Origin of the sequence: Streptomyces sp. NPDC016309 (assembly GCF_043077235.1) — a bacterium.
GTDB lineage: Bacteria > Actinomycetota > Actinomycetes > Streptomycetales > Streptomycetaceae > Streptomyces.
In genome coordinates, this window is record NZ_JBIBSG010000001.1 from 622156 (window position 1) to 677356 (window position 55201).

Here is a 55201-nt window from a genome sequence, read left to right on the forward strand (position 1 = left end):
GGACGCCTGAGAAGCCCGGAGGGCCCCTAGGGGGTGTCGCCCGGCCCGGCCCCGGCCGCGCGGAGGAGCGCGGCCGTGGCGGCGGGGTCGTAGCCGGGGCCGACGCCGTCGATGAGGAGGACGTCGCCCTCCATGTGCCGGGTGCGGAGGGGGAGGAGCCGCTGGTAGGGCTCGGAGTCGTACCAGTCGCGCGCGTGGTCCAGGGAGGGGAAGCCGATGATGACGAGGGCGGAGCTCCACTCCCCCTCGCGGACCTCCCTGGCCGGGGCGCCGTGCACCAGGAAGCGGCCGCCGAAGGGGTCGAGGGTGTCCTGGATGCGCTCCATGTAGGTGAGGACCTCGTCGTCGAGCACGGCGACGGGTCGCAGGTTGGCTATGGCGTAGGCGGGCACGGGGTCCTCCTCATCGGTGCGGATGACCCCATCCTCCGGGTGTACGTCCCCGGGGTCGATGACCCCGGAGGTCATCGGACGGTCGCGGCGGCGGAGCGGTGACGAGGTTCGCCGGGGCGCGGGGGGACCGGGTACGCCGAAGGCGGCGGGCCTCCGTGGGGAGGACCGCCGCCTTCGGTGTGCGAGGGGGTCAGACGGCCGAGCCGGCCTTCCACTCCGCCCAGCTCATGTTCCAGCCGTTGAGGCCGTTGTCGGGGGCGATGGTCTTGTCCTTGGAGTTCTTGACGACGACCACGTCACCGACGATCGAGTTGTCGTAGAACCACGCGGCGGGCTGGCTCGGGTCGCCCGCGCCCTTGGCGTCGTTCAGGCCCACGCAGCCGTGGCTGGTGTTGACGTTGCCGAAGATGCTGTCGGAGCCCCAGTAGTTGCCGTGGATGAAGGTGCCCGACGTGGACAGCCGCATGGCGTGCGGCACGTCCTTGATGTCGTACTCGCCCTTGCCGTCCTTCTTGGTGAAGCCGACCGTCGAGCCGTCCATCCGGGTCTCCTTGAACTTCTCGGAGATGACCATCTGGCCGTTGTAGGTCGGGTTCTCGGGCGCGCCGGCGGAGATCGGGATGGTCTTGACCGTCTTGCCGTCCTGGGTGACCGTCATGGTCTTGGCGGCGGCGTCGACGGTGGAGACCTGGTTGCGGCCGATGGTGAAGGTGACGGTCTTCTGCTGGACGCCGAAGACGCCGTCGGAGCCCTCGACGCCGTCGAGGTCGAGCTTCAGCGTGACCTTGGAGCCCTCGGCCCAGTAGTTCTCGGGGCGGAAGTCCAGGCGCTGGCTGTTGAACCAGTGGCCGACGACCTCCTGGCCGCTGCTGGAGGACACGGTGATGCCGGACTGGACGGCCTTCTTGTCCGTGATCGGCTTGTTGAAGTTGATGGAGACGGGCATGCCGACGCCGACCGTGGAGCCTCCCTCGGGGGTGTAGTTCCCGATGAAGCTGTTCTCCTTCGACACGGTGGTGAAGGAGGAGTTCTCATGGGCCTCCCGGCCCTCGGAGTCCTTGGCGGTGACGGCGATCTTGTAGGTGGTGGCCCGCTCGAGCTGCTCGCCGGGGGTCCAGCTCTTGCCGTCGGCGGCCATCTCGCCCTTGATGGTCTTGCCGTCCGGGGAGGTCATGGTCACCTGCGTGAGCGTGCCCTCGCTGACGGTCACCTTGGCGTCGTCGTTGATGCCCGCGTTCTGCGCGCCGTTCTTCGGGGTGATCGTTATTCGGGCCTGGGAGGCGTCCTTGGCCGCCGCCGCGTCGACCTGGGACTGTGACGTCTTCGAGCCGTCGGAGGCGTCACCCTTGTCCTCACCGCCGCTGCAGCCGGTGAGCACCAGTACGCCGCCGAGCAGTGCGGACGCGGCCGTCAGGCCTTTGCGCCGCTTGCTGTCCGTCATCACACGCTTCTCCATCGTCGCCGAACCCCTGCCAACTGTCTCAACAACACCCATAACAACCCGTCCGGTTCCACATCAGGCATGGATGTGGGGAACACCACTGATCGACGCGTGAGGCGGGCCGCCGGTTCCCGATCCCCCCTGAGGTATACGGACGCCTGCCGGGCGGGCGCCCGGGCCCGCCCGCGCGACGGCGGTCCGGGACCCGGGGCGTGACGGAGGTCACACGTTACGGCCGTACCTCGTCGAAGTGGTCGTCCTCATCATCCTCCTCGTCCAGGTCCCACATCTCCGCGTCGGGGTCGTGGTCGACCTGTTCGCTGGTCCACGACGCCTGGGCGAGCCCGACGCCCGGCACCCGGTCGATCAGGTCCACCGGCTCCACGAGGTATGCGAGAGCTTCCGCTTCGTCTTCTCGTACCGCGGACCGGGCGTGTGTACGCTCCTCGTCCGGCATGAATTCGTCGGCCTCCACGCGCTCCAGCGCGGCTCCGGTGAGTTGATCGTCGTCGGTCACTTCCAGCAGCAGTTCCACCCGAAGGCGCACATACCGGGATGTCTCAGCAGGGCTCATATGACGGAGCGTAAGCCGCCGGGGCCCGCGACTTTCCTGCGACCCGCTGTGTTCATTAGCATCGGCGCAACCACCAATTCTCGGTTCCGCAAGGGGATCTGAATCTGTGTCCGTCGCACGTCGACCGCTGCTGACCGCCACCGCCGCCGGGACTCTGCTCTGTGCGCTGTGGTTCGTCCCTTCGGCCAACGCCACCGTCGAAACACCACCGGCGGAGCGGCACGGAACGAGAACGTCCGTCGTACCGGCCGCCGAGGGCCAGGACCTCGCGCTCGCCGACACCGGCGGCGTGGACACCACCCCGTACCTGATCGCGGGCACGGCCTTCCTGGGGATGGGCACGGGCCTGGTGGCCTTCGCCGTACGACGCGGGGCGCACACCGTCCTGTGACGGCGTGCGCCCCGCGCGTGGGTGTCATGCCCTGACCGGGCCCCTGGTCAGGCCAGCGGGCCGGTGACCTTCTCGACGGCCTCGACGAGCTTGCCCTCGCGGACGAACGCGTCGGCGGCGTCCAGGTCGGGGGCGAGGAAACGATCCGGCCCGGGGCCCTGGACGCCGGCCGCGCGCAGCGCCTCGATGGCGGCGCGGGAGGCGGGCGCCGGGGTGAGCCCCTCGCGCAGCTCGATGGCCCGGGTGGCGGCGTACAGCTCGACGGCGATGATCCGGCCCAGGTTGCCGACGGCGGTGCGCAGCTTGCGCGCGGCCGACCAGCCCATGGAGACGTGGTCCTCCTGCATGGCGGAGGACGGGATGGAGTCGGCGGACGCCGGGACGGCCAGCCGCTTCAGCTCGCTGACCAGGGCGGCCTGGGTGTACTGGGCGATCATCAGGCCCGAGTCGACGCCCGCGTCGTCGGCGAGGAAGGGCGGCAGGCCGTGCGAGCGGTTCTTGTCCAGCAGCCGGTCGGTGCGCCGCTCGGCGATGGAGCCGAGGTCGGCGGCGGCGATGGCCAGGAAGTCCAGGACGTAGGCGACCGGCGCGCCGTGGAAGTTGCCGTTGGACTCGACGCGGCCGTCGGGCAGGACGACCGGGTTGTCCACGGCCGAGGCGAGCTCGCGCTCGGCGACGAGCCGGGCGTGCGCCATGGTGTCGCGGCCCGCGCCGGCGACCTGGGGGGCGCAGCGCACGGAGTAGGCGTCCTGGACGCGCGGGGCCTCGTCCTGCTGGAAGTGGCCGGTGAGGCCGGAGCCCTGGAGCACGGCGAGCATGTTCGCGGCGGCGGCGCCCTGGCCGGGGTGCGGGCGGATGGCGTGCAGCTCGGGGGCGAGCACCTTCTGCGTGCCGAGGAGGGCCTCCAGCGACAGGGCGGCGGTGATGTCGGCGCTCTTGTAGAGCTTGTCGAGGTCCGCGAGGGCCATGACCAGCATGCCGAGCATGCCGTCGGTGCCGTTGAGGAGGGCGAGGCCCTCCTTCTCGCGCAGTTCGACGGGCTCGAGGCCGTGCTCGGCGAGCAGCTCGCCGGCGGGGCGGACGCGGCCGTCGGGGCCCTCGGCGTCACCCTCGCCCATCAGGGCGAGCGCGCAGTGGCTGAGCGGCGCGAGGTCGCCGGAGCAGCCGAGGGAGCCGTACTCGTGCACGACCGGGGTGATCCCGGCGTTGAGCAGGTCCGCCATGGCCTGGGCGACCTGGGGGCGGACGCCCGTGTGGCCGGAGCAGACGGTCTTCAGCCGCAGGAACATCAGGGCCCGCACGACCTCGCGCTCGACGGGCGCGCCCATGCCGGCGGCGTGCGAGCGCACGATGTTGCGCTGGAGCTGGGCGCGCAGCTCGGGGCTGATGTGCCGGGTGGCGAGCGCCCCGAAGCCGGTCGACACGCCGTAGACGGGCTCGGGCTTGGCGGCGAGGGCGTCGACGATCTCACGGGCCTTGGCGAGCGCGGCGAGCGCCTCCGGGGAGAGCTCGACACGGGCGTTGCCGCGGGCCACGGCGATGACGTCCTGAGCGGTGGTGCCGGACGTCCCCACCACGACTGTGTGCATATCCATATTCAGCAGCGTACGGACTGAATCCCAACGTGTCACTACCTCGGCCGCCAGGAGCCCCTTACGCCCCGTCAGGCCGCCGGGCCGGCCGGCGCGGGCGGCTCCCCGCGGGATTCGGGGGGAGCCTCCGCAGCGGGGACGTCGGCGGGTCCGGGGAGCAGGTTCGGCGGCGCGGGGGCGTCCCGGAAGCTGCGGCGGTCCCGGGCCGCCACCGGGGGGTGGTCCGCCAGGGCGATGACCGTACCGTCGCGGCCCGCCACCACCGGCTTGGGCGACCGGGCGGCCTTGGCCCGGTACTGGGCCGCGTCGGCCAGCCGGAACAGCCGGCGCGCGGACCGCACCGGCCCGATCGGGTCCCCGGTCGACGCCACCCCGCACGCCACGCCCTCGCCCAGCTCCAGATCACCGGCCCGTGCGCACAGCTCGTCCGCCGCGGCCACCACCTCGTCCGCCTCCGGCCCCACCGACACCAGGCAGAACTCGTCACCGCCCAGCCGCGCCGCCAGCGCGCCCGGCAGCATCGCCCCGCAGTACGACAGCACCGAACCGAACCGCTCCAGCAGCCGGTCCCCCACCGCGTGCCCATGGGTGTCGTTGACGCGCTTGAGGCCGTTCAGGTCGCACACCACCAGCGAGACCACCGTCCCGTCGGCCAGCGAGCGCTCGACCGCCTCGTCCAGCCGCATGTCGACCGCCCGGCGGTTGGCGAGCCCGGTGAGCGGGTCCGTGAAGGCCAGCTTGCGCACCTCCTCCAGCCGCTCGGTCTGCGCGATCCCGGCCGCGACCACCGAGGCGAGGACGGTCGCGAAGTCCGCGTCCCGCCGGTCGAACACCGGCGCCCCGGCCCGCCGGGCCACGTACAGCTCGCCCCAGGCCCGCCCGTGCATCACTATCGGCGCCACCACGCAGCAGCCCCGCCCGCGCCGCCGCAGCGCCGCCACCCGCCCGCGCAGCGCCGTGTACGCCGGGTCACCGGCCGCCTCCGGGCCCTCGGCCGTCTCGACCCAGGCATTCGGCTCCCCGCCGCCCGCCCACCGCTCGTGCAGGAACTCGGTGATCTCGGAGAACTGGTGCACCGGGTAGGTCTCGGCGTCGGGGAACTCCTCCTCGCCCGGCGCGCGCTCGCCCGCGTTCACCAGCACCTTGAGCCGGCCGAGATCGCGCTCCCACATCGAGAGCGCGGCGAACGTCCCGCCGAGCGCGTCACGCGCCCCCAGCGCGGCCGCCCGCCACGTCTCGCGCGGCGTGTGCGCCGACGCCATGGCCTGCGCGAGCGCCACTACAGCGCGTAGCCGGACATCCTCACCCATTCCTCAAGCTTAGGGAGCATCCACAACTTTTCACTCCCCGGGCCACTCCGGCTTCCGCTTCTCGTTGAACGCGGCCACGCCCTCGGCCCGGTCCCCGGAGAAGGCCACCGACCGCCACGCGGCGTCCTCGACCTCCAGGCCCGCCCGCAGGTCCAGCCCCTGCCCCAGCCGCATGGCCCGCTTGGCGGCCCGCAGCCCGACCGGCGAGTTCGCGGCGATCCGGGCGGCCAGCTCCAGGGCGCCGTCCCGTGCGTCGTCCACGAGCTGGTCCACCAGCCCCAGGGACACCGCCTCGGCCGCCGCCACGCGCCGGGCCGTGAACACCAGCTCCGCCGCCCTGGCCGCCCCGACCCGGCGCGGCAGGAGCTGCGTACCCCCGCCACCGGGGATCACGCCCACCGACACCTCGGGCAGCCCGACGACCGCGGTCGGGTCGGCGACGATCAGGTCGCAGGCGAGCGCCAGCTCGAACCCGCCGCCCAGGGCGAAGCCGTGCACGGCGGCGACCGTCGGCATCGGCAGCTCCAGCACCCCGGTGTAGGCGCCGCGCGCCACCGGGCGCTGGCGCACCAGCTCGGCGTCCGTGAAGGAGTTGCGCTCCTTGAGGTCGGCGCCGACGCAGAACGCCTTGTCGTTGGAGGAGGTCAGCACGGTGACCCGTACCGACGGGTCGGCGGCGAGCGCCTCGCATGCGGCCCCGAGGGAACGGGCCATCTCCGTGGAGACGGCGTTCATGGCCTTGGGCCGGTCGAGCACCAGCTCGGCGACGTGGTCGTGGTGACGAACGGCGACGAACTCACCGAAGCGCTGCTCGGACATGCGTGACACACCCTCCCGGTTAACGAACGTTAGCGACCGCTATCCGGGGATCTTAGGCTCCCGCCGCGTCAGCAGCCAGGGCTCGATCACCCCGAGCCCGCGCACCGGCCGCTGCCACATGGGCTGGAGCGCGAACCGGTACTTCGACGAGCCCGCCGGCGCCTCGCCCTCCTTCTCGGCGCGCGCCGCCTCCTCGGCCGCCCGCGCCTCCGACTCCGGAGCCTCGCCGGTGCGCGCCAGCTCCTCGGCGAACGCCCCGTCGACCAGGACCGCGTCCTTGGGCGCTATCGAGGTGAGCCGGCTCGCCAGATTCACCGTCGTACCGAAGACGTCGCCCATGCGGGTCGTGACGGTGCCGAAGGCGATGCCGACGCGCAGGGCGGGCATCGTCTCGTCGTGGGTGAGGGTCTCGATGAGCCGCAGCGCGATCTCGGCGGCCGTACCGGCGTCGTCGGCGGCGTACAGCACCTCGTCGCCGAGGGTCTTGATCAGCCGCCCGCCGTGCGCGGCCACCAGGTCGGCCGAGGTCGTCTCGAACGCCTCGACCAGCTCGCCGAGCTCCTCCTCCTCCAGCCGGCGGGTGAGCCGGGTGAACCCGACGAGGTCCGCGAAGCCGACCGCGAGGCGCCGGTCCACCATCTCCTCGTCGTCGGCGGCCTGCACCACCCGCCCGGTCGCCGCGGCGAGCTGCCGCCGCCACACGTACACCAGGAACTCCTGGAGCTCCGGCAGCAACAGCTCCACCAGGGGATACGTCACTTCGGTGCGGGTCATACCGGGCTCGGGCGGCTCGGTCAGGCCCTCCAGGAAGGAATCGATCTGCCATTCGGCCAGCCGGGCGGTGGTCTGGCCGGTGGACCGGGCCACCTGCACCGCCATCGGCTCGCTCAGCAGGCCCGCCTCGACCAGACCGGCCAGCCGCCGCAGCGCCAGCACGTCCGCCTCCGTCAGCGCCTTGGCCTGCCCGATGTCGGCGAAGCCCATGGCCCGCCAGAAGCGGGAGGCCAGGTCCATGGAGACACCGGCGGTGCGGGCCGCCTGGAAGGGCGTGTAGCGGCGGTCGGCGCCGAGGATGAGCTGTTCCAGCCGGATGGCCAGGGGGTCGTCGGTCGGCTCCGCCGTGTGGTCGACGACATGGTGGGGGGTGGGGTACTCCGCCCCGCTCGGCCCGGACCCGGACCCGTCCGAGTTCGCGTCGTCGACGGTCACCGGCCGCCTCCTGCCCGTTCCCTGCGCACTGTCCTGCCGATCTGTAGCTGGATCGTCGTCCACGATACGGCAGGTGTGCCCTGGCTCACGTCCCGGCGGCCGAGCGCGTTGGGGCCCGCCGCCCGCTTTCAGCCCACCGGGCGCAGGTGCACGACGTCGCCCGCGCCCACCGCCTCCCGTTCCGCGCCGGGCGGCGCCACCACCAGGCGGCCGTCGCCGTCGATGGCGACCGCCTCGCCGGTGAGGGCCCGCCCGCCCGGGAGTTCGGCGCGGACGGTGCGGCCGAGGGTGGCGCAGCCGGCCGCGTACGCCTCCTGGAGCCCGGAGGCCGCCGGGTCGCCGTCGGCGGCGGTCCACCGGCCGTACCAGTGCTCCAGGGAGCGCAGGACGGCGCGCAGCAGGGGGTCGCGGTCGGTGGAGACCGCGTCGGCGAGGAGGAGGGAACCGGCGGTGGGGACGGGCAGCTCGTCCTCGCGGAGCGTGACGTTCAGTCCGATGCCGACGACGACGCCGTCGTCCCCGGCGCGCTCGGCGAGGATGCCGCCGGCCTTCCGTTCCTCCTTGCCCGCGTCGCCGGCCACCGTGACCATCAGGTCGTTGGGCCATTTCAGTGCCATGTCCGCACCGGCGGCGCGGGCCAGGCCGGTGGCGGCGGCGACGCCGGTCAGCAGGGGGAGCCAGGCGAGGCGGCCGACCGGGACGCCGGGCTTGAGGAGGACGGAGAAGAACAGGCCGGAGCGCGCGGGGGCGGACCAGGTGCGGTCGAGCCGGCCCCGCCCCGCCGTCTGCTCCTCGGCCACCAGGACCGCGCCCTCGGGCAGGCCGGCGGCGCGGGTGGCGAGGTCGGAGTTGGTGGAGCCGGTGGCGCGGACGATGTCGAGCGAGGTCCACAGTCCGCCGGGCCGGAGCAGGGCGCGGCGGAGGGAGGGGGCGTTCAGGGGCGGTCGTTCGAGGTCCGACCACGGACTCGATGGACCATGTGAGGGCGTCATGCAAGCCAGCGTAGGTGTGGTAAACACCGCACTGCCGAACGGTATCGCCGCCGATACGCTACGGGTCAGTAGCCAACGAACCCGTGACCAGGCAGGGAGCCGCATCCCGATGTCCGAGCCGGCCAAGCCCCAAGAGCCCCAGAAGATCGACATCCATACGACCGCGGGCAAGCTCGCGGATCTGCAGCGCCGTATCGACGAGGCGACGCACGCGGGCTCCGAGCGCGCCGTCGAGAAGCAGCACGCGAAGGGCAAGTTGACGGCCCGGGAGCGCATCGCCCTGCTGCTGGACGAGGATTCCTTCGTCGAGCTGGACGAGTTCGCCCGGCACCGTTCCACCAGTTTCGGTCTGGAGAAGAACCGTCCGTACGGAGACGGTGTGGTCACCGGGTACGGCACGGTCGACGGCCGCCCGGTGGCGGTGTTCTCCCAGGACTTCACCGTCTTCGGCGGAGCCCTCGGCGAGGTGTTCGGGCAGAAGATCATCAAGGTGATGGACTTCGCCCTGAAGACGGGCTGCCCGGTGATCGGCATCAACGACTCCGGTGGCGCCCGCATCCAGGAGGGCGTCATGGCCCTCGGCATGTACGGCGAGATCTTCCGCCGCAACACCCATGCCTCGGGCGTGATCCCGCAGATCAGCCTGGTCGTGGGCCCGTGCGCGGGCGGGGCGGTCTACTCGCCCGCCATCACCGACTTCACGGTGATGGTCGACCAGACCTCGCACATGTTCATCACCGGTCCCGACGTCATCAAGACGGTGACCGGCGAGGACGTGGGCTTCGAGGAGCTGGGCGGCGCCCGGACGCACAACTCCACCTCGGGCGTGGCGCACCACATGGCCGGGGACGAGAAGGACGCGATCGAGTACGTCAAGTCGCTGCTGTCCTACCTGCCCTCGAACAACCTGTCCGAGGCGCCCGCCTTCCCGGAGGAGGCGGATCTCGCGCTGAGCGACGAGGACCGCGAGCTGGACGTCCTCATCCCGGACTCGGCGAACCAGCCGTACGACATGCACACCGTCATCGAGCACGTCCTGGACGAGGGCGAGTTCCTGGAGACGCAGGCGATGTTCGCGCCGAACATCGTCACCGGCTTCGGGCGGGTGGAGGGCTACCCGGTCGGCATCGTGGCCAACCAGCCGATGCAGTTCGCCGGCTGCCTGGACATCGACGCCTCCGAGAAGGCCGCCCGGTTCGTGCGCACCTGCGACGCGTTCAACGTCCCGGTCCTCACCTTCGTGGACGTACCGGGCTTCCTGCCGGGCGTGGGCCAGGAGCACGAGGGCATCATCCGGCGCGGCGCCAAGCTGATCTACGCGTACGCCGAGGCGACCGTCCCGCTGATCACGGTGATCACGCGCAAGGCGTTCGGCGGCGCGTACGACGTCATGGGCTCCAAGCACCTCGGCGCCGACCTCAACCTGGCCTGGCCGACCGCGCAGATCGCGGTGATGGGCGCGCAGGGCGCGGTGAACATCCTGCACCGCCGCACGATCGCCGAGGCCGCGGCCGAGGACGTCGAGGCGACCCGCGCGCGGCTGATCCAGGAGTACGAGGACGCCCTGCTCAACCCGTACACGGCGGCCGAGCGCGGCTACATCGACGCGGTGGTCATGCCGTCCGAGACGCGTACGCAGATCATCAAGGGCCTGCGTCAGCTCCGGACGAAGCGGGAAAACCTGCCCCCGAAGAAGCACGGCAACATCCCCCTCTAAGGAGCCCCCATGATCAAGGTTCTGCGGGGCAACCCGACCCCCGAGGAGCTGGCCGCCGCACTCGCGGTGGTGCGGGCGCGTGCCGCCGCGTCCGCCGCGGCGGCCTCCGGCGGCCCGGTGCCCGTCCCCGAGGGCTGGTCGGACCCGGCGAGGATCGCCCGGAGCCGCCGCCCGGAGCCGGGCCCCCGGTCCTGGACGCGGTCGTACTGGCCCGTGTGACGGTCACAGCAGGGCCACGACGGCCTCCGCCATGACGCGGTACCCCGCGTCGTCCGGGTGGAGGCCGTCGTCGTACGCGTACGCGGGGTTCAGCCGGTCCGGGTCGGCGGGGTCGGCCAGCAGCCGCCGCACGTCGAGGACCGCGTCGAACTCGCCGGACTCGCGCATCCAGTCGTTGACCTCGGCGCTGACCTTCGCGGCCCGCGGGCCCCAGTGGGTGGTGCCCTTGAACGGCGGCACGGTCGCGCCGACGATCCGCACGCCCCGGGCGTGGGCGGCCCGTACGAGGGTGCGGTACCCGCCGATCAGGTCGACGGCCGTCCGCACCGGGGCGGGCAGGTAGGTCGGCTGGTCGCGGGCCTCGCTGAAGCCGATGTCGTTGAGCCCCTGGAGCAGGACGACGGTACGGACGCCGGGCAGGTCGAGGGCGTCTCGGTGGAACCGGGCCGCGGAGCGCTCGCCGTACCAGGCGGAGTCGGCGAGCAGCAGGTTGCCGCCGATCCCGGCGTTGAGCACCGGGTGGCCGACGCGCTCGGCCAGGGCGTCGGACCAGCGGCGGTCCGCGTTCGGGGTGGAGCCGAAGCCGTCCGTGAGGGAGTCTCCGAACAGGACGACGCCCCCGGGCGCCGCCGCGGTGCGCACGTCGACGCCGGTCAGGTAGTACCAGGACTGCGTGATGGCCCCGGTGAACGGCTCGCCGGTGGTGTCCTCGCGGTGGTCGCCCTCGGCGCGGTACGTGTCGGTGAAGCCCTGGGCGTGGAAGGTGGCGGGGCCGGTGGTGCCGGCCAGGTGCAGGGTGACGGTCACCCGGTCCAGGCGCCCCACGGCCAGCGGGACGGCGTCGCTCTCGGCCTGGGCGTGCGCGGGTATGTCCACGGACGGCTCCCCGCCGAAGGTGACCCGCCGCGTGGTGCCCGGCCGGACGGCCGCGCCGGTGCCGGCGAGGGCGACGGTGGCGCCCGTGACGGCCAGCGGTGAGGTGCCGTACGCGTTCGACAGGCGGATCCGGAGCCGGTCGCCGGCGGCGGTGACGCGCACGACCTGGCGGACGGTGTGGCCGGAGAAGCCCTCCTGCGACCAGTTGGGGGTGAAGCCGGTGGAGGGAAGCTGGGGGGAGGCGGTCCAGGCGGCGGTCCAGTACATCGGCACTCCTCATGGGACTGGCGTTCCGTTAAGCTGGCTCCCCGACCGTAGCACCGTCGAACCGCTAAATGAAACGGGAGTCCCATTTGGAATCCGCGCCCGGCACCTCACCCGGCACCGTCCGCCCCGGCGGCCGCACCGCCAAGGTCCGTACCGCCGTGCTCCGCGCCACCGAGGAGGCCCTGGCCACCGAGGGTTTCCACGCGCTGAACATGGACCGGATCGCCGGCGACGCGGGCGTCGGCAAGACCACCGTCTACCGGCGCTGGGGCTCCCCCACCGGGCTGGTCGCCGACCTGCTGCGCGACATGGCCGAACGGTCCGTCCCCGCCTCGGACACCGGTTCGCTGGAGGAGGACCTGCGCGCCAACGCCGGTCTGGTGACCGGGACCCTCACCGACCCGCGCATGGGCCCCGTCTTCCGGGCCGTCATCGCGGCGGCGGCCTGCGACGAGGAGTGCGCCACCGCCCTGCGCGGCTTCTACGAGACCCGCCTCGGCACGTGGGCCGCCGCCGTCTCACGGGCCGTCGACCGCGGCGAGGCCCCGCCCGGCACCGACCCCGTCGAGGTCGTCCGCGCCGTCTCGGCGCCGCTCTACTACCGCTTCGCGGTCAGCCACGAGCCGCTCACGGCGGCCGACGGCGAGCGGGCGGCGGCCGCCGCGCTGGCCGCGACCCGCGCGGGGGTTTTCGCCCCGCGCCGGCCCGCCCCGGGCACCCCCGGCGCTTGAGTACGCGTACTCAGGCGCCGGGCGGGTCCCCGGCAGCAGGATCGGAGCATGCTGTGGTCCGACCCCGAGAACGAACCCCCCGAAGAGATGCGCGACATGCAGGCGATGCTGCGCCGCGCGGGGATCCTGCTGGCCCTCGCGATGGTGCTGGCGATGTTCGCGGTGGGCCTGCGCTGACCCCGGCACCCCGGGCCGGAACACCGGCCGCCGGGGCGTTTTCCGTACGATGGCGCCCATGACCGATGCTCGGCGCCGCCGCCTCGTCCTGGCCTCCCAGTCCCCCGCCCGCCTCAATCTGCTGCGCCAGGCCGGGCTCAGCCCCGAGGTGATCGTCAGCGGGGTCGACGAGGACAAATTCACCGCCCCCACCCCGGCCGAACTGGCACTCGCCCTCGCCGAGGCCAAGGCCGCCCACGTGGCCGCCAAGCCCGAGGCGAGCGGCGCGCTGGTGATCGGCTGCGACTCGGTGCTGGAACTGGACAAGCAGGCCCTGGGCAAGCCCGCCGACGCCGAGGAGGCCACCGCCCGCTGGAAGGCCATGCGCGGCCGCGCCGGCATCCTCCAGACCGGCCACTGCGTCTACGACACCACCGCCAAGCGGTACGCCTCCGCGACCGCCTCCACCCTGGTCCGGTTCGGCGACCCCACGGACGAGGAGATCGCGGCGTACGTCGCCAGCGGCGAACCCCTCCACGTGGCGGGCGCGTTCACCCTCGACGGCCGCTCGGCGCCCTTCATCGACGGCATCGACGGCGACCCCGGCAACGTCATCGGCCTGTCCCTGCCGCTGCTGCGCCGCCTGCTGGCCGAGCTGGGCGTCGCCATCACCGACCTGTGGGGCTGACCCGCCCCGCTCACGCCGGCGCGACGCCGCCCTCCCGCGCGGGCGGTGCGGCGTCCTCCGGCGGTACGGCCGGCTCGTCCTGCGGCGCGTAGAGCACCAGCGACGCCACCACCAGGGCGAGCACGACCATCAGGCAGGCGAACGCGGCCCAGCCGACCAGCCCCACGGCCACCGCGCCCAGCACCCCGTGCGTGATCGCACAGGAGATCAGCACGATCCGCACGGCCCGGCCCGGGGTGCGGTCGCGCACCCCGAGGAGCACCAACAGCACCCCGCACAGCGCCACGTACGCCCCGAACACCGCGCCCATCACCCAGATCGCCGTGACCATCAGGTCCGGGTCGAGACCGTCCAGCGACATCCGCTGACCGCCCATGACCTCGGCGAGCACCATGTGCAACAGCACCAGTCCCACCGCCTCCAGGACCAGCACGATCCCGGCCGCCAGCGCTATCGGTCTGCGGGCCACCATGGGCGCTCCCCTGCCTGTTACCTGCCCCGACGAGTCCGTACGAACGACAGCGCGCAGGCTACTGACTGGTAAACGTAGGGACAAGGGTTCTGACCGGGCGGCAAAGAATCATTCGGCCATTCGTAGGGACTCCACAAAGAAACGGGATACCGCGCTGGCCGGGAAGACAGAGACCTAGACCACACCCCAGGGTTACTGTTCCGTCAAGAAGCCCTGCGTAACGTGGTGCGACAAGGGATTTCACGACTCCACTACGCCTCGAATCACGCTCCGTGTGGGCAAGCTCACCATTGGGGATGGGTCGAAAGGCCGTGTCGGCAGTCCCTAAACTCAGCTTGTTTCAAGGAGGGAGCCATCGTGCGCAAGGTGCTCATCGCCAACCGTGGCGAAATCGCTGTCCGTGTCGCCCGTGCCTGCCGGGACGCCGGGATCGCAAGCGTAGCCGTCTACGCCGATCCGGACCGGGACGCCCTGCACGTCCGTGCGGCCGACGAGGCGTTCGCCCTGGGCGGTGACACCCCGGCCGCCAGCTACCTGGACATGGCCAAGGTGCTCCAGGCCGCCGCCGACTCCGGTGCGGACGCCATCCATCCTGGTTACGGATTCCTCTCCGAGAACGCGGAGTTCGCCCAGGCCGTCATCGACGCGGGTCTGACCTGGATCGGCCCGCCGCCCCAGGCGATCCGCGATCTGGGTGACAAGGTCGCCGCCCGTCACATCGCCCAGCGCGCCGGTGCGCCGCTGGTCGCGGGCACGCCCGACCCGGTGTCCGGCGCCGAGGAGGTCGTCGCGTTCGCCGAGCAGCACGGCCTGCCGATCGCCATCAAGGCCGCCTTCGGCGGTGGCGGCCGCGGCCTGAAGGTCGCCCGCACCCTCGAAGAGGTGCCGGAGCTGTACGACTCCGCCGTGCGCGAGGCCGTCGCCGCCTTCGGCCGCGGCGAGTGCTTCGTCGAGCGCTACCTCGACAAGCCGCGGCACGTGGAGACCCAGTGCCTGGCCGACAAGCACGGCAACGTCGTCGTCGTGTCGACGCGTGACTGCTCGCTCCAGCGCCGCCACCAGAAGCTGGTGGAGGAGGCCCCGGCCCCGTTCCTCTCCGAGGCACAGAACGCCGAGCTGTACCGGGCGTCCAAAGCCATCCTGAAGGAGGCCGGCTACGTCGGCGCCGGCACCGTGGAGTTCCTCGTCGGCATGGACGGCACGATCTCCTTCCTGGAGGTCAACACCCGTCTCCAGGTCGAGCACCCGGTGACCGAGGAGGTCACCGGCATCGACCTCGTACGGGAGATGTTCCGCATCGCCGACGGCGAGGAGCTCGGCTACGACGACCCGCCGGTGCGCGGCCACTCGTTCGAGTTCCGCATCAACGGCGAGGACCCGGGCCGCAACTTCCTGCCCGCCCCCGGCACCGTCACCACCTTCGCGCCGCCCAGCGGCCCGGGTGTGCGCCTGGACGCGGGCGTGGAGTCCGGCAGCGTCATCGGCCCCGCGTGGGACTCCCTGCTCGCCAAGCTCGTCATCACGGGCGCCACCCGTGAGCAGGCCCTCCAGCGGGCCGCCCGGGCGCTGGAGGAGTTCCAGGTCGAGGGCATGGCCACGGCCATCCCCTTCCACCGCGCGGTCGTCGTCGACCCGGCGTTCACCTCGGACCCGTTCCGCGTCCACACCCGCTGGATCGAGACCGAGTTCGTCAACGAGATCAAGCCGTTCGCCGCCCCGGCCGAGGCCGACGCGGACGAGGAGCCCGGCCGTGAGACCGTCGTCGTCGAGGTCGGCGGCAAGCGCCTGGAGGTCTCGCTGCCGTCCTCGCTGGGCATGAGCCTGGCCCGCACAGGCCTCGCCGCGGGCGCCAAGCCCAAGCGCCGGGCCACCAAGAAGGCCGGCTCGGCCGCCTCCGGCGACACCCTCGCCTCTCCGATGCAGGGCACGATCGTCAAGGTCGCGGTCGAGGAGGGCCAGCAGGTCAACGAGGGCGACCTCATCGTCGTGCTGGAAGCGATGAAGATGGAGCAGCCGCTCAACGCGCACCGCTCGGGCACCGTCAAGGGCCTGTCGGCGGAGGTCGGCGCGTCGGTGACGTCCGGCGCCGCGATCTGCGAGATCAAGGACTGACACGCCACACCCGAGGGGCCCGCCGGCACATGCCCGGCGGGCCCCTCGCCATGTGCACGATGGCATCCTGGAAGAAGCAGGCACGGGGGCCGGGGACAGCGGCGGGGCCGCGAGGGAGGACGGCGCGATGGCGACGAGCACGGCGACGGACGGGACGGCGGCGGACCGGGCGCCGGGCGCGCCGCGCCCCATGCGTGCCGACGCCCGCCGCAACTACGAGCGGCTGCTGGGCGAGGCGCGGGCGGCCTTCGCGGAGCACGGCACCGACGCGTCGCTGGAGGACGTGGCGCGCCGCGCCGGGGTCGGGATCGGCACCCTGTACCGGCACTTCCCCAACCGGCACGCGCTGATGAACGCCGTCTTCCAGGAGGCGCTCCAGGCCCTACTGGAGCGGTCGCACGACCTGGCCGGCTCCGAGCGGCCGTGCGCGGCGCTCGTGGAGTGGCTGCGCGCCATCGTCACGCACGCGGGTGAGTACCGGGGCCTCGCCCGCGCGCTCATGTCGGCCTCGCACGACGCGACTTCGGCGCTCTCCCAGTGCAGCACGCCCCTGCGCACGGCGGGCGAGCGGCTGCTGGTGCGCGCCCAGGAGGCCGGAGCGGTACGGGCGGACGTGTCGATCGGCGACCTGATGCAGCTCACCAACGCGATCGCCCTGGCCGCCGAGCAGTCCCCGGACGACCCCGAGCTGGCCGACCGGCTCCTGACGCTGACACTGCGAGGCCTCAGGGCGTGACCCCGTGCGCCCCGCCCCGGTGACCCGCGCGGCTCCGGTGGAGCCGTGGCGCCGGGGGGGTTCCGTGGCGCCGGTGGCCCGCGCGGCTCCAGTGCCCCGTGGCGCCGGGGGTTCCGTGGCGCCGGGTGGCGCCGTGGGCCGCGGCGCCCGGCCGTGCCGTACGGCGCGCGCCGGCGGGGCGGCCCGGTACCGGGCCGGGGCGTCAGCGGCGGCGCAGGTCCGCCACCCGCGCCCCGCGCTCCGGGGGCTGGCCGTCCGCCAGGGAGGCGCTGCGCAACTGCGGTCCGCCCGGGTGGCGCCCGCCCCGCTGGCCCGGCAGCGGAACGTCCCTGCGGCCCTGACGGCCGGGCGGCGCGGCGCCCTCCGTCCCGGAAGCGCCGGGTGCCGGGCCGGCCACGGTGATCTGGACGCCCTGGTCCGCGAGCGCCTGGAGCTCGGTGCCCGCCCGGTCGTCGTGGACCGGCGGCTCGTCGGTGACCAGCCGGGTGATCAGGTCCGTCGGCACCGTCTGGAACATGGTGTCCGTACCGAGCTTGGTGTGGTCGGCCAGCACGACGACCTCCGCCGCCGCCTGCACCAGCGCCCGGTCGACGCTCGCGGAGAGCATGTTCGACGTGGACAGGCCCCGCTCGGCGGTGAGGCCGCTCCCGGACAGGAACGCCCGTGAGACGCGCAGCCCCTGGAGGGACTGCTCGGCCCCGCTGCCCACCAGCGCGTAGTTGGAGCCGCGCAGGGTGCCGCCGGTCATGACGACCTCCACCCGGTTGGCGTGGGCGAGCGCCTGGGCGACGAGCAGCGAGTTGGTGACGACGGTCAGCCCGGGCACGCGGGCCAGCCGGCGGGCCAGCTCCTGGGTGGTCGTGCCCGCCCCGACCACGATGGCCTCGCCCTCTTCGACGAGTCCGGCGGCCACGTCGGCGATGGCCGTCTTCTCGGCGGTCGCGAGATGGGATTTCTGCGGGAAGCCGGATTCTCGCGTAAAACCGCCCGGCAGCACCGCACCGCCGTGCCGGCGGTCGAGGAGTCCTTCTGCCTCCAGTGCCCGCACGTCACGCCGTACGGTCACTTCGGAGGTCTGGACGACGCGGGCGAGCTCCCGGAGCGATACCGCCCCGTTGGCACGCACCATTTCAAGGATCAACTGACGACGTTCTGCAGCGAACACGAAACTGACAGTAACGCCAGCGACCGTTTCTTTGCAGCGGTATGCGCCTATTACGCGAAGTTGCGAACAGACGGGCCCGCCAAGTGGTATAGGCGGGCCCGTCCGGGAACGTTCCTTGATTGATCGATGTCCCGACTTGCCGGGGGTTGCCGGGTGTTGTCCTCCCCCGGCGACGGGCTACGCCTCGGCGGTCGTCTTCCGGGTGTGCAACTGTCGTGCCACCTCGGCGATCGAGCCCGACAGGGACGGGTACACCGTGAAGGCGTTTGCGATCTGTTCGACCGTCAGGTTGTTGTCGACCGCGATCGAGATGGGGTGGATGAGCTCGCTGGCGCGCGGTGCGACGACACAGCCGCCCACCACGATGCCGGTGCCCGGACGACAGAAGATCTTGACGAAGCCGTCCCGGATGCCCTGCATCTTGGCGCGCGGGTTGCGCAGCAGCGGCAGCTTCACGCTGCGCGCGTCGATCTTGCCCGCGTCGACGTCCGCCTGGGTGTAACCGACCGTGGCGATCTCCGGGTCGGTGAAGACGTTCGACGACACGGTCTTCAGGTTCAGCGGCGTGACCGCGTCCCCGAGGAAGTGGTACATCGCGATGCGGCCCTGCATGGCGGCGACCGACGCCAGGGCGAAGACGCCCGTGACGTCACCGGCCGCGTACACGCCCGGCGCCGAGGTGCGGGAGACCTTGTCGGTCCAGATGTGGCCGGAGTCCTTGAGCCGTACGCCGGCCTCCTCCAGCCCCATCCCGGCGGTGTTCGGGATGGCGCCGACGGCCATCAGGCAGTGCGTGCCGGAGATGACCCGTCCGTCGGCGAGCGTCACCTCGACCCGGTCGCCCACCCGCTTGGCGGACTGCGCCCGCGAGCGCGCCATCACGTTCATCCCCCGGCGCCGGAAGACGTCCTCCAGCACGGCCGCCGCGTCCGGGTCCTCGCCGGGCAGCACCCGGTCGCGCGACGAGACCAGCGTGACCCGGGAGCCCAGCGCCTGGTAGGCGCCGGCGAACTCGGCACCGGTGACACCCGAACCGACCACGATGAGCTCCTCGGGGAGCTCGTCCAGGTCGTAGACCTGCGTCCAGTTGAGGATGCGCTCGCCGTCCGGGAGGGCGTCGGGGATCTCGCGCGGGTGACCGCCGGTGGCGATCAGCACGGCGTCGGCGGTGAGCGTCTCCTCGCTGCCGTCGGCGGCGGTCACGACCACCTGGCGGGAGCCGTCCACGGCCTGGCGGCCGTCGAGCCGGCCCCGGCCGCGCAGCACCCGCGCGCCCGCGCGGGTCACCGACGCGGTGATGTCGTGCGACTGGGCGAGCGCGAGCCGCTTCACCCGTCGGTTGACCTTGCCGAGGTCGACGCCCACGATCCGGGCGGCCTGCTCGATGTGCGGGGTGTCGTCCGCGACGATGATGCCGAGCTCCTCGTGCGAGGAGTCGAAGGTGGTCATCACCTCGGCCGTGGCGATCAGGGTCTTGGACGGCACGCAGTCGGTCAGGACGGACGCTCCGCCGAGGCCGTCGGTGTCGACGACGGTCACCTCCGCGCCGAGCTGGGCGCCCACCAGGGCCGCCTCGTATCCGCCGGGTCCGCCACCGATGATCACGATCCGGGTCACTGGGGTCACGCCTCGCGCTCTCGTCACGGCAGGGATGCAAGTACGCCCCCCATTGTCCCGCACGGTCCGGGCGGCTTCCCGCCGGGGCCCTCCATCGGGAAACAGCGCTCACCCCCGGCCCTCCCGTACCCTCGATCCCATGTCGCTCTACGCCGCGTACGCCGGCAACCTCGACGCGCGGCTGATGACCCGCCGCGCCCCGCATTCCCCGCTGCGCGGTACGGGCTGGCTCAACGGCTGGCGGCTGACGTTCGGCGGCGAGCAGATGGGCTGGGAGGGCGCGCTGGCCACCATCGTGGAGGCGCCGCGTTCCCAGGTGTTCGTCGCCCTGTACGACATCGCCCCGATGGACGAGGACTCCATGGACCGCTGGGAGGGTGTCGGCCTCGACATCTACCGGCGCATGCGGGTGCGGGTCCACACCCTGGACGGCGAGGAACCCGCCTGGGTGTACGTGCTCAACGGGTACGAGGGCGGCCTGCCGTCCGCCCGCTACCTGGGCGAGATCGCCGACGCGGCCGAATCGGCCGGCGCGCCCCACGACTACGTGATGGAGCTGCGCAAGCGGCCCTGCTGAGCCATCTTGTCGGAAACGACAAGACAACGATCCGAGGTCCGTGGGCATCGTCATCTACGCGCGTAGGCAACTTCGGGCTACGCTCTTGTGCGTACTGCTTTCTTCCGGGGCCGGCCCCCGGACCCCCGGTCCTCGCGAGGTCCGGGGCGACTGTTACTTCGCGAGGCGAGAGACTCTGTGAACGCAACTGCCACCCCGGACCACCTCCAGGGCGACCCCTACGCCGCCGCCGCCGACGCCGCCGCGCGCCTGCGCGAGCTGACCGGTGCCGAGACCCACGACGTCGCCCTGGTGATGGGCTCCGGCTGGGCGCCGGCCGTCGACGCGCTCGGCGCCCCGGACGCCGAGTTCCCGGTCACGGAGCTGCCCGGCTTCCCGCCCCCGGCCGTCGAGGGCCACGGCGGCAAGATCCGCTCGTACAGCATCGGCGACAAGCGCGCGCTGGTCTTCCTGGGCCGTACGCACTACTACGAGGGCCGTGGCGTCGCCGCCGTCGCCCACGGTGTGCGCACCGCCGTCGCCGCCGGCTGCAAGACCGTCGTGCTGACCAACGGCTGCGGCGGCCTCCGCGAGGGCATGCGCCCCGGCCAGCCGGTCCTCATCAGCGACCACCTCAACCTGACGGCCGCCTCGCCCATCGTCGGCGCCAACTTCGTGGACCTCACCGACCTCTACTCGCCGCGCCTGCGCGCGCTGTGCAAGGAGGTCGACGAGACCCTCGAAGAGGGCGTGTACGTGCAGTTCCCCGGCCCGCACTACGAGACCCCGGCCGAGATCAACATGGTCCGCGTCCTCGGCGGCGACCTGGTCGGCATGTCGACCGTCCTGGAGGCCATCGCGGCCCGTGAGGCGGGCGCGGAGGTCCTCGGCATCTCCCTGGTCACCAACCTGGCGGCGGGGCTCTCGGGCGAGCCGCTGAACCACGAGGAGGTCCTCCAGGCGGGCCGCGACTCCGCCGCGCGCATGGGTGAGCTCCTGACCCGGGTCCTGTCCCGCATCTGACCCGCCCCGGGAGCCCCGCTCCCGCGAACGCCGGCCCGCCGGCGGGCCCGGGCCTCCCGGTCGCCCGCCGGGCGAGGCGTGCCCGCGCCCCGCACAGCGCACCCACTGGCGTGAGGGTGGCGGGGCCCCCGCCACCGGCGTGAGGGTGGCGGGGCCCCCGCCACCGGCGCGGGCCCGCGACCAGGCCCGTACGGGGCACCCCGACGCGGCACCGGTCGGCAAAGGGCCGGGAACCGGGACGGAGGCCCCCCGCCGGGGTACGGCACGTACCGCAGACCAGACATCCAGAGAGGCAGACACCGTGCAGCAGAACCTCATCGCGCAGGCGAAGGCGTGGCTCGCCGAGGATCCGGATCCCGAGACGCGCGACGAGCTCGCCGCGCTCATCGAGGGCGGGGACCTCGACGAGCTCGCCGCCCGGTTCGGCGGCACGCTCCAGTTCGGCACGGCCGGGCTGCGCGGCGAGCTGGGCGCCGGGCCGATGCGGATGAACCGTTCCGTCGTCATCCGGGCCGCCGCCGGGCTGGCCGCGTACCTCAAGGCCGAGGGGCACACCGACGGCCTGGTCGTGATCGGCTTCGACGCCCGCTACAAGTCGGCCGACTTCGCCCGGGACACCGCCGCCGTCATGGTCGGCGCCGGCCTCCGCGCCGCCGTCCTGCCGCGTCCGCTGCCGACGCCCGTCCTGGCGTACGCCATAAGGCACCTGGGTGCCGTCGCCGGCGTCGAGGTGACCGCGAGCCACAACCCGCCGCGGGACAACGGCTACAAGGTGTACCTGGGCGACGGTTCGCAGATCGTGCCGCCCGCCGACACCGGCATCGCCGCCGAGATCGCGGCGATCGCGAGCCTCGACGACGTCCCGCGTGCCGAGGGCGGCTGGGAAACGCTCGGGGACGAGGTCCTCCAGGCCTACCTGGAGCGTACGGACGCCGTCCTGTCCCCCGGCTCCCCCCGGACCGCGAACGTCGTCTACACGGCCATGCACGGCGTCGGCAAGGACGTCGTCCTGGCGGCCTGGGAGCGGGCCGGTTTCCCGGCGCCGGCGCTGGTGGCGGAGCAGGCGGAGCCGGACCCGGCCTTCCCGACCGTCGCCTTCCCCAACCCCGAGGAGCCGGGCGCGATGGACCTCGCGTTCGCCCGGGCGCGGGAGGTCCGGCCGGACATCGTCATCGCCAACGACCCGGACGCCGACCGCTGCGCCGTCGCCGTCCCGCACGAGGGCGACTGGCGGATGCTGCGCGGCGACGAGGTCGGCGCGCTGCTCGCCGCCCACCTGGTCCGCAAGGGCGTGACCGGCACCTTCGCCGAGTCGATCGTGTCCTCCAGCCTCCTCGGCCGCATCGCCGGGGCGGCCGGCTTGCCGTACGAGGAGACCCTGACCGGCTTCAAGTGGATCGCCCGCGTCGAGGGCCTGGCCTACGGCTACGAGGAGGCGCTGGGCTACTGCGTCGACCCCGGGGGCGTGCGGGACAAGGACGGCATCACGGCGGCGCTGCTGGTCGCCGAGCTGGCCTCGGTACTCAAGGAGGAGGGCCGCACCCTCACCGACCTGCTGGACGACCTGGCCGTGGAGCACGGGCTGCACGCCACGGACCAGCTCTCGGTCCGCGTGGAGGACCTGAGCGTCATCGCGAACGCCATGCGCCGGCTGCGCGAGCAGCCGCCGGCGGCGCTCGCCGGGCTGACGGTGACGTCCGCCGAGGACCTGACGAAGGGCACCGACCGGCTGCCCCCCACCGACGGCCTCCGGTACCACCTGGACGGCGCCTTCCAGGCGCGCGTCATCGTCCGCCCCAGCGGCACCGAGCCCAAGCTGAAGTGCTACCTGGAGGTCGTCGTCCCGGTCGCCGGGGCCGGCGAGCTGCCGGGAGCGCGGGCGAAGGGCGACGAGCTCCTGGCCGCGATCAAGCGGGACCTGGCGGCGGCGGCCGGTATCTGACCGCCCCCGTCACCCCTGGGCGGCACCCGTTCGGGTGGAACCCGTACGGCACTTGACGCAGGGGCCCGGTGGGGCCGGGGGTCACCGAGCAGGGTGACCCCCGGTACCGAAGCCGAGCCCCTGGAGCGCCATCGTGCCGCCGTCGGTGATCACCCCGCGCCCGACCGTCCCCGCGTCGCGCCGGCCCCCCTCCCCGCCGGAGGGGGGCGGCGTCCGGGCGCGGACCGCCCGCTCACTGCGGTACGCGGCGCCCGCGCTGCTCGGGTACCTGACGGTCCGGCTCCTCGGGCTGCTGGTCCTGGCCCGGTGGGCGCACCTGAAGGGGCACGGGGTGTGGCCGGCGCTCGCCACCTCGTGGGACTCCCGCTGGTACCTGGGCATCGCCGACCACGGGTACCAGGACCACCTGGGCACCGCCTACGACGCCAACAACCTGGCGTTCTTCCCGCTCTACCCCGGGGTGGTCAAGGCGGTCGCCGGGGTCACGCCCGGCTCGCGCGCCTCGGTGGCGCTGGTCCTGGCGGTGGTGTGCTCGCTGGCCGCCGCGTGGGGCGTGTTCGCGGTCGGCGAGCGGCTCGGCGGACGCCGCGCCGGTACCGTGCTCGCCGTCCTGTGGGGCGCCTCGCCGGTCGGGGTCGTCGCCTGGATGGGGTACACCGAGTCGCTGTTCACGGCGCTCGCCGCCTGGGCGCTGTACGCGGTGCTGACCGGCCGCTGGTACGCGGCGGCCGCCCTCACGGTGCTGGCCGGACTGACCCGCCCGACCGGGATCGCGCTCGCCGCCGCCGTGACGGTGACCGGGCTGGCGGTGGCGGCCCGCACGCGCGCGTGGCCCCCGTTCCTCGCCGCGCTGACCGCCCCGCTGGGCTGGCTGGGGTACGTGGCGTGGGTGGGCGTCCGGCTGGGCCGCTGGGACGGGTACTTCGCCGTGCAGCGGCTGTGGCGCAACACCTGGGACGGCGGCGCGGGCACGCTGCGCGAGATGCGCGAGCTGCTGGCGTACGACCGCACGCCCCAGCTTTTCCTGGTGGCCGTGTCGGCGGTGCTGGTGGCCTCGGTGGCGCTGTACGCGCTGTGCGTGGCGGACCGGCAGCCGCTGCCGCTCCTGGTGTTCTGCGGAGCGCTGCTGGTGGTGGTGCTGGGCAGCGGCGGGGTCTACTTCCCGCGTGCCCGTTTCCTGCTGCCGGGGTTCCCGCTGCTGCTGCCGCTCGCCGTGGCGGTGGGCCGGGCCCGGGCGATCGTGGCGTGCCTGGTACTGGGGGCCGCGGTGCTGTCGTCGGCGTGGCTGGGCGCCTACATGCTGCTGGTGTGGCCGGGCCCGCCGTGAGGCCCGCCGTGACTCCCGCCGTGAGGCTCAGGCGGCCAGGGCGACCACGAGGAGGAGCAGTCCGGCGAGCGCGGGCGCGATGATCTCGTAGGCCCAGCGGACGTGCGGATCGCCCTGGGCGGTCGGTCGCGACGCGGACCGCTCGGCCAGGTCGCGCAGATCGGCGATGGTCGCGTCGGCCCGGGCCGTCCCGCTCGCCCCGGCGGTGCCGTCCCGGTCGGCGCGGGGTGCGTCGCCGGCGCCGGAACCGGCCCGTAGCCCGCCACTGAGCAGGCCGCCCCCGAGCCCGGTGCCGGGGCGGTCCTGGCGCCTGGCGGCCCGCTTGCGCTCGCGCAGCGAGACGGGCACCGCCCATAGCTGGTAGACGGTGCCGTCCCGGGTGACGACCTCGCTGGAATAGCCCGCGCGGACGTCCGCGACCGCCGCCCAGGGCACGCTGATCGTCCGGAACGGGTTGCGGACGCGCAGGCGGTCGTCGTTGGCGTACACCACGGGCCGGAAGGTGAAGGCGACGATCAGCGGCACGGCCAGCAGCAGCCCGGCGGCCGCGATCCAGCGCACCCGGCCCTCGCCGGTCGCCAGCGCGTCACCGCCGATCCAGGCGGCGAAGCCGAGCAGCAGCAGACCGCCCAGGATCCCCATGGTCGAGCGGAAGGACCGGTCGGCGTACTCGGTCGGCTGGGGGGTCGTCATGCGGCCGATTCTGCCTCACGGCCCGGGGCGTCACACGACCAGATCGGCGTACACGATGATGTTGTCCGGCCGGTGGCCGTCCACGAGCTCCCCGCCGCAGGTGATCAGCCGCAGTTCGGGGCGGTCGGTGTCGCCGTAGACCTTCCGCGTCGGGAAGGCCTCCTTGTCCACCTGCTCCAGTTCCGTCACACGGAACACGGCGGTGGTGCCGTCGGCTCGCCGGACGGTGATCGTGTCGCCGGTGCGGATCCTGGCGACGTCCTTGAGCACGGCCGGGCCCTCGGCGGTGTCGAAGTGGCCGATCAGCACGGCCGGACCGGTCTCGCCGGGCGTGACGCCCTTGTCGTACCAGCCGATCCTGTCCGCCTGGGCGACGGAGGGTACCTCGACGGTGCCGTCGGCGGCGAGGCCCAGGCGCAGTACGGGCCCGGTGTCGACGCCCGCGGCGGGGACCTCGACCCGGACCGGCTCGGACCGGGGCATCGGGGCGGCGGCGGCCCCCGGGGGCGCGGTCGCGGGCCGGACGTGGGCGGGCGGCGCGGAGGGGGCGGACGGGGTGGCCGCGGGGCCGTCCGCCCCGGCGCCGCAGCCGGCGAGCGCGGCCGGGACGGTCAGGGCGAGGAGGACGGCGGCGAGCCGGTGTCTCACGGGGGGCTCCTGGGAACGGGTGCGGCGGGCCGCCGCGTGGGGTGTGCGCGGCGGCCCGCCTCGGGGATGGACAGTGGCCTGCTCGGGTCGGTGACAGGTCGTACGAGGTCGTCGGCGGATGGCTCGGGTCGATGGGGTGCGTGCGGCGCGGGGGCCGCGGGTCAGCCCCGCCCGGCGGCCCGGCGGCGCAGGGCGACGAAGCCCAGGCCGGCGGCGAAGAGCGCGGCGGCTCCCGCTCCGGAGGCGACGAGGACGGCGTTGCCGTCGTCGCCGGCCGTCTCGGCGCCCGCCGCGACACCGCCCAGGGGCACGACGGACGTCTGGGAGGTGGTGCCGGGCGCGGTGGTGGCGGCGGGCGTGGCGCCGGCGCCCGTCTTCCCGTCCCCGGCCTCGTCCGTGCCGGTGCCGGTGCCGGTGCCGGTGCCGGTGCCGGTGCCGGTGCCGCCGGTGGTGGTCGTCGTGCCGGGGACGTCGGCACCGACGTACACGGCCTTGCCCTGGACGGAGGCGCCGACGAGGTAGTGGGAGAAGGTGCCGTCGCGGTCGAGGACGACGACCGCCGAGCCCGCGTGCAGGACGGCCCGGCCGGTCCCGTCGGTGAACACGACGCCCTTGGGGCAGCCGCCCTTGTCGCACGCGGAGACCGCGTACCGCCCGGCCGCCTTGGTGATCTTGATGAGCTGTCCGCCGGGCAGTTCGTAGACACCGGGCCGGGCGGCCGTGACGACGTTCTCGTGCCCGAGCCAGTCGTACGTCGAGCCGTCGGCGTCGAGGACGAGGTACTGGGTGTCGTTCTGGCCGGCCACCGAGCGGCCGTCGGCGTCCAGGACCCCGACCGAGGTGCCGTCGACGAAGGTGTCGGCGCGGTGGTGGCCCGGGCCGACCCGGTAGACCTTGAGGTACGAGCCGTTGTGGAGGGTGCCCGTGCGGATCAGCTCCCCCATGTCCTCGTCGACCTGGCGGGGGATCACCCGGCCGTCCGCCTTCAGGAGGACCTCGACGCGGTTGTAGGTCCGCTTCTCGCCCGCCTTCAGGGTGAACAGCGTCCGGCCGTCCTTCAGGACGTCGGCCTTCAGCGCGCCGTCCTCGCGGTAGACCCGCGCGGACATGCCCTCGACGAGCGCGACGGTGCCGACCTGCTCGCGCCCGCTGCTCCCGGCCGGGTCCGTCCCGGCCGCCGGAGCGCCGGACCCGGCGGCGTCCGCCCCGGTCCCGGCGCCCGCCGGCTCCACCGGCTGCGGGGCGGCGGGCTTGGCGCCGGGCTTCGGGGCGGCGGGCTTCGCGGCGACGGGCTGCGGGGCGGCGGGCTTCGCGGCGGCGGGCTGCGGGGCGCCGGCCGTGGCCGGCCGGGTGTCCTCGGCGGGGGCGGGGGCGGGGGCGGCGGTGGCCGTGGCCACGGAGCCGAGCGCGGCACCGGCCAGGACGGCGGTGGTGATGGCGGTGCGAAGGGCGAAACGCATGACGACTCCGTGACGCGGTGAAGGGGGTGAATGAGGAGGAAGAGCCGCATGCCGCCTGCTCGTTCGGCGGGGCCGGTGAGGACTGGCGGGCTGCACGGACAAAGTTATGGATCTTGTGTGCGGGAGCCGTTCGCTCCATGTCACAGGCACGTGACAGGGCTCACCCACCCGTGACCACCTGGGCTTTCGCACAGACCTCCGGCGCGGGGCTGTACAGGACGCTACGCGCGTAGATATGCTCCAGTGGTGACCATGCCCACCGCATCTGCATTCGCCGACGTGACCGCGTCCGACAGCACGCTGCGCCGCTTCCTCCACGGGCTGCCCGGCGTCGACGCCGTCGGCCTCGAAGCGCGCGCCGCGTCTCTCGGTACCCGTTCGATCAAGACGACGGCCAAGGCGTACGCCATCGACCTGGCCATCTCGATGATCGACCTGACGACGCTCGAAGGCGCGGACACCCCGGGCAAGGTCCGGGCGCTCGCCGCCAAGGCCGTCAACCCCGACCCGACCGACCGCACCACCCCGCGTACCGCGGCGGTGTGCGTCTACCCCGACATGGTGGCCACCGCCAAGGCCGCCCTCGCGGGGTCGGACGTGAAGGTCGCCTCCGTGGCGACCGCCTTCCCGGCCGGCCGCGCCGCCCTCGACGTCAAGCTCGCGGACACCCGCGACGCCGTCGCCGCCGGGGCGGACGAGATCGACATGGTGATCGACCGCGGGGCCTTCCTCGCGGGCGACTACCTGAAGGTGTACGAGGAGATCGTGGCCGTCAGGGAGGCCTCGGGCGACGCCCGCCTGAAGGTCATCTTCGAGACCGGCGAGCTCTCCACGTACGACAACATCCGCCGCGCCTCCTGGCTCGGCATGATCGCGGGCGCGGACTTCATCAAGACCTCGACCGGCAAGGTCGGCGTCAACGCCACCCCCGCGAACACCCTCCTGATGCTGGAGGCGGTGCGCGACTTCCGCGCCCAGACCGGGGTACAGGTCGGGGTGAAGCCCGCGGGCGGCATCCGGACCACCAAGGACGCCATTAAGTTCCTGGTCCTGGTCAACGAGACCGCAGGCGAGGACTGGCTGGACAACCACTGGTTCCGGTTCGGCGCGTCGAGCCTGCTCAACGACCTGCTCATGCAGCGTCAGAAGCTGGCCACCGGACGTTACTCCGGTCCCGACTACGTGACGGTGGACTGATCACCATGACCAAGTTCGAGTACGCACCCGCCCCCGAGTCCCGCTCGGTCGTCGACATCGCGCCGTCCTACGGCCTGTTCATCGACGGCGAGTTCACCGAGGCCGCGGACGGCAAGGTCTTCAAGACCATCTCCCCCGCCTCCGAGGAGGTGCTCTCCGAGGTCGCCCAGGCGGGTGCCGAGGACGTGGACCGGGCCGTGAAGGCCGCCCGCAAGGCGTTCGAGAAGTGGTCGGCGCTGCCGGGCGCCGAGCGCGCCAAGTACCTCTTCCGCATCGCCCGGATCATCCAGGAGCGCAGCCGCGAGCTGGCCGTCCTGGAGACCCTGGACAACGGCAAGCCGATCAAGGAGACCCGCGACGCGGACCTCCCGCTGGTCGCCGCGCACTTCTTCTACTACGCGGGCTGGGCCGACAAGCTCGACCACGCCGGCTACGGCGCGAACCCGCGCCCGCTGGGCGTGGCCGGCCAGGTCATCCCGTGGAACTTCCCGCTGCTGATGCTCGCGTGGAAGATCGCCCCGGCCCTCGCCACCGGCAACACGGTGGTCCTCAAGCCCGCCGAGACCACCCCGCTGTCCGCCCTGTTCTTCGCGGACATCTGCCGCCAGGCGGGCCTGCCCAAGGGTGTCGTGAACATCCTCCCGGGCTACGGGGACGCCGGCGCCGCGCTCGTCGAGCACCCGGACGTGAACAAGGTGGCCTTCACCGGCTCCACCGCGGTCGGCAAGGCCATCGCCCGCCAGGTGGCGGGCACGCAGAAGAAGGTCACCCTGGAGCTGGGCGGCAAGGGCGCCAACATCGTCTTCGACGACGCGCCCATCGACCAGGCCGTCGAGGGCATCGTCACCGGCATCTTCTTCAACCAGGGCCAGGTCTGCTGCGCGGGCTCCCGGCTGCTGGTCCAGGAGTCGATCCAGGACGAGCTGCTGGACGCCCTCAAGCGCCGGCTGTCGACGCTGCGCCTCGGTGACCCGCTGGACAAGAACACCGACATCGGCGCGATCAACTCCGCCGAGCAGCTGGCCCGGATCAAGGCGCTCGCCGAGACCGGCGAGGCCGAGGGCGCCGAGCGCTGGTCCCCCGCCTGCGAGCTGCCGTCGTCCGGCTTCTGGTTCGCCCCCACGCTGTTCACCAACGTCACCCAGGCGCACACCATCGCCCGCGACGAGATCTTCGGCCCGGTCCTGTCGGTGCTGACCTTCCGTACCCCCGACGAGGCCGTCGCCAAGGCCAACAACAGCCAGTACGGTCTGTCCGCCGGTATCTGGACGGAGAAGGGCTCCCGCATCCTGGCGGTGGCGAACAAGCTCCGCGCGGGTGTGGTGTGGGCCAACACGTTCAACAAGTTCGACCCGACCTCGCCCTTCGGCGGCTACAAGGAGTCGGGCTTCGGCCGCGAGGGCGGCCGCCACGGCCTGGAGGCGTACCTCGATGTCTGAGTCTTCCCGACTGAGCGTGCTCAAGACCTACAAGCTGTACGTCGGGGGCAAGTTCCCCCGCAGCGAGAGCGGCCGGGTGTACGAAGTGCAGGACCACAAGGGCAAGTGGCTGGCCAACGCGCCGCTCTCCTCCCGCAAGGACGCGCGGGACGCGGTCGTGGCGGCGCGCAAGGCGTTCGGCGGCTGGTCGGGCGCCACGGCGTACAACCGCGGACAGGTCCTGTACCGCGTCGCCGAGATGCTGGAGGGCCGCAAGAGCCAGTTCGTGCACGAGGTGGCGCACGCCGAGGGGCTGTCCAAGTCCAAGGCGGCCGAGGTCGTCGAGGCGGCCGTGGACCGCTGGGTCTGGTACGCGGGCTGGACGGACAAGATCGGCCAGATCGTGGGCGGGGCGAACCCGGTGGCGGGCCCGTACTTCAACCTGTCCACCCCGGAACCGACCGGCGTCGTCGCGGTCGTCGCCCCGCGGGAGTCGTCCTTCCTGGGCCTGGTGTCCGTCGTCGCCCCGGTGATCGCCACCGGCAACACGGCGGTCGTCATCGCCTCCGAGAAGGCCCCGCTGCCGGCGCTGTCCCTGGGCGAGGTGCTGGCCACCTCCGACCTGCCGGGCGGCGTCGTCAACGTCCTGTCCGGCCGGGCGGCCGAGATCGCCGCCCCGCTCGCCGCGCACCAGGACGTCAACGCCATCGACCTGACGGGCGCCGGCGCCGAGCTGGCCCGCGAGCTGGAGATCGCCGCCGCGGACAACCTCAAGCGCGTGCTGCGCCCCGGGGGCGCGGACGGCGAGGACTTCACGGCCGACCCGGGCACGCACCGCCTGACCGCGTTCCTGGAGACCAAGACGGTCTGGCACCCCACGGGCTCCCTGGGCGCCTCGGGATCGTCGTACTGATCCCCGTGTGACCGAACGGCTCCGCCTCCCCTCCGTCCGGGGGAAGCGGAGCCGTTCTCGTGGCCGCGGGAGCGTCAGCCCGGGATGACCCCGCCGAGCAGGGGGCCCGCGACCGGCAGCCCGGGCAGGCTCGTCAGGGAGCCGGTCGCCGAGGTGGTGTCCACCGGCTTGAAGTCGCCGACCTGCGTGCCCACACCGTTGTTCAGCGGGTCCACGCCCGTCTGCGCCAGCGGGTTGACCTTCAGGTTCTTGGCGACCCCCGTCACGTGCGGAACGGCGCCCATCGTCCCCTGGAGGGCCGCCTGCGGGTCCGTCTTCGGTAGCTGCGGCACCTGCGGCGGCTGCACCACCGCGTGCGCCGCGCCACCGGTGACACCGAGGGCGGCGCCCAGCGCCGAGACGGCGACCCCGGCCTTCAGCAAGGTATGACGTGTCATGGAAGCTCCTGCCACCTGCGTAACGTGTCGGGTACGCACCGTATTTGAGATGTGATGCTGGATACCAACGGGTCCCTGGCGGGGTCCCCCTACCGGGTCAATGGTTCAGACTGGTGTCCCGTGAGTTCCCAACCGATCCCGACCCGCGTCGTGCTGCTCGCGGGCCCCTCCGGCTCCGGCAAGTCCTCCCTCGCGGCCCGCACCGGCCTGCCGGTGCTGCGCCTCGACGACTTCTACAAGGAGGCCGACGACCCGACGCTCCCGCTCGTCCCCGGAAGCACGGACGTCGACTGGGACTCCCCGCTGTCCTGGGACGCGGACGCGGCGGTCGCCGCCATCACCGAACTGTGCGCCACCGGGCGCACCGCCGTCCCGGTGTACGACATCGCCAGCAGCTCGCGCGCCGGCCGGGAGGTGCTCGACATCGAGCGGACCCCGCTGTTCGTGGCCGAGGGCATCTTCGCGGCGGACATCGTGGCGCGCTGCCACGAGCTCGGTGTGCTGGCGGACGCCCTGTGCCTGCGCGGCCGGCCGTCCACCACGTTCCGCCGCCGGCTGCTGCGGGACCTGCGCGAGGGCCGCAAGTCCGTGCCGTTCCTGCTGCGCCGGGGCTGGCGCCTGATGCGGGCCGAACGCTCGATCGTCACCCGCCAGGCCGCGCTGGGCGCCCACCCCTGCGACAAGGCCGAGGCGCTGGGCCGTCTCGCCGCCGCCGCGGCGGGCCGTCACCGCGGGCCGGCGACCCCCGCCAGGGCGCCCGAACCGGCGTAGCGGTACCGCCCGCCCCTCACGCGCCGGCCCCGACACGGGAACAGCGCGTGGCCGGACAGGACCCCCCGTCCTGTCCGGCCACGCGCCTTCTCATTTCCCCGTTACCCCGTTGTCCCCCCCCCGGTTCCCCCGTGTCCCCCGTTCTCCGGTCGCCGTCCGCCGTCTCCCCCGAAACCGCGACCGGCCCCCCTGCCTTCAGGCCACGAGCTGGCCGAAGGACTCCTCCTCGTCACGGCCGAAGCTGAGGACCTCGTCCTCGCGCAGCCGGCGGAGCGACCGCCAGATGCTCGACTTCACCGTGCCGACACTGATGTCCAGGATCTCCGCGATCTCCGGATCCGTACGGCCCTCGTAGTAGCGCAGCACCAGCATGGTGCGCTGGAGTTCGGGCAGCCGGGCGAGCGCCTGCCACAGCACCGCGCGCAGTTCCGTGCCGCGCATCGCGTCGGTGTCGCCGGCGGACTCCGGGAGTTCCTCGGTCGGGTACTCGTCGATCTTCCGCCGCCGCCAGGCGCTGATGTGCAGGTTCGTCATGGTGCGGCGCAGGTAGCCGCCGACCGCCGCCTTGTCGCTGATGCGCTCCCAGGCGCGGTACGTCGAGAACAGCGCGCTCTGGAGCAGGTCCTCCGCCTCGAACCGGTCACCGGTGAGGTGGTAGGCGGTGGCGTACAGGGAGGCGCGGCGCTCCGTCACGTAGGCGGTGAACGCCGCTTCGGCATTCGCAGCCTCCGTGAGGTTCGTCCGCTCCCCCGTTGCCTCCCCGTACGCCGTTCCCCCGTCAGTCACGGCGACCATGTACGGCGCCTTGTGCTGACGCCCGGCGCTGCGAACGCACCCCCGCCCGTTCACGGCACCGGACTTCTCCGTGCTCCGCGTGACGTCGTGGAGACGCGTGACAACTGCGCTGGAGGTGGTGCTGTGCAGTGCGTTCATCTCGCGCCCCCCGTCGGTTGGAGTCCGTTTCGGTCCGTGTGCCAATGACTCTGCCGGGGCCACTTCATAGCGGTGTCCGCCGACTGTCACAGACCTGTCACAGGCCCCGGCGGTCGAACTGTCCGGCCCCCATGGGACAGAATGACGGCGTGCCTTTCCTGTTGCTGATCGAGGACGACGATTCCATCCGCACGGCCCTCGAACTCTCGCTCTCCCGCCAGGGCCACAAAGTGGCCACCGCGGCGACGGGCGAGGACGGCCTGAAACTGCTGCGCGAGCAGCGGCCGGACCTGATCGTGCTGGACGTGATGCTGCCCGGCATCGACGGTTTCGAGGTGTGCCGCCGGATCCGGCGTACCGACCAGTTGCCGATCATCCTGCTGACCGCGCGCAGCGACGACATCGACGTGGTCGTGGGCCTGGAGTCCGGTGCGGACGACTACGTCGTCAAGCCGGTGCAGGGGCGGGTGCTGGACGCGCGGATCCGGGCGGTGCTGCGGCGCGGCGAGCGTGAGTCGACGGACTCGGCGACCTTCGGATCGCTGGTGATCGACCGGTCGGCGATGACCGTGACGAAGAACGGCGAGGACCTCCAGCTCACGCCGACGGAGCTGCGGCTGCTGCTGGAGCTGTCCCGCCGCCCCGGTCAGGCGCTGTCCCGGCAGCAGTTGCTGCGGCTGGTGTGGGAGCACGACTACCTGGGCGACTCGCGCCTGGTGGACGCGTGCGTCCAGCGGCTGCGGGCGAAGGTGGAGGACGTGCCGTCCTCGCCGACCCTGATCCGCACGGTCCGGGGTGTGGGCTACCGGCTGGACGTGCCTGCGTGAGGCGGACGAGTCTGCGGCTGCGCCTCGTCGTGGTCTTCGCCCTCGTCGCGCTGACGGCCGCCGCCTCCGCGTCGGGCATCGCGTACTGGCTCAACCGGGAGGCGGTGCTCCAGCGGACGCAGGACTCGGCGCTGAACGACTTCCGCCAGGAGATGCAGCGGCGGGCCGCCACGCTGCCGCTGCGGCCGACGCAGGAGGAGCTGCGGCGCACGGCCGAGGAGATGTCGTCGGGCGGTGTCGGCTACGGCGTGGTGCTGCTGGGCGAGCGGGCCAAGGGCAAGCCGATCGTGGGGGTGTCGGACCCGGACCGGTTCACGATGGACGACGTGCCCGAGACGCTGCGGCTCGCGGTGAACGAGCGCCAGGAGGTGGCGGACGGCAACCGGTTCCCGTACCACCTGTTCTGGCAGCGGACGACGCGGGACGGCACCCCCTACCTGGTCGGCGGTACGCGGATCGTGGGCGGCGGGCCGACCGGGTACATGTTCAAGTCGCTGGAACCCGAGCGCCAGGACCTGAACTCACTGGCGTGGTCGCTCGGGATCGCGTCCGCGCTGGCGCTGATCGTCTCGGCGCTGCTGGCGCAGGCGGCGGCGACGACCGTACTGAAGCCGGTGCACCGGCTCGGCGAGGCGGCGCGGCGGCTGGGTGAGGGCGAGCTGGACACCCGGCTGCGGGTGTCGGGCACGGACGAGCTGGCCGACCTGTCCCGGACCTTCAACAGCGCGGCGGAGAGCCTCCAGAAGAAGGTCGCGGACATGAGCGCGCGGGAGGAGTCCAGCCGCCGGTTCGTGGCGGACATGTCCCACGAGCTGCGGACGCCGCTGACCGCGCTGACCGCCGTGACGGAGGTGCTGGAGGAAGAGGAGGACGGCCTCGATCCGATGATCGCGCCGGCCGTCGCCCTGGTGGTCAGTGAGACCCGGCGGCTGAACACGCTGGTGGAGAACCTGATGGAGGTGACCCGCTTCGACGCGGGCACGGCACGGCTCGTGCTGGACGACGTGGACGTGGTCGACCAGGTCACCGCGTGCATCGACGCGCGGGCCTGGCTGGACGCGGTCGAGCTGGACGCCGAGCGCGGGACGATGGCGCGGCTGGACCCGCGCCGGCTGGACGTGATCCTCGCCAACCTGATCGGCAACGCGCTCAAGCACGGCGGGTCGCCGGTGCGGGTGTCGGTGCGGACGGTGGACGACGACCTCTTCATCGAGGTGCGCGACCACGGGCCGGGCATCCCCGGGGAGGTGCTGCCGCACGTCTTCGACCGGTTCTACAAGGCGAGCGCGTCGCGGCCGCGTTCGGAGGGGTCGGGTCTGGGCCTGTCGATCGCGATGGAGAACGCCCTGATCCACGGCGGGGACATCACGGCGGCCAACTCGCCGGACGGCGACGGGGCGGTGTTCGTGCTGCGGCTGCCGCGCGACGCCTCCGCCACCGGCGCGCCGGACGGCGAGGAGCGGGAGGGTGGCGGTGATGGGGGTGCGTGAGCGGCGGGGTCCGGTGGCGCTGGCGGGGGTCGCGGTGCTGGCCGCCGTGCTCGCCGGCTGCGGGATCCGTACGACGTCGGTGCCGGTCGACGCGGGCGCCGCGCCGTCGCGGCTGCCGTGCAGCGTGTCGGGCGGGGACGTCGCTCCGCAGGCGCAGTTGCAGCAGCCGGTGCCGGTCCGGGTGTACCTGGTGTGCGCGTCGGGCCTGGAGGCGGTGGACCGTACGGTCCCGGAGTCCGGCGACAAGAACCCGGGCGGCGGCCGGGTCGCGGTGGCCCGGGCGCTGCTGAACCAGCTCCTGGCCGAGCCGTCGGCGGGCGAGCGCGAGGCCGGGTTCACCACCTCGGTGGAGGGTCCGCTGACGGTGTCGGCGGGCCGGGAGGGCGATCCGGAGGGGTCGCTGCGGCTGAGCCGTCAGCCGGAGGACCTGCCCGCGGCGGCACTGTCGCAGATCGTGTGCACGTACGCGGAGAACGGCGCGACCGCGGAGGGCGGCTCGGCGCTGCTCGGCGGGCCGGGTTCCTACCCGGTGCGGCGCTACGCGTGCACGGCCCAGCTCAGGGAACGCCCCGACTCGGCGGTCCCGACCCGGCCGGCCTCCTGAGCCCGCTGCCCGGGCCCGGTGGCACAGGCCCGGTGGCACCGGCCCGGGCGGGTGGGCGGCCCGGGCGAAGAAGGCGGTGTTGTCGACCGTCCCGGGGGCGGAACCGATCGTGCCGGTCGGCGCGTCTTGGGGGGCGTGCAGCGTCTTGGTACGGACGGCAGTGCCGTCATCCGCTTCCGCGCGGCGGGGCTCATCCTCCTCATCGCCCATCTGGTGCTCGTGGCGTGGCTGACGCTCCGGCCGCGGGACGTGATGTGGGTGACGGCGGCCAATCTGGAACCCCTGGCCGGGATCAAGGCCGATCTGGCGCTCGGTCCGGCCGAGGCCGCGAGACGGATCGGCGCGGGCCTGCTGCTGCTGGCCCCGCTGGGTGTGCTGCTGCCCATGGCGGGCGGCCGGCTGGCGGTCTCCCCGTGGGCGTCGCTGGCCCGGACGGTCGTGGCGGGCGCGCTGGTGTCGCTGGGCATCGAGCTGCTTCAGACGGCGGTGCCGGGCCGGGTCGTGGACGTGGACGCCCTGCTGCTGAACACCACGGGCGTGGCGCTGGCGCACCTCGCGGTGGTGCCCGCGTGGCGGGGGCGGCTGCGGCGCCGGGACCGGGGGCCGGGCCGGGACGGGGGCCCGCGGGCGGCCGGCGGTGGCGGCCGGGGCCGGGGCCGGCGCGGGATGGGGCTGCTGCGGGAGGACGTCTCTCAGGGTGCGACCCCGAGGATTCCCAGGGTCGGTGTCGCCCCGTAGTCCGACGTTTTGTCCGGGCCTTCGGGGCGAGGATGGAGTCATCGATGAGATTCGACTTCCTCCCGCGAAGGAGCCCACCATGGCCGCACTTGCCCGCCCCCGTGACGGACGCGTGATCGGCGGAGTGTGCGCAGCGCTGGCACGGCGCTTCGGCACCTCCGCGACGACGATGCGCGTGCTCTTCGTGGCGTCGTGCCTGCTGCCCGGACCGCAGTTCCTGCTGTACCTGGCGCTGTGGATGCTGCTGCCGTCGGAAAAGGCCGCCAAGCCGGCCTGGTGATCGTCACGCGTACGCGCCTGGGGCGCCCGCCTTGTGTGAAGGCGGGCGCCCCAGGCGCGTACGCGGCTGCCGGTGGCTCAGGCGCCGAGACCGGCGACCGGGAGGGAGCCGCCGATGGGCAGGCCGCCGAGGAGGCCGGTGGCGGCGGCCGGGTCGATGGGCAGGCCCTGGACGGAGGCGTTCTTGGTGGCGGCGCCCGCCAGCTCCTGGCCGGTGCCGAGCAGTTCGGTGGCGTTGTTCGGAGCCTGCTCGACGGCGGACTGGAGGACCGGCACCGCGGTGGCGGTGGCGGCGCCCAGCGCGGCGCTGGTGGGCGTCGTGGTGGCCGCGGAGGCGGTGCCGGCGGCGGTGGCGGCGAACGCGGCGCCGAGAGCGGCGACACCGAGGGTCTTGGCGGCGGACTGCTTCATCGAATGTCGTCCTTGCGGGAACTCGGGGAAAGATGAGCGGCTCTGCAACTTAGTCATCGTCCCGTGACGCCCGCAAACACCCCGAGCGGCCGGGTCATGGGATTCCCGGCCGTCCGGACAAGGGCGTGTTCAGGGGGTTTTCGGCGAGACATCGCTGGTCGCAGCGGTCTGCCGGAACAGCCATTCGGACTTCAACTCGGCGTACCCCGGCTTGATGACGTCATTGATCATCGCCAGTCGTTCATCGAAAGGAATGAATGCTGATTTCATCGCATTGACGGTGAACCACTGCATGTCGTCGAGCGTGTAGCCGAACGTACCGGTCAGCAGCTCGAATTCGCGGCTCATGCTGGTGCCCGACATCAACCGGTTGTCGGTGTTGACCGTGGCCCGGAAGTGCAGGGTGCGCAGCAGCCCGATGGGGTGCTCGGCGTACGACGGGGCGGCGCCGGTCTGGAGGTTGGAGGTCGGGCACAGTTCCAGCGGGATGCGCTTGTCGCGTACGTACGCGGCGAGCCGGCCGAGGGTGACGGTGCCGTCCTCGGCGACCTGGATGTCGTCGATGATCCGCACGCCGTGGCCCAGCCGGTCGGCGCCGCACCACTGGAGCGCCTGCCAGATGGACGGCAGGCCGAAGGCCTCGCCCGCGTGGATGGTGAAGTGGTTGTTCTCGCGCTTGAGGTACTCGAAGGCGTCGAGGTGGCGGGTGGGCGGGTAACCGGCCTCGGCACCCGCGATGTCGAAGCCGGCGACGCCCTTGTCGCGGTAACGGTTGGCCAGTTCGGCGATCTCCAGGGCACGGGCGGCGTGCCGCATGGCGGTCAGCAGGGCGCCGACGCGGATGCGGCGGCCGCTCTCGCGGGCGCGCCGCTCACCGAGGCGGAAGCCCTCGTTGACGGCCTCGACGACCTCTTCGAGGGTGAGCCCCTTGTCGAGGTGCTGCTCGGGGGCGTACCGCACCTCCGCGTACACCACACCGTCCTCGGCGAGGTCCTCGGCGCACTCGGCGGCGACGCGGACGAGGGCCTCGCGGGTCTGCATGACGGCGCAGGTGTGGGCGAAGGTCTCCAGGTAGCGCTCCAGCGAACCGGAGTCGGCGGCCTCCCGGAACCAGAGACCGAGCTTGTCCGGCTCGTGCTCGGGGAGCGCCGTGTAGCCGGTCGCGTCGGCCAGGTCGAGGACGGTGCCGGGGCGCAGACCGCCGTCGAGGTGGTCGTGGAGCAGCACCTTGGGGGCGCGGCGGATCTGGTCCGCGGTCGGGATGTGCGGTGTCTGGCTCGTCATTTTCGAACTCTAGCCCCTACGCGCGTAGAAGGCGCGTCGATACGTAACGGTGACCGCGTGTACGGGGCGCGTACATCTCGGCTTCTGAGACTGTTCTGCCATGGCACACCACGCACTCGTAGGTACGGGAGGGGCGCGGGCGCCCAGGCTGGGCAGGCCCGTGGGAACATCCGGCACGGCGGTGGGCGGCGTGGTGCTGCTCCTGCCGGACGGGGAACCGGTCTCGGGGCGCGGCCCGTCGGCGCTCGCCCACGCGGCGGCCGTCCCGCTGGCGCGCCGCCTGGCCGCCGCGGGCCGGGCGGAGGGCCTGGTGGCGCACGTGGTCCGCTACCGGGGGCGGGGCTGGAACGGGGCGGACGCCCGGCTCGCGGAGGACGCGCGGTGGGCGGCCTCCGAGGCGGTGCGCCGCTACGGGGACGTCCCGGTCTGTCTGGCCGGGCGGGGGATGGGCGGCCGGGCGGCGCTGCGCGCGGCGGGCCACACGGCAGTCAACGCGGTGCTGGCGCTCGCCCCTTGGCTGCCCGAGGACGACGTGGCGGCGACACCCGAACCGGTGAAACAGCTCGCCGGGCGTCACGTGCTGATCGCGCACGGCACGAACGACGCGCGTACGGACCCGGAGCTGTCCTTCCGGCTGGCCGAGCGGGCCAAGAAGGCCAACCGCGACACCTGCCGGTTCGAGGTCCACTCGGACGGGCACGGGCTGCGGGAGCACCACGCGGAAGTGACCGCCCTGGCCGCGGACTTCGTCCTGGGCGCCCTGTTCGGCCACCCCTTCTCCCGCCCGGTCGCCGACGCCCTGGCCGCCCCGCCGCCGCTGGGCCTGCGGATGCCGCTGGCCTCCGGCTTCGGCGGAGCCCGCGGGCGGTAGGCGCGGCGGGCCCGGCGGTACGGGGGCGGCGCGGCGGTACGGGGGCGTCGGGCGGTCTACTCCGGTTCGCTGAGGAGGCGGCCCCGGCGGGACAGCAGGAACCGTTTGAAGGCGGCCACCGGCGGGGTGTCCGGGTGCCCGTCCAGCCAGGCGACACCGATCTCGCGGGCGGCCCGGGGTGCCGTGACCGTGAGCTCGACGACGCCGGGGCGCGGGACGGCCGGGGGCGGGAGCAGCGCGACGCCGAGGCCCGCCGCGACCAGGCCGCGCAGCGTCTCGGCCTCCTCGCCCTCGAAGGCGATCCGGGGCGTGAAGCCCGCCTCGGCGCACAGGGCGTCGGTGATGCGGCGCAGCCCGTACCCGGGCTCCAGGGTGACGAACGTTTCCTCGGCCGCCTCCGCCAGGCGGACCCGCCTGCGCCCCGCCAGCCGGTGGTCGTCCGGGACGACGAGCCGCAGCCGCTGCTCGTCCAGGCGGCGGGCCACGAGGTCGGGGGCGTCCGGCACCGGGGACGTCAGGCACAGGTCCAGGTCGCCGGCGCGGAGGCGCTCGATCATGGCCTCCCCGTAGTTCTGGACGAGCGTGAACCGGACCCGGGGGTGGTCCACCCGGAAGGCCCGGATCAGCCCGGGGACGGTCTCCGAGCCCAGGGTGTGCAGGAACCCGAAGGCGACCCGCCCCGCGGAGGGGTCGGCGTCCGCCCGTACCGCGTCGGCCGAGCGCTCCACCTCCGCCAGCGCCCGCTCGGCGGAGGCCAGGAAGGTGCGCCCGGCCGGGGTGAGCGAGACGGTGCGGCCCTTGCGGGCGAACAGCGCGACCCCGAGGTCCTGTTCCAGGCGCACCATGGCCCGCGACAGCGTCGACTGCGGGACGCCGATCTCCTGGGCGGCGCGCGTCACGTGCTCGTGGCGGGCGACCGCGGCGAAGTACGCGAGCCGTGGCGCGAGCAGCAGGCCCATGTCTTCTTCGTTACTGTTCGGTGACAGCCACTCCGGTGAACTGCGGTTATGCGCCATGGGAACGATTAAAGCCGTTCCGTGCATTGGACGCATCAAACCGGGGTGCCTACGGTCGAGACATGCCTTCCGCCAGTACCAAGGCGGCCGCCACCGACGCGGTCGCCGACCTCCGCCTTTCCCCCGGCCGGCCCGGCCACCGCCGGATGAGCTTCGCGCTCTTCGCCGCCGGAGTCGCCACCTTCGCCCTCCTCTACTCGACGCAGGCCCTGCTCCCGGCCGTCTCCGCCGGCTTCGGCGTGAGCGCGTCGGCCGCCTCCTGGTCGGTGTCCGCCGCGACCGGCGCGCTGGCCCTGTGCGTCCTGCCGCTGAGCGCCCTGTCCGAGCGGTTCGGCCGCCGCACCCTGATGACCGCCTCGCTCGCGGTCGCCGTCGTCCTGGGTCTGCTCGTGCCGCTGGCGCCGAGCCTGGAGTGGCTGGTGGCGCTGCGCGCCGTGCAGGGCGCCGCGCTCGCGGGGGTGCCCGCGTCGGCGATGGCGTACCTGGCGGAGGAAGTGCGGCCCAAAGCGCTGGTCGGCGCGATCGGCCTGTTCGTGGCGGGCAACAGCATCGGCGGCATGAGCGGCCGGATCGTCACCGGCTGGGTCGCCCAGGTCTGGGGCTGGCGGGCCGCGCTCGCCGCGGTGGGGCTGCTGGCCGTGGTGTGCGCCGTGCTGTTCCGGCTGCTGCTCCCCGAGGCACGGCACTTCTCCCCCGGCTCGCCGGCCCCGCGCGCGCTGGTGAGGACGGTGCGCCGGCACCTGTCGGACCCGCTGCTGATGCGGCTGTACGTGATCGGCGCGCTGTTCATGACGGTGTTCGGCGCCGTGTACACGGTCATCGGGTACCGGCTCGTCGAGGCGCCGTTCTCGCTCCCGCAGGGCGTGATCGGCTCGGTCTTCCTGGTCTACCTGGTCGGCACGGTGTCGTCGGCCGCGGCCGGCCGGCTCGTGGGCCGGATGGGGCGGCGCGGGGCACTGTACCTGGCGGTGACCACGACGGCGGCGGGGCTGCTGCTGTCCCTGTCGGACGCCCTGGCCTCGGTGCTGGCCGGCCTGGTGCTGATCACGGCCGGGTTCTTCGCGGGCCACGCGGTCGCCTCGTCGTCGGTGAGCCGTACCGCGCGGACGGGGCGGGCCCAGGCGTCGGCGCTGTACCAGTCGGCGTACTACCTGGGCAGCAGCGCGGGCGGCACCCTGGGCGCGGTCGCGTTCCACGCCGGGGGCTGGGCGGGCACGGTCCTGCTGGGGCTGGTGGCCGTCCTCGGGGTCGTCTCCCTCACCCTGTACGGAACGCATGCCGCGCGGGTGGAGGACCGGAAATCCCGCGAGCGGTACAACCGCTCCGCTTCCCCGAGCGTCCTAAGGGCATAACAACCACAAGGGGCTCCAGGGGGAGTGGTGTACGTGGGTGGGATTCGCAGACGTGCCGGGGTCGCGCTCGGCCTCACGGGACTGGTCGTGCCGCTGACCGTCGCGCTCGGTGCCGCGCCGGCGCAGGCGGCGTCCTGTACGACGGCGACCGGGCCGTACCAGAAGCAGGTCGAGAAGTTCATGGGCAGGCCGGTGGACGGGAAGCAGTCGCCGGCCGACTGCAAGGCGACGCAGACGTTCCAGCGCTGGCACGGGATCACCCCGTCCGTCGGGTACGCGGGTGAGGTCACCTGGCGCACGATGAACACGATCCTCCAGCAGCGGGCGGCGGGGAAGAACCCCAACGCGGCGGGGAAGTGCCCGACGAACAAGGGGCGCATCGCGTGCGTGGACCTGACCAGGCAGCTTTCCTGGATCCAGGACGGCGCCGGGCTGGCGTACGGGCCGGTGCCGGTGCGGACCGGCCGGGACGGCGACGAGACCCGTACGGGCGCGCGGAAGATCTACCACCGCAACATCGACCACTGGTCGACGCTCTACAAGGTGCGGATGCCCTACGCGCAGTTCTTCGACGGCGGGCAGGCCTTCCACTCGGTCGGCAAGTCCATGTACAACCCGCCCGGCTCGCGCGGCTGCGTCAACATGCGCGAGGCCGACGCGAAGGCGTACTGGAGCATGCTGAGGAACGGCGACGACGTGTTCGTGTACGGGCGCAAGCCCGGTACGTGAGCCCCGTTGTCAGTCCCCTCCGGTAGCTTCCGTCGTGTGTCGAGGGAAGCGTGAGCGGGGTGGACGCGATGACGGATGTGGCGGACGACCAGGCGGACCTGGAGCGGTACCGGACGGAGCTGACCGGCTACTGCTACCGCATGCTGGGATCGGCCTTCGAGGCGGAGGACGCCGTCCAGGACACCATGGTCCGGGCGTGGCGGAGCCTCGCTAAGTTCGAGGGCCGGTCCTCGGTGCGGTCCTGGCTGTACCGGATCGCCACCAACGTGTGCCTGGACGCGCTGAGCGCGGGCAACCGGCGGGCGCGGCCGATGGACCTGTCCGCGCCGACACCGGTGGCCCGGGCACGGCTCGACGCCCGCCCGGAGATCACCTGGCTGGAGCCGGTGCCGGACGGGCGGGTCCTGCCGTCCGTCACCGATCCGGCGGAGACGGCGGTCGCGCGGGAGACGATCCGGCTGGCGTTCGTCGCCGCGCTCCAGCATCTGCCGCCCAAGCAGCGGGCGGTGCTGATCCTGCGCGAGGTGCTGGCGTGGCGGGCGAGCGAGGTCGCCGAACTGCTCGGGACGACGGTCGCCTCGGTCAACAGCGCCTTGCAGCGCGCGCGGGCGACGCTCGCCGAACACGCCCCGGCCGACACGGACACCGCCGACCCGCTCGACGAGGAGCAGCGGCGGCTGCTGGACCGCTACGTCGCCGCCTTCGAGGGGTACGACATGGAGGCGCTGACGGCGCTGCTCCACGAGGACGCGACGATGTCCATGCCGCCGTACGACCTGTGGCTGCGCGGGCACGAGGACATCGTGGGCTGGATGCTCGGCGTCGGTGACGTCTGCCGCGGGTCCCGGCTGGTGCCCACCGTGGCGAACGGCTCCCCGGCCTTCGCCCACTACCACCCGGCGGAGGACGGCGCGGGGTACACCCCGTGGGCGCTCATCGTCCTGGAGGTCTCGGACGGGAAGGTCGGGGGGATGGACTTCTTCCTGGACACCGGGCGCTGGTTCCCCCTGTTCGGTCTTCCGGACCGGCTGGAGGCGTGAGGAGCAGGGCGTCCAGGCCGGCCAGCCGGCACAGCGCCCGCAGATCGGGCCGGGCCCCGCTGACGGTCATCCGGTGGCCGAGCCGCCGGGCGGTCAGGGACAGCCGGGCGAGGGCGTCCAGGGTGGTGAGGTCGGGCCGGACGATCCCGCCGGCGTCGCAGACGACGTCCCGGCCGCCCGGCTCCTCCCCCACCGCCTCCCCCTCCGCGAGCAGCGCCGCCAGTTCCCCGCACAGACGGGGGACGTCGGCGGGCCCGATCCGGCCGGTGACGCGGAAGACTTTCGGATCCGATGTGTCCACGGGGAAGCAGACCACCGCCACCGCCGGAACTCATCGCCGGCCCACGTGCCGGACGGGGCCCGGTGGAGGTCCACCGGGCCCCGTCCGCGTCCGGGTGTGCGCGGGTCAGGCGATGCGCTCGATGACGACCGGGGTCGGCTCGTACGCGGAGCCCTCGGCGGCGATGTCGTAGGCGCCGTCCAGGGACTTCAGGGCGTAGTCGAACTTCTCCGGGGTGTCGGTGTGGAGGGTGAGCAGCGGCTGGCCGGCCGTGACCGTGTCGCCCGGCTTGGCGTGCAGTTCGACGCCCGCGCCGGCCTGCACCGGGTCCTCCTTGCGGGCCCGGCCGGCGCCGAGGCGCCAGGCGGCGACGCCGACGCCGTACGCGTCCAGGCGGGTGAGGACGCCCGAGGCGGGGGCGGTGACGACGTGCTGCTCGCGGGCGACCGGGAGGGTGGCGTCCGGGTCACCGCCCTGGGCGGCGATCATGCGGCGCCAGACGTCCATCGCGGAGCCGTCCGCGAGGGCCTTCGCCGGGTCGGCGTCCTTGATGCCGGCCGCGTCGAGCATCTCGCGGGCGAGCGCGACGGTGAGCTCCACGACGTCGGCGGGGCCGCCGCCGGCGAGGACCTCGACGGACTCGCGGACCTCCAGGGCGTTGCCCGCGGTGAGGCCCAGCGGGGTCGACATGTCGGTGAGGAGGGCGACCGTCTTCACGCCGTGGTCGGTGCCGAGGCCCACCATGGTGGAGGCCAGCTCACGGGCGTCGGCGAGGTTCTTCATGAAGGCGCCGGAGCCGACCTTGACGTCCAGCACCAGCGAGCCGGTGCCCTCGGCGATCTTCTTGGACATGATGGAGCTGGCGATCAGCGGGATCGCCTCGACCGTGCCGGTGACGTCGCGCAGCGCGTAGAGCTTCTTGTCGGCGGGGGCGAGACCGTCACCGGCCGCGCAGATCACCGCGCCCGTGGAGTCGAGGACGTCCAGCATCTCCTCGTTGGAGAGCAGGGCCCGCCAGCCGGGGATGGACTCCAGCTTGTCGAGCGTGCCGCCGGTGTGGCCGAGGCCGCGGCCGGAGAGCTGCGGTACGGCGGCGCCGCACGCGGCGACCAGCGGAGCGAGCGGCAGGGTGATCTTGTCGCCGACGCCGCCGGTGGAGTGCTTGTCGGCGGTGGGGCGGGAGAGGGACGAGAAGTCCATCCGCTCGCCGCTCGCGATCATCGCGGCGGTCCAGCGGGCGATCTCCGTACGGTTCATGCCGTTCAGCAGGATCGCCATCGCCAGTGCCGACATCTGCTCGTCGGCGACCTCGCCGCGCGTGTAGGCGTCGATGACCCAGTCGATCTGCTCGGGGGTCAGCTCGCCCTTGTCCCGCTTGGTGCGGATGACGGAAATCGCGTCCATGGTCTGAAGGGTTCCTTCCAGCGGGATGGGACTGTCCTACACGCGGACTCTACGCGCATAGAGAAGAGGGGGGGAGGAAGGACGACCCCTCCGCGGACAGCGCGGAAGGGTCGTCCCGTCCTCAGCGGAGGTGTTGCGGCCCGAACGCCTGCGGCAGCATCCCGGAGAGCGGCAGCACGCCCTCGGGCGTGTCCACCAGCAGCTCGTCGCCGCCGAACTCGTACAGCAGCTGCCGGCAGCGGCCGCACGGCACCAGCACGCGGCCGTCGCCGTCCACGCACACGAAGTGCGTCAGCCGGCCGCCGCCCGTCGCCTGGAGCTGGGAGACCAGCCCGCACTCGGCGCACAGGCCGATGCCGTACGAGGCGTTCTCCACGTTGCACCCGGTGACGGTGCGGCCGTCGTCGACGAGGGCCGCCGCGCCCACCGGGTAGCCGGAGTACGGCGCGTACGCGTGGGACATGGCCTTCCGGGCGGCGTCACGCAGGGCCTCCCAGGCGGCGGCGTCCGTCACTTGCCCTGGCCCTTCTTGTACGGCATGCCGTCCGCCTTGGGCATCCTGAGCCGCTGCGCGGACAGGGCCAGCACCAGCAGCGTGGTGACGTACGGCGCGGCGTCCACGAACTGGCTGGGCAGCGCCTCGGTGAAGGCGTACCAGACGAAGAGGCCCGCCGCGACGACCGTGGCGACGGTCGCGCTCACGTACTTCTTCTTGTAGAGCTGCCAGATCGTCATCGCCACGAGCAGGATCGCCAGCAGCAGCAGCATCGCGTGGACGTTCTCCGCACCGCCGCGCAGCTTGAGGCTGTCGGTGAAGCCGAAGAGCCCGGCGCCGAGGGCCATGCCGCCCGGCATCCAGTTGCCGAAGATCATCGCGGCGAGACCGATGTAGCCGCGGCCGCCGGTCTGGCCCTCCTGGTAGATACCGGTGGAGACGATGGCGAGGAAGGCGCCGCCGAGGCCCGCGAGGGCACCGGAGACGATCACGGCGATGTACTTGTACTTGTAGACGTTGACGCCCAGGGACTCGGCGGCCACCGGGTTCTCACCGCAGGAGCGCAGCCGCAGGCCGAAGCCGGTGCGCCACAGGATCCACCAGGTGGCGGGGATCAGCAGCAGCGCGACGACGGTCAGCAGCGACAGGTTGGTGACCAGGCCGCCCAGGACGCCGGCCAGGTCGGAGACGAAGAACCAGTGCTTGGCCTGGAGGTCCGCCAGTCCGTCCGACAGCCCGGGGATCGTGATGTCCGTGACCCGGTCGATGCGCGGGGACTGCTTGGAGGAGCCGCCGGGGGCCTCGGCGAACGTGAAGTTCGACAGGTAGCGGGTGACGCCGGTGGCCAGGATGGTGATGGCGACACCGGAGACGATGTGGTTGACGTTGAAGGTGACCGTCATGACCGCGTGCAGCAGACCGCCGAGCGCGCCGCCGGCGATGCCCAGCAGGACGCCGCTCCACGGCCCCCACTGGTAGCCCGCCCAGGCGCCGAACCAGGTGCCGACGATCATCATGCCCTCGAGGCCGATGTTGACCACGCCGGCCCGCTCCGACCACAGACCGCCGAGACCGGCCAGGCCGATGGGCACGGCGAGCTGGAGGGCGCCGGAGACCTGGCCCACGGAGGTGAGGTCGTTGGCGCCGCTGATCACGCGGACCAGCGAGAACAGGGCCAGGCCGCCGGCGATCATCAGCAGCACGACGGGCAGGGACAGCCGGCGGCGTCCGCCGCCCTTCTTGGGTGCCGCGGCCGCGGCCGTGACAGTGCTCGTGGACTCGCTCATGCCGCCACTTCCTCCTTGTTCTTGCGGGCCTGGGCGGCAAGCTCTTCGCCGACCTTCTGCTGCTGACGGCGCAGCCCGTACTGCCGGACGAGTTCGTACGCCACGACGACGGAGATCACGATCAGGCCCTGCATGATCGTGGCGATCTCCTTCTCGAAGCCGTACTGGTCCAGGGACGCGGACGCCTTGTCCAGGAAGGCGATCAGCAGCGCGGCGAAGAAGATGCCCACCGGGCTGTTGCGGCCGAGCAGGGCGATGGTGATGCCCGTGAAGCCGACGCCCACGGGGAAGCTCAGGCTGTACGTGTGGGTCTGGCCGAGCAGCATCGGCATGCCGGCGAGACCGGCGACGGCGCCCGAGATCAGCATCGCGGTGAGGACCATCTTCTTGGCGTCCACACCGCTCGCCTGGGCGGCGGAGCCGCTGGCGCCGGTGGCGCGCAGGTCGAAGCCGAAGCGGGTGCGGTTGAGGACGAACCAGTAGACGACACCGAGCGCGAAGGCGACGAAGGTGAAGCCGTAGACGGTACCGCCGTCCACGTCCAGGCCGGGCATCCAGCCGGACTCGGCGATGGCGCCGGTGGTGAGGTCGTTGGAGCCGGCCGGCTGCTCGCCCAGGTTGGCGGGCAGGATCATCCAGGCGATCAGGCTGGTGGCGATGGCGTTCAGCATGATCGTGGAGACGACCTCGCTGACGCCACGGGTGGTCTTCAGGACACCCGCGATGCCGGCCCACAGGGCGCCGACGAGCATCGCGACCACGACGATCAGCAGGATGTGCAGCGGGCCGGGCAGCTCGACGGCGGCACCGACGACCGCGGCGAGCATGACCGCGAGGCGGTACTGGCCGTCCACACCGATGTTGAACAGGTTCATGCGGAAGCCGATGGCGACCGCCAGCGCGGCGAGGTAGTACGTGCCGGTCTGGTTGAGGATCAGGACCTGGATGTCGGTGAACTCCAGGCTCTGGAACATGATCCGGTACGGCTCGAACGGGTCGCGGTCCGAGACCAGCAGCACCACGGAGGTGAGCAGGAAGGCCACGACCAGCGCGAGCGCCGGGCCGGCGAGGCCCAGGATCAGCCGGTCCTTGTCGAACTTCTTCATCGGCCCTCACCGTTCGCGTTCTCGTCGTGCTCGAGGTGGCCGGTCGCGGCGCCCGTCATGGCCGAGCCCAGCTCCTCGGGGGTGATGGTGGCGGGGTCCGCGTCCGCGACCAGCCGGCCGCGGTACATCACCCGCAGGGTGTCGGAGAGCCCGATCAGCTCGTCCAGGTCGGCGGAGATCAGCAGCACCGCCAGGCCCTCGCGCCGCGCCGCGCGGATCTGGTCCCAGATCTGCGCCTGCGCGCCGACGTCCACGCCACGGGTGGGGTGGGCGGCGATCAGCAGCTTGGGGTCGTGGCTCATCTCGCGGCCGACGATCAGCTTCTGCTGGTTGCCGCCGGACAGGGAGGCCGCGGTGACCTCGATGCCCGGGGTGCGCACGTCGTACTCGCGCACGATCCGCTCGGTGTCCTTGCGGGCGGCCTTCAGATCCAGCAGGCCGCGCTTGCTGTTGGGCGGCTCGGTGACGTGGCCGAGGATGCGGTTCTCCCAGAGCGGGGACTCCAGCAGCAGGCCGTGGCGGTGGCGGTCCTCGGGGATGTACCCGATGCCGCCCTCGCGCCGCTTGCGGGTCGGCGCGTGGGAGATGTCGGCGCCGTCGAGGGTGATGACGCCGCCGTCGAGCGCGCGGAGGCCGATCAGGGCCTCGATGAGCTCGGTCTGGCCGTTGCCCTCGACGCCCGCGATGCCCATGACCTCACCCTTGTGGATGGTGAAGCCGATGCCCGCCAGGACCTCGCGGACGATGCCGTCGGGGTCGGTCTCGGACAGACGGAGGTCCTCGACCCGCAGCATCGGCACGTCGGTGACCGTCGACTCGCGGGTCTCGGGCGACGGCAGCTCGGCACCGACCATCAGCTCGGCGAGCTGCTTGGTGGTGGCGGTGCGCGGGTCGGCGGTGCCGACGGTGGTGCCGCGCCGGATGACGGTGATGTCGTCGGCGACGGACAGCACCTCGCCCAGCTTGTGCGAGATGAAGATGACGGTCAGGCCCTCGGCCTTGAGCTCACGCAGGTTGGCGAAGAGCGCGTCGACCTCCTGCGGGACGAGCACGGCGGTCGGCTCGTCCAGGATGAGGGTGCGGGCGCCCCGGTAGAGGACCTTGAGGATCTCCACGCGCTGCCGGTCGGCGACACCGAGCTGCTCGACGAGGACGTCGGGGCGGATGTTCAGCCCGTACGCGTCCGAGATCTCCATGATCTTCTTACGGGCCTTGGCCCCGATGCCGTACAGCTTCTCGCTGCCGAGGACGACGTTCTCCAGCACCGTGAGGTTGTCGGCCAGCATGAAGTGCTGGTGGACCATGCCGATGCCGATGGCGATGGCGTCGGCGGGGCTGGAGAAGGAGACCTGCTTGCCGTCGACGGTGATGGTGCCCTCGTCCGGCTTCTGCATGCCGTAGAGGATCTTCATCAGGGTCGACTTGCCGGCCCCGTTCTCGCCGATGAGGGCGTGGACCGTCCCCTTGCGGATGGTGATGTCGATGTCGTGGTTGGCCACGACGCCGGGGAAGCGCTTGGTGATGCCGCGCAGTTCTACGGCGGCGGCGGCAGTGGCAGCCGGCGGCGTTGACGGGCTGGACGCGTTGATGACGCACTCTCCTTGGCGGGAAAGGAGCTTTGAGGAGCGGGGGGCTGGTGGGCAGGTGCCGAAGTTACCGCGCCGCGCGGGGCTCTACGCGCGTAGCGACAACGAAGGGGAAAAACCGGGGGAACACGGCCGGGGTCCGGAGAGGCGGCTTTCGCCGCACTCTCCGGACCCGCGGACCCTGGTCCCGGCCGCGCGGTTACGGGGCGGTCTTGACCGTGACCTTGCCGGCGACGATGTCGGCCTTGGCCTTCTCCACCGCGGCGGTGACGTCGGTCATCTTGGTGTAGGCCGGGTTCGAGGTGGCCAGGCCCACGCCGTCCTTGGCGAGGCCGTAACGGACCTCACCGGACTGCGGCTTGCCGTCCTTGACCGACTTGATCAGGTTGTAGACGGAGTCGGAGACGTCCTTGGTCACCGAGGTGAGGATGTACTCCTTGTAGGCCGCCAGGCCCTTCTGGTTGTACTGGTCGGAGTCGACGCCGATGGCCCACTTCTTGGCCTTGGCGGCGGCCTCGATGGAGCCCGAGCCGGCGAGACCGGCGGCGGCGTAGATCACGTCGGCGCCCGCGTCGATCTGGCCCTGCGCGGCGGCCTTGCCGAGGTCCGGCTTCGAGAAGCCACCGAAGTCCGGCGGCTGCGTCAGGTACTGGACCTTGACGTTGACGTTCTTGTTGGTGTCCTTGACGCCCTGGACGAAGCCCGCCTCGAACTTCTTGATCAGGGGCGTCTCGACGCCGCCGATGAAGCCGACGGTGTTGGACTTGGTCACCTTGGCGGCGGCGACGCCGGCCAGGTAGGAGCCCTGCTCCTCGTTGAAGACCAGGTTGGCGATGTTCTTGCCGGTCTTCGAGGTGTCGTCGATGAGGCCGAAGGTGGTCTTCGGGAACTTCGGCGCGACCTCGGCGATGGCCGGCGCGTACGCGAAACCGACGCCGATGACGGGGTTGTTGCCGGAGCGGGCCAGCTCGGTCAGGCGCTGGACCTTGTCCGGGTCGCCCTCACCCTCGGTGGGCTCGGCCTCGGTGCCCTTGATGCCGAGGTCCTTCTCGGCCTTCTCCAGGCCGGCGAACGCGGCGTCGTTGAACGACTGGTCGCCACGGCCGCCGATGTCGTAGGCGAGTGCCGCCTTCGGCTCCTGGTTGTCGCCGGCGTCCGACGACGACTTTCCGCCACAGGCGGTGACACTGAGCGCGAGTGCCGCGGACGCGACACCCACAGTTGCGATCCTGGTGATCCGGCGCAAGGGAGGCTCCTTCAACCTGACCTAAGCGCCTCTTCCGGCGCTGGTTTCGCGGCGATCGTAACGCGCGTAGATGTCAGGTAAAGGCCCGTTCGGTAGCTGTTATCAGATCGACGCGAACAGCGGATGACCTTGACGGTACCGCCACCGGGCGTAGTGGTGCCCTCCGGGGTGGTGACCGGAAATGAACGGGCCGGCCCGCCGGTCGACGGGCGGGGCGGGCCGCTCCGTCGCGCCGGTGGGCCGGTGTCCGGCGGGCTCAGGTGGCGCCGTCGAGCAGGGCGGCGGCGGTGAAGAGTTCGACGCCTACCTCGATGGCCCGCTCGTCGACGTCGAAGTTGCCCCGGTGGAGGTCGAGCCGGGCCGTATCACCCGGCCGGCGGACACCCAGGCGGGCCATCGCGCCGGGGACGTGCTCCATGTACCAGGAGAAGTCCTCGCCGCCGAGGCTCTGCTCGGTGTCCTCGATCGCGTACGCCCCGCGCCGCGCCGCCATGGCGTCGTGGAGGAGCTGGGCGACGGACGCGTCGTTGACGACCGGCGGAACCCCGCGCACGTACTCGATCTGGCACTTGGCGCCGTGCAGCGTGGCGACCTCGTCGATCGCCGCGTACACCTGGTCCGGGGCCTGGCGCCAGGCGTCCAGGTCCAGGCACCGGACCGTGCCGCCCAGTTCGGCGCGCTGGGGGATGACGTTGGGCGCGTGTCCCGCCTCGATGCGGCCCCAGGTCAGGACCAGCCCGGCCCGGGTGTCGATCCGGCGGGAGAGCAGCGCGGGCGCGTCGACGGCGACCCGGGCGGCCGCGGTGACCATGTCGGTGGTCAGGTGCGGGCGGGCGGTGTGGCCGCCGGGCCCGTCGAGAGTGACCTCCAGACGGTCGCACGCGGAGGTGATCGGCCCGGTGCGCAGCCCGATGCGGCCCACGTCGACGCGCGGGTCGCAGTGCACGGCGATGATCCGGCCCACGCCGTCCAGTACCCCGGCGTCGATGGCGGTGATCGCGCCGCCGGGCATGACCTCCTCGGCGGGCTGGAAGATCAGGCGCACGGGGCGGGGCAGCAGGCCCTCCCGGGCCAGGCCGGCCAGCACCAGGCCGGCCCCGAGGACGACGGTGGTGTGGACGTCGTGGCCGCAGGCGTGGGCCCGGTCCGGCACGGTGGAGCGGTAGGGGACGTCCGTCTTGGTGTCGGGGATGGGCAGCGCGTCGATGTCGGCGCGGAGCGCCAGCATGGGGCGGACGCCGTCCCACGTACCGATGTCGCACATCAGCCCCGTCCCCCCGGGGAGGACCCGTGGGCTGAGTCCGGCCGCTTCGAGGCGCGTCTTGATCGCCGCGGTGGTGCGGAACTCCTGAAAGCCCAGTTCGGGGTGCATGTGCACATCCCGGCGGAACGCGATCAGCTCGGCGCGCAGGCTCTCTGGCAGCGCGCCGAGGAGGGGCGTATCGCCGGGAACGTCTGTTTCGGGGTCGCGGGACATCACCTTGTTCACCCATGAAAGGGTAGGCGCGTTTCGCCCTCAACTAACGTGTGATCTACAAAACTTCAGCCCGATAGGGGAAAGAAACCCTGGACAGCGGGCTTGAAGGCCAGGTCAAGTGGGTAAGCTCACGCGTTTTTGGACTTGTGTCGATCTTTCTCGATCGGCTTCGGTCAGGTGTTCGCGTTCGTGATCGGAGCCCCCGGGCCCGGGGGGTCGGGCCCGGGGGGTCAGGCCCGGGGGGTCAGGCCCGGGTGACCGGCTCCTGGATCTCGGTGACCCACCGCGCGGTGTCGTCCGGGCACTCGAGGTACAGCTCGCGGGGGTGACCCGTCGAGCGGTACCCGTTGGCGTCGATCCAGGTGGCCAGCGTCTGGACGGTGGGCAGTACGGCGTCCATCGGGCCCCGGTGGACGACCGTGGCCGCCTCGTCGAGGCCCGGCAGGTCGACGATCTCCACCCCGGGAACGTCCCCGGGGCCGACGCCGGCCGGGAGCGTCATCCCCGCGTGGACGAGGACCGCCCCGCCGCCCGCCGGAGCGTCCTCGTAGTACGCAACGCCCGGTCCGAAGCCGCTGACCCCGGCGGCTTCCAGCCGGGCGCACAGCTCCTCGTACAGCGGCGCCACGACGGGGCCGATCTCCCCGGGGCCGAAGCCCGCGGCGGTACCGGTCAGCTCGGCGATCCGGGCACCCGGAACGCTCTTGACGACGACGTCCTGTGCGGACATGTGTCCCTCGCTCTCGATGGCTCGGAGCCTCGCGCCGACCCGCGCCAGCCGCGCGGCCGCCTCGCTCACGGCCGACTCCAGCTCGGCCTGCCGCAGCCGCAGCATCCCGCGCAGTTCCTCGGCCCCGACCTCCTCGTCGAGGACGGACCGCACCTGGTCGAGCGTGAAGCCGAGGTCCTTGAGCGCGATGACCCGGTTCAGCCGGGCGAGCTGGGCGGCCTCGTAGTAGCGGTAGCCGCTGTACGGGTCGACACGGGCGGGGCGCAGCAGTCCGACGGCGTCGTAGTGGCGCAGCATCCGGACCGACACCCGGCCGTGCCTGGCGAAGTCTCCGATGGTGAACATGACGCCTCCTACGACACGGCCTCACACGGTGTCAGGGTCAAGCCCGCCCCGTGGCCGGGCCGGTCGGGCCCGGCCGGCGGTCAGGCCGCGCTGCTGAGCGAGAGCTTCACCGCGAAGCCGAGGAACAGCGCGCCCGCCGCCGAGGTCACCGTGGCCGACAGCCGCTTGCGGCGCCGGAACGCGGCGGCCAGGTGGGTGCCGGTGAAGATCAGCAGGGTGAGGTAGAGGACGCTCGCCGCCTGCGCGAGCGTGCCGAGCACCACGAAGGACAGCGCCGGGTACTGGTAGGCGGGGTCGACGAACTGCACGAAGAACGCGATGAAGAAGAGGATCGCCTTGGGATTGAGCAGGCTGATCACGAAGGCCCGCCGGAACGGCCGCTCCGCCGCCGGTGCCGGGGCGGCCTCGCCCGGTTCCTCCGCCACCCGCTCCCGGCGGGTCCGCCACATCGCCCGGGCCGCCCGGAGCATGCCGACCGCCAGCCACGTCAGGTAGCCGGCGCCCGCGAACTTCACGATGCCGAACAGCAGCGCGTTCGCCTGGAGCAGGGAGGCGACGCCGGCCGCCGAGAGCGTCATCAGCACCGTGTCGCCGCACCACACGCCGGACGCGGCGGCGTAGCCGGTCCGTACCCCGCGCCGGGCAGCGACGGACAGCACGTACAGCGAGTTCGGCCCCGGCAGCAGAATGATCAGGAGGAGGCCGGCGAGGTAGGTCGGCAGATCGGTGACACCCAGCATGGGGCGGAGTGTCGCACACGGGTACGACACTCCGCCCCTGGGTTCCGTATCGCGGAAACCGCTGGTACGGCGGGTGACCGGGTCAGAACGCGTCGGTCGGGACGTACGTCCCCCACACCTCGCGCAGCGCGTTGCAGACCTCGCCGACCGTGGCCCGCGCCCGGAGGGCGTCCTTCATCGGGTACAGGACGTTGTCCGTGCCCTCCGCGGCCTTCTTCAGCTCGGCGAGCGCCGCGTCGACCGCCGCCTGGTCGCGCTCTGCGCGCAGCTTGGCGAGGCGCTCGGCCTGCTGGGCCTCGATGGCCGGGTCGACGCGGAGCGGCTCGTAGGGCTCCTCCTCGTCGAGCGTGTAGCGGTTGACGCCGACGACGACCCGCTCGCCGGAGTCGGTCTCCTGGGCGATGCGGTAGGCGGAGCGCTCGATCTCGTTCTTCTGGAAGCCGTGCTCGATGGCGTTCACCGCGCCGCCGAGGTCCTCGACCTTCGTCATCAGTTCCAGCGCCGCGGCCTCCACCTCGTCCGTCATCCGCTCGATGACGTACGACCCGGCGAACGGGTCGACGGTGGCGGTGACGTCGGTCTCGTACGCGAGGACCTGCTGCGTGCGCAGCGCCAGGCGGGCGCTCTTGTCGGTGGGCAGCGCGATGGCCTCGTCGAAGGAGTTGGTGTGCAGCGACTGGGTGCCGCCGAGGACGGCCGCCAGGCCCTGCACGGCGACGCGCACCAGGTTGACCTCGGGCTGCTGGGCGGTGAGCTGCACACCGGCCGTCTGGGTGTGGAAGCGCAGCATCATCGACTTGGGGTTCTTCGCGCCGAACTCGTCCCGCATCACCCGCGCCCAGATGCGGCGGGCGGCCCGGAACTTCGCCACCTCCTCCAGGATGGTGGTGCGGGCGACGAAGAAGAACGACAGGCGCGGCGCGAAGTCGTCGACGTCCATGCCGGCGGCGACGGCGGTGCGGACGTACTCGATGCCGTCGGCGAGGGTGAAGGCGATCTCCTGCGCGGGCGAGGCACCGGCCTCCGCCATGTGGTAGCCGGAGATCGAGATCGTGTTCCACTTGGGGATC

General features: G+C 72.7%; 57 protein-coding genes (2 of these 57 running past the window's edge). 26 read left to right on the top strand and 31 right to left on the bottom strand.

Going from position 1 to position 55201, the window contains the following annotated elements:
- Positions 1–10 carry the 3' end of a peptide-methionine (S)-S-oxide reductase MsrA gene (gene msrA, locus ACF068_RS02790; RefSeq protein WP_392272344.1) on the top strand. 662 nt of this gene lie to the left of the window's left edge, so only the last 10 of its 672 coding nucleotides appear in the window; the start codon falls outside the window, past its left edge; its stop codon occupies positions 8–10.
- A gap of 16 nt (positions 11–26) precedes the next feature.
- Here the strand turns inward: msrA and ACF068_RS02795 are convergent, their stop codons facing one another.
- The 3 genes from ACF068_RS02795 to ACF068_RS02805 all read right to left on the bottom strand — a co-directional run bounded on the left by ACF068_RS02795 (position 27) and on the right by ACF068_RS02805 (position 2407).
- The gene (locus tag ACF068_RS02795) at positions 27–392 is read right to left on the bottom strand and encodes a DUF1330 domain-containing protein (protein WP_392272345.1); all 366 of its coding nucleotides are present in this window, start codon (positions 390–392) and stop codon (positions 27–29) included.
- A 190-nt stretch (positions 393–582) separates the two neighbouring features.
- Positions 583–1848 (bottom strand): Ig-like domain-containing protein, encoded by a 1266-nt coding sequence (locus ACF068_RS02800; RefSeq protein ID WP_392272346.1) that lies wholly within the window; start codon positions 1846–1848, stop codon positions 583–585.
- 214 nt (positions 1849–2062) lie between these two features.
- On the bottom strand, positions 2063–2407 hold the full coding sequence (locus ACF068_RS02805) for a hypothetical protein (RefSeq protein ID WP_392272347.1): 345 nt from the start codon (positions 2405–2407) through the stop codon (positions 2063–2065).
- A 106-nt stretch (positions 2408–2513) separates the two neighbouring features.
- Here ACF068_RS02805 and ACF068_RS02810 point away from each other — a divergent pair, with 106 nt between their 5' ends.
- Complete coding sequence (locus ACF068_RS02810) at positions 2514–2798, top strand: hypothetical protein (protein WP_392272348.1); 285 nt, start codon at positions 2514–2516, stop codon at positions 2796–2798.
- 47 nt (positions 2799–2845) lie between these two features.
- Here the strand turns inward: ACF068_RS02810 and hutH are convergent, their stop codons facing one another.
- The 5 genes from hutH to ACF068_RS02835 all read right to left on the bottom strand — a co-directional run bounded on the left by hutH (position 2846) and on the right by ACF068_RS02835 (position 8720).
- On the bottom strand, positions 2846–4387 hold the full coding sequence (gene hutH, locus ACF068_RS02815) for a histidine ammonia-lyase (RefSeq protein WP_392272681.1): 1542 nt from the start codon (positions 4385–4387) through the stop codon (positions 2846–2848).
- A gap of 74 nt (positions 4388–4461) precedes the next feature.
- Positions 4462–5700, bottom strand: a complete 1239-nt coding sequence (locus tag ACF068_RS02820) for a diguanylate cyclase domain-containing protein (RefSeq protein WP_392272349.1) — start codon at positions 5698–5700, stop codon at positions 4462–4464.
- A 30-nt stretch (positions 5701–5730) separates the two neighbouring features.
- Positions 5731–6519 (bottom strand): enoyl-CoA hydratase/isomerase family protein, encoded by a 789-nt coding sequence (locus ACF068_RS02825; protein ID WP_392272350.1) that lies wholly within the window; start codon positions 6517–6519, stop codon positions 5731–5733.
- 39 nt (positions 6520–6558) lie between these two features.
- Positions 6559–7728, bottom strand: a complete 1170-nt coding sequence (locus ACF068_RS02830) for an adenylate/guanylate cyclase domain-containing protein (RefSeq protein ID WP_392272351.1) — start codon at positions 7726–7728, stop codon at positions 6559–6561.
- Between the two features lie 128 nt (positions 7729–7856).
- Complete coding sequence (locus ACF068_RS02835) at positions 7857–8720, bottom strand: biotin--[acetyl-CoA-carboxylase] ligase (RefSeq protein WP_392272352.1); 864 nt, start codon at positions 8718–8720, stop codon at positions 7857–7859.
- A 109-nt stretch (positions 8721–8829) separates the two neighbouring features.
- On the opposite strand from ACF068_RS02835, the gene ACF068_RS02840 reads away from it, so the two are divergent.
- Together ACF068_RS02840 and ACF068_RS02845 are read left to right on the top strand one after the other, a co-directional pair.
- On the top strand, positions 8830–10437 hold the full coding sequence (locus ACF068_RS02840; RefSeq protein WP_392272353.1) for an acyl-CoA carboxylase subunit beta: 1608 nt from the start codon (positions 8830–8832) through the stop codon (positions 10435–10437).
- A gap of 9 nt (positions 10438–10446) precedes the next feature.
- A complete protein-coding gene (locus ACF068_RS02845) occupies positions 10447–10656 on the top strand; it encodes an acyl-CoA carboxylase epsilon subunit (RefSeq protein WP_392272354.1) in 210 nt (69 codons plus the stop codon).
- A gap of 3 nt (positions 10657–10659) precedes the next feature.
- Here ACF068_RS02845 and ACF068_RS02850 read toward each other — a convergent pair whose 3' ends face one another.
- Positions 10660–11799 carry an SGNH/GDSL hydrolase family protein gene (locus ACF068_RS02850; protein ID WP_392272355.1) on the bottom strand — a complete coding sequence of 380 codons (1140 nt, stop codon included), beginning with the start codon at positions 11797–11799 and terminating at the stop codon, positions 10660–10662.
- A 68-nt stretch (positions 11800–11867) separates the two neighbouring features.
- Here ACF068_RS02850 and ACF068_RS02855 point away from each other — a divergent pair, with 68 nt between their 5' ends.
- The 3 genes from ACF068_RS02855 to ACF068_RS02865 are packed head-to-tail and all read left to right on the top strand — an operon-like array spanning position 11868 to position 13374.
- Positions 11868–12530, top strand: a complete 663-nt coding sequence (locus tag ACF068_RS02855; RefSeq protein ID WP_392272356.1) for a TetR/AcrR family transcriptional regulator — start codon at positions 11868–11870, stop codon at positions 12528–12530.
- 48 nt (positions 12531–12578) lie between these two features.
- Positions 12579–12707, top strand: coding sequence for a morphogenic membrane protein MmpB (gene mmpB / locus ACF068_RS02860; RefSeq protein ID WP_392272357.1), 129 nt, complete (start codon positions 12579–12581; stop codon positions 12705–12707).
- Between the two features lie 58 nt (positions 12708–12765).
- On the top strand, positions 12766–13374 hold the full coding sequence (locus ACF068_RS02865) for a Maf family protein (RefSeq protein ID WP_392272358.1): 609 nt from the start codon (positions 12766–12768) through the stop codon (positions 13372–13374).
- Between the two features lie 10 nt (positions 13375–13384).
- Here the strand turns inward: ACF068_RS02865 and ACF068_RS02870 are convergent, their stop codons facing one another.
- Positions 13385–13846 (bottom strand): hypothetical protein, encoded by a 462-nt coding sequence (locus tag ACF068_RS02870; protein ID WP_392272359.1) that lies wholly within the window; start codon positions 13844–13846, stop codon positions 13385–13387.
- A gap of 357 nt (positions 13847–14203) precedes the next feature.
- Here ACF068_RS02870 and ACF068_RS02875 point away from each other — a divergent pair, with 357 nt between their 5' ends.
- Together ACF068_RS02875 and ACF068_RS02880 are read left to right on the top strand one after the other, a co-directional pair.
- The gene (locus tag ACF068_RS02875; protein ID WP_392272360.1) at positions 14204–15958 is read left to right on the top strand and encodes an acetyl/propionyl/methylcrotonyl-CoA carboxylase subunit alpha; all 1755 of its coding nucleotides are present in this window, start codon (positions 14204–14206) and stop codon (positions 15956–15958) included.
- A 127-nt stretch (positions 15959–16085) separates the two neighbouring features.
- A complete protein-coding gene (locus ACF068_RS02880; RefSeq protein ID WP_392272361.1) occupies positions 16086–16694 on the top strand; it encodes a TetR/AcrR family transcriptional regulator in 609 nt (202 codons plus the stop codon).
- A gap of 202 nt (positions 16695–16896) precedes the next feature.
- Here ACF068_RS02880 and ACF068_RS02885 read toward each other — a convergent pair whose 3' ends face one another.
- Positions 16897–17859, bottom strand: coding sequence for a DeoR/GlpR family DNA-binding transcription regulator (locus ACF068_RS02885; protein WP_392272362.1), 963 nt, complete (start codon positions 17857–17859; stop codon positions 16897–16899).
- Positions 17860–18036: 177 nt separating this feature from the next.
- The gene (locus tag ACF068_RS02890) at positions 18037–19476 is read right to left on the bottom strand and encodes an NAD(P)H-quinone dehydrogenase (RefSeq protein ID WP_392272682.1); all 1440 of its coding nucleotides are present in this window, start codon (positions 19474–19476) and stop codon (positions 18037–18039) included.
- 139 nt (positions 19477–19615) lie between these two features.
- On the opposite strand from ACF068_RS02890, the gene ACF068_RS02895 reads away from it, so the two are divergent.
- The 4 genes from ACF068_RS02895 to ACF068_RS02910 all read left to right on the top strand — a co-directional run bounded on the left by ACF068_RS02895 (position 19616) and on the right by ACF068_RS02910 (position 24324).
- The gene (locus ACF068_RS02895) at positions 19616–20053 is read left to right on the top strand and encodes a gamma-glutamylcyclotransferase (protein ID WP_071965776.1); all 438 of its coding nucleotides are present in this window, start codon (positions 19616–19618) and stop codon (positions 20051–20053) included.
- A 177-nt stretch (positions 20054–20230) separates the two neighbouring features.
- On the top strand, positions 20231–21055 hold the full coding sequence (locus ACF068_RS02900; protein WP_392272363.1) for a purine-nucleoside phosphorylase: 825 nt from the start codon (positions 20231–20233) through the stop codon (positions 21053–21055).
- A gap of 301 nt (positions 21056–21356) precedes the next feature.
- On the top strand, positions 21357–22997 hold the full coding sequence (locus ACF068_RS02905; protein WP_392272364.1) for a phospho-sugar mutase: 1641 nt from the start codon (positions 21357–21359) through the stop codon (positions 22995–22997).
- 133 nt (positions 22998–23130) lie between these two features.
- A complete protein-coding gene (locus ACF068_RS02910) occupies positions 23131–24324 on the top strand; it encodes a hypothetical protein (protein WP_392272365.1) in 1194 nt (397 codons plus the stop codon).
- Between the two features lie 27 nt (positions 24325–24351).
- On the opposite strand, the gene ACF068_RS02915 is transcribed toward ACF068_RS02910, so the two are convergent.
- The 3 genes from ACF068_RS02915 to ACF068_RS02925 all read right to left on the bottom strand — a co-directional run bounded on the left by ACF068_RS02915 (position 24352) and on the right by ACF068_RS02925 (position 27125).
- Positions 24352–25017 carry a PH domain-containing protein gene (locus tag ACF068_RS02915; protein WP_392272366.1) on the bottom strand — a complete coding sequence of 222 codons (666 nt, stop codon included), beginning with the start codon at positions 25015–25017 and terminating at the stop codon, positions 24352–24354.
- 30 nt (positions 25018–25047) lie between these two features.
- Positions 25048–25665: a class F sortase gene (locus ACF068_RS02920; RefSeq protein WP_392272367.1), complete on the bottom strand. Its 618-nt coding sequence runs from the start codon at positions 25663–25665 to the stop codon at positions 25048–25050.
- A 161-nt stretch (positions 25666–25826) separates the two neighbouring features.
- On the bottom strand, positions 25827–27125 hold the full coding sequence (locus ACF068_RS02925) for a hypothetical protein (RefSeq protein ID WP_392272368.1): 1299 nt from the start codon (positions 27123–27125) through the stop codon (positions 25827–25829).
- Positions 27126–27377: 252 nt separating this feature from the next.
- Between ACF068_RS02925 and deoC the strand changes: the two genes are divergently transcribed.
- Genes deoC through ACF068_RS02940 form a run of 3 tightly spaced genes read left to right on the top strand, consistent with a single transcriptional unit; the run spans position 27378 to position 30653 of the window.
- On the top strand, positions 27378–28322 hold the full coding sequence (deoC, locus tag ACF068_RS02930; RefSeq protein WP_392272369.1) for a deoxyribose-phosphate aldolase: 945 nt from the start codon (positions 27378–27380) through the stop codon (positions 28320–28322).
- Positions 28323–28327: 5 nt separating this feature from the next.
- A complete protein-coding gene (locus ACF068_RS02935) occupies positions 28328–29761 on the top strand; it encodes an aldehyde dehydrogenase family protein (RefSeq protein ID WP_392272370.1) in 1434 nt (477 codons plus the stop codon).
- Entirely contained in the window at positions 29754–30653 is a 900-nt protein-coding gene (locus ACF068_RS02940) for an aldehyde dehydrogenase family protein (protein ID WP_392272371.1), read from the top strand. The genes ACF068_RS02935 and ACF068_RS02940 overlap by 8 nt, the downstream gene beginning before the upstream one ends.
- A gap of 74 nt (positions 30654–30727) precedes the next feature.
- On the opposite strand, the gene ACF068_RS02945 is transcribed toward ACF068_RS02940, so the two are convergent.
- Entirely contained in the window at positions 30728–31090 is a 363-nt protein-coding gene (locus ACF068_RS02945) for a hypothetical protein (RefSeq protein WP_392272372.1), read from the bottom strand.
- 54 nt (positions 31091–31144) lie between these two features.
- Here ACF068_RS02945 and ACF068_RS02950 point away from each other — a divergent pair, with 54 nt between their 5' ends.
- Positions 31145–31861, top strand: coding sequence for a uridine kinase (locus ACF068_RS02950; RefSeq protein ID WP_392272373.1), 717 nt, complete (start codon positions 31145–31147; stop codon positions 31859–31861).
- Between the two features lie 195 nt (positions 31862–32056).
- Here ACF068_RS02950 and ACF068_RS02955 read toward each other — a convergent pair whose 3' ends face one another.
- Positions 32057–32794 (bottom strand): SigE family RNA polymerase sigma factor, encoded by a 738-nt coding sequence (locus ACF068_RS02955; RefSeq protein ID WP_392272374.1) that lies wholly within the window; start codon positions 32792–32794, stop codon positions 32057–32059.
- A 149-nt stretch (positions 32795–32943) separates the two neighbouring features.
- On the opposite strand from ACF068_RS02955, the gene afsQ1 reads away from it, so the two are divergent.
- The 5 genes from afsQ1 (at position 32944) to ACF068_RS02980 (ending at position 36733) form a co-directional block, all read left to right on the top strand.
- Entirely contained in the window at positions 32944–33621 is a 678-nt protein-coding gene (gene afsQ1, locus ACF068_RS02960; protein WP_179166385.1) for a two-component system response regulator AfsQ1, read from the top strand.
- The gene (locus ACF068_RS02965; protein ID WP_392272375.1) at positions 33618–35111 is read left to right on the top strand and encodes an ATP-binding protein; all 1494 of its coding nucleotides are present in this window, start codon (positions 33618–33620) and stop codon (positions 35109–35111) included. Before afsQ1 ends, ACF068_RS02965 begins: the two co-directional genes overlap by 4 nt.
- A complete protein-coding gene (locus ACF068_RS02970; RefSeq protein ID WP_392272683.1) occupies positions 35098–35715 on the top strand; it encodes a hypothetical protein in 618 nt (205 codons plus the stop codon). The genes ACF068_RS02965 and ACF068_RS02970 overlap by 14 nt, the downstream gene beginning before the upstream one ends.
- A 126-nt stretch (positions 35716–35841) precedes the next feature.
- A complete protein-coding gene (locus ACF068_RS02975; RefSeq protein WP_392272376.1) occupies positions 35842–36453 on the top strand; it encodes a VanZ family protein in 612 nt (203 codons plus the stop codon).
- A 79-nt stretch (positions 36454–36532) separates the two neighbouring features.
- Positions 36533–36733: a PspC domain-containing protein gene (locus ACF068_RS02980; protein WP_392272377.1), complete on the top strand. Its 201-nt coding sequence runs from the start codon at positions 36533–36535 to the stop codon at positions 36731–36733.
- 77 nt (positions 36734–36810) lie between these two features.
- Here ACF068_RS02980 and ACF068_RS02985 read toward each other — a convergent pair whose 3' ends face one another.
- Both ACF068_RS02985 and ACF068_RS02990 read right to left on the bottom strand, forming a co-directional pair.
- Complete coding sequence (locus ACF068_RS02985) at positions 36811–37143, bottom strand: hypothetical protein (RefSeq protein WP_392272378.1); 333 nt, start codon at positions 37141–37143, stop codon at positions 36811–36813.
- A gap of 129 nt (positions 37144–37272) precedes the next feature.
- Positions 37273–38427, bottom strand: a complete 1155-nt coding sequence (locus tag ACF068_RS02990) for an adenosine deaminase (RefSeq protein ID WP_392272379.1) — start codon at positions 38425–38427, stop codon at positions 37273–37275.
- Between the two features lie 100 nt (positions 38428–38527).
- On the opposite strand from ACF068_RS02990, the gene ACF068_RS02995 reads away from it, so the two are divergent.
- Entirely contained in the window at positions 38528–39298 is a 771-nt protein-coding gene (locus ACF068_RS02995; protein WP_392272380.1) for an alpha/beta hydrolase, read from the top strand.
- A gap of 56 nt (positions 39299–39354) precedes the next feature.
- Here ACF068_RS02995 and ACF068_RS03000 read toward each other — a convergent pair whose 3' ends face one another.
- On the bottom strand, positions 39355–40314 hold the full coding sequence (locus ACF068_RS03000) for a LysR family transcriptional regulator (RefSeq protein ID WP_392272381.1): 960 nt from the start codon (positions 40312–40314) through the stop codon (positions 39355–39357).
- A 62-nt stretch (positions 40315–40376) separates the two neighbouring features.
- Between ACF068_RS03000 and ACF068_RS03005 the strand changes: the two genes are divergently transcribed.
- The 3 genes from ACF068_RS03005 to ACF068_RS03015 all read left to right on the top strand — a co-directional run bounded on the left by ACF068_RS03005 (position 40377) and on the right by ACF068_RS03015 (position 43435).
- Positions 40377–41666: an MFS transporter gene (locus ACF068_RS03005; RefSeq protein WP_392272382.1), complete on the top strand. Its 1290-nt coding sequence runs from the start codon at positions 40377–40379 to the stop codon at positions 41664–41666.
- A 33-nt stretch (positions 41667–41699) separates the two neighbouring features.
- A complete protein-coding gene (locus tag ACF068_RS03010; protein ID WP_392272383.1) occupies positions 41700–42395 on the top strand; it encodes a L,D-transpeptidase family protein in 696 nt (231 codons plus the stop codon).
- Positions 42396–42463: 68 nt separating this feature from the next.
- The gene (locus tag ACF068_RS03015; RefSeq protein ID WP_392272384.1) at positions 42464–43435 is read left to right on the top strand and encodes a sigma-70 family RNA polymerase sigma factor; all 972 of its coding nucleotides are present in this window, start codon (positions 42464–42466) and stop codon (positions 43433–43435) included.
- On the opposite strand, the gene ACF068_RS03020 is transcribed toward ACF068_RS03015, so the two are convergent.
- From ACF068_RS03020 to ACF068_RS03070, 11 genes are all read right to left on the bottom strand, one after another.
- Positions 43329–43757, bottom strand: coding sequence for an STAS domain-containing protein (locus ACF068_RS03020; RefSeq protein ID WP_392272385.1), 429 nt, complete (start codon positions 43755–43757; stop codon positions 43329–43331). The genes ACF068_RS03015 and ACF068_RS03020 overlap by 107 nt on opposite strands.
- A gap of 84 nt (positions 43758–43841) precedes the next feature.
- Positions 43842–45119: a thymidine phosphorylase gene (locus ACF068_RS03025; protein ID WP_392272386.1), complete on the bottom strand. Its 1278-nt coding sequence runs from the start codon at positions 45117–45119 to the stop codon at positions 43842–43844.
- 121 nt (positions 45120–45240) lie between these two features.
- Entirely contained in the window at positions 45241–45633 is a 393-nt protein-coding gene (locus tag ACF068_RS03030; protein WP_392272387.1) for a cytidine deaminase, read from the bottom strand.
- Positions 45630–46901 carry an ABC transporter permease gene (locus tag ACF068_RS03035; protein ID WP_392272388.1) on the bottom strand — a complete coding sequence of 424 codons (1272 nt, stop codon included), beginning with the start codon at positions 46899–46901 and terminating at the stop codon, positions 45630–45632. Before ACF068_RS03035 ends, ACF068_RS03030 begins: the two co-directional genes overlap by 4 nt.
- Positions 46898–48007, bottom strand: coding sequence for an ABC transporter permease (locus tag ACF068_RS03040; protein ID WP_392272389.1), 1110 nt, complete (start codon positions 48005–48007; stop codon positions 46898–46900). Before ACF068_RS03040 ends, ACF068_RS03035 begins: the two co-directional genes overlap by 4 nt.
- Positions 48004–49596, bottom strand: coding sequence for an ABC transporter ATP-binding protein (locus tag ACF068_RS03045; RefSeq protein ID WP_392272684.1), 1593 nt, complete (start codon positions 49594–49596; stop codon positions 48004–48006). The genes ACF068_RS03040 and ACF068_RS03045 overlap by 4 nt, the downstream gene beginning before the upstream one ends.
- 196 nt (positions 49597–49792) lie before the next feature.
- Positions 49793–50839 carry a BMP family protein gene (locus ACF068_RS03050; RefSeq protein ID WP_392272390.1) on the bottom strand — a complete coding sequence of 349 codons (1047 nt, stop codon included), beginning with the start codon at positions 50837–50839 and terminating at the stop codon, positions 49793–49795.
- 256 nt (positions 50840–51095) lie between these two features.
- On the bottom strand, positions 51096–52316 hold the full coding sequence (locus tag ACF068_RS03055; RefSeq protein ID WP_392272685.1) for a M20 family metallopeptidase: 1221 nt from the start codon (positions 52314–52316) through the stop codon (positions 51096–51098).
- A gap of 244 nt (positions 52317–52560) precedes the next feature.
- Positions 52561–53391 (bottom strand): MerR family transcriptional regulator, encoded by an 831-nt coding sequence (locus ACF068_RS03060; RefSeq protein ID WP_392272391.1) that lies wholly within the window; start codon positions 53389–53391, stop codon positions 52561–52563.
- 80 nt (positions 53392–53471) lie between these two features.
- Complete coding sequence (gene leuE, locus ACF068_RS03065; protein WP_392272392.1) at positions 53472–54131, bottom strand: leucine efflux protein LeuE; 660 nt, start codon at positions 54129–54131, stop codon at positions 53472–53474.
- 82 nt (positions 54132–54213) lie between these two features.
- Positions 54214–55201, bottom strand: partial view of a methylmalonyl-CoA mutase gene (locus tag ACF068_RS03070; protein WP_392272393.1) — the 3' portion only. It continues 593 nt past the right edge of the window; the window shows 988 of its 1581 coding nt (coding positions 594–1581); its start codon lies beyond the right edge, outside the window; it ends in the stop codon at positions 54214–54216.

Bases quoted from the DNA above. Each gene is read 5' to 3' on its own strand.
- ACF068_RS03005 (WP_392272382.1), top strand. From the start codon at position 40,377: ATGCCTTCCGCCAGTACCAAGGCGGCCGCCACCGACGCGGTCGCCGAC.
- ACF068_RS03055 (WP_392272685.1), bottom strand. From the start codon at position 52,316: ATGTCCCGCGACCCCGAAACAGACGTTCCCGGCGATACGCCCCTCCTC.
- hutH (WP_392272681.1), bottom strand. From the start codon at position 4,387: ATGCACACAGTCGTGGTGGGGACGTCCGGCACCACCGCTCAGGACGTC.
- ACF068_RS02835 (WP_392272352.1), bottom strand. From the start codon at position 8,720: ATGACGCCCTCACATGGTCCATCGAGTCCGTGGTCGGACCTCGAACGA.
- ACF068_RS02915 (WP_392272366.1), bottom strand. From the start codon at position 25,017: ATGACGACCCCCCAGCCGACCGAGTACGCCGACCGGTCCTTCCGCTCG.
- mmpB (WP_392272357.1), top strand. From the start codon at position 12,579: ATGCTGTGGTCCGACCCCGAGAACGAACCCCCCGAAGAGATGCGCGAC.
- ACF068_RS02800 (WP_392272346.1), bottom strand. From the start codon at position 1,848: ATGGAGAAGCGTGTGATGACGGACAGCAAGCGGCGCAAAGGCCTGACG.
- ACF068_RS02970 (WP_392272683.1), top strand. From the start codon at position 35,098: ATGGGGGTGCGTGAGCGGCGGGGTCCGGTGGCGCTGGCGGGGGTCGCG.
- ACF068_RS02840 (WP_392272353.1), top strand. From the start codon at position 8,830: ATGTCCGAGCCGGCCAAGCCCCAAGAGCCCCAGAAGATCGACATCCAT.
- ACF068_RS03040 (WP_392272389.1), bottom strand. From the start codon at position 48,007: ATGAAGAAGTTCGACAAGGACCGGCTGATCCTGGGCCTCGCCGGCCCG.
- ACF068_RS02895 (WP_071965776.1), top strand. From the start codon at position 19,616: ATGTCGCTCTACGCCGCGTACGCCGGCAACCTCGACGCGCGGCTGATG.
- ACF068_RS02825 (WP_392272350.1), bottom strand. From the start codon at position 6,519: ATGTCCGAGCAGCGCTTCGGTGAGTTCGTCGCCGTTCGTCACCACGAC.
- ACF068_RS02950 (WP_392272373.1), top strand. From the start codon at position 31,145: ATGCTGGATACCAACGGGTCCCTGGCGGGGTCCCCCTACCGGGTCAAT.
- ACF068_RS03015 (WP_392272384.1), top strand. From the start codon at position 42,464: ATGACGGATGTGGCGGACGACCAGGCGGACCTGGAGCGGTACCGGACG.
- ACF068_RS03000 (WP_392272381.1), bottom strand. From the start codon at position 40,314: ATGGCGCATAACCGCAGTTCACCGGAGTGGCTGTCACCGAACAGTAAC.
- ACF068_RS02980 (WP_392272377.1), top strand. From the start codon at position 36,533: ATGGCCGCACTTGCCCGCCCCCGTGACGGACGCGTGATCGGCGGAGTG.
- ACF068_RS03060 (WP_392272391.1), bottom strand. From the start codon at position 53,391: ATGTTCACCATCGGAGACTTCGCCAGGCACGGCCGGGTGTCGGTCCGG.
- ACF068_RS02865 (WP_392272358.1), top strand. From the start codon at position 12,766: ATGACCGATGCTCGGCGCCGCCGCCTCGTCCTGGCCTCCCAGTCCCCC.
- ACF068_RS02935 (WP_392272370.1), top strand. From the start codon at position 28,328: ATGACCAAGTTCGAGTACGCACCCGCCCCCGAGTCCCGCTCGGTCGTC.
- ACF068_RS02820 (WP_392272349.1), bottom strand. From the start codon at position 5,700: ATGGGTGAGGATGTCCGGCTACGCGCTGTAGTGGCGCTCGCGCAGGCC.
- ACF068_RS02805 (WP_392272347.1), bottom strand. From the start codon at position 2,407: ATGAGCCCTGCTGAGACATCCCGGTATGTGCGCCTTCGGGTGGAACTG.
- ACF068_RS02845 (WP_392272354.1), top strand. From the start codon at position 10,447: ATGATCAAGGTTCTGCGGGGCAACCCGACCCCCGAGGAGCTGGCCGCC.
- ACF068_RS02850 (WP_392272355.1), bottom strand. From the start codon at position 11,799: ATGTACTGGACCGCCGCCTGGACCGCCTCCCCCCAGCTTCCCTCCACC.
- ACF068_RS02855 (WP_392272356.1), top strand. From the start codon at position 11,868: ATGAAACGGGAGTCCCATTTGGAATCCGCGCCCGGCACCTCACCCGGC.
- ACF068_RS02990 (WP_392272379.1), bottom strand. From the start codon at position 38,427: ATGACGAGCCAGACACCGCACATCCCGACCGCGGACCAGATCCGCCGC.
- ACF068_RS03025 (WP_392272386.1), bottom strand. From the start codon at position 45,119: ATGGACGCGATTTCCGTCATCCGCACCAAGCGGGACAAGGGCGAGCTG.
- deoC (WP_392272369.1), top strand. From the start codon at position 27,378: ATGCCCACCGCATCTGCATTCGCCGACGTGACCGCGTCCGACAGCACG.
- ACF068_RS02955 (WP_392272374.1), bottom strand. From the start codon at position 32,794: ATGAACGCACTGCACAGCACCACCTCCAGCGCAGTTGTCACGCGTCTC.
- leuE (WP_392272392.1), bottom strand. From the start codon at position 54,131: ATGCTGGGTGTCACCGATCTGCCGACCTACCTCGCCGGCCTCCTCCTG.
- ACF068_RS02985 (WP_392272378.1), bottom strand. From the start codon at position 37,143: ATGAAGCAGTCCGCCGCCAAGACCCTCGGTGTCGCCGCTCTCGGCGCC.
- ACF068_RS02925 (WP_392272368.1), bottom strand. From the start codon at position 27,125: ATGCGTTTCGCCCTTCGCACCGCCATCACCACCGCCGTCCTGGCCGGT.
- ACF068_RS02995 (WP_392272380.1), top strand. From the start codon at position 38,528: ATGGCACACCACGCACTCGTAGGTACGGGAGGGGCGCGGGCGCCCAGG.
- ACF068_RS03035 (WP_392272388.1), bottom strand. From the start codon at position 46,901: ATGAGCGAGTCCACGAGCACTGTCACGGCCGCGGCCGCGGCACCCAAG.
- ACF068_RS02880 (WP_392272361.1), top strand. From the start codon at position 16,086: ATGGCGACGAGCACGGCGACGGACGGGACGGCGGCGGACCGGGCGCCG.
- ACF068_RS02945 (WP_392272372.1), bottom strand. From the start codon at position 31,090: ATGACACGTCATACCTTGCTGAAGGCCGGGGTCGCCGTCTCGGCGCTG.
- ACF068_RS02870 (WP_392272359.1), bottom strand. From the start codon at position 13,846: ATGGTGGCCCGCAGACCGATAGCGCTGGCGGCCGGGATCGTGCTGGTC.
- ACF068_RS02940 (WP_392272371.1), top strand. From the start codon at position 29,754: ATGTCTGAGTCTTCCCGACTGAGCGTGCTCAAGACCTACAAGCTGTAC.